We start from the raw sequence: 55,177 nt of genomic DNA, 5'->3' as shown, positions 1-55,177 counted from the left end.
TCTAATTTTAACCCTTCGTGTGTTTACATTTTGTATTATATAGTATTTATAAAGAATTTACAAAGCAGATTTAATTATAGCTTTCATACCACTTTAGTTATAGTAAAAGACTTTCTTCTTGACAGTCCGCCAAAATCATATATGATGGAAATAAATCCTGAACTGCAAATGCCTGCAGTTATGGACCGATAGGAGGCAGCCATGACCACACGCCAGCTTTATTACCTTGTTACCATTTCCGACCTGGGCAGTCTTTCAAGCGCAGCCCAGGTGCTGGGAATCTCACAGCCTGCGCTGAGCAAGTTCCTGACCGGGTATGAAGCATCCCTGGGCTTTCTTATATTCCTCCGGTATCACCGCCAGCTGACCCCTACTTCCGTGGGCAGGTACGTGATTGACTGCGCCCAGAAAATCCTGGACGAGCAGACCCGCATGCTGCAGATTCTGCGGGCCGTGACGGACAGCAATCACGCCCGCATACGTCTGGCCACCGCGCCCAACCGGGGAGCCATTATCTACAGCCGTATCTATAACCAGTTCTCACACCGCTATCCGGACATCTCCCTTACGCTGACCGAGCTTTATGCCCGGGACCAGCCGGGCGCCATCCTCCATGGACAGATTGACCTGGCCATCGGTTCAGGCAGGAATTCCGACAAGGTAACTGACCTGCCCATTGCCTATGAGGAGCTGCTGGTATCCCTTCCAGTCTCCCATCCCCTGGCAACAGCGGAGAAAATCCGTCTGTCCGATCTCAGGGATACCCCTTTTGTACTCCAGGGACCCAGGCACAGTATCCGGATTCTGGCAGAGGAGCTTTTTCAGGAAGCCGGATTTAATCCGGTGGTAACCTTTGAATCCAACGACGTCATCCTGGTGGACTCCATGCTGCACCAGGCCGTGGGGGTGGGACTGGTGTCCCAGGCCCATGTGTTTCCCTGTGAGGAGCTGGTTTACCGCTCCCTGGACCCTCCCATCCACCAGACCCTTCATATCCGCTATCCCCTGGGGCATACCCTGACAGAACCGGAACGCTATCTTGCAGGTCTTCTGATTCATGAGCGTTTATCCGATTCCCGCTACAAGGCCATCCCCTCTGCCGAAACAGAGGAGCTGCTTAGGATTGTGGACCAAGACAGCCAGCCCGCGGCCGATGCCATTTCCCCATCCCAAGCAGCCATACGTGCCCACGCAGCCCACTATACGGCCCCTGAACTCAACCTGAATACCCAGCTGCTAAAATACGTCATCGCCATTGTGGACGAGAAGAGCCTGACAAAGGCAGCGGAAAAATATTTCCTTACCCAGCCAGCCCTGTCCCGCCATCTGCACAACGTGGAGGGCATGCTGTGCGCCCAGTTATTCACCCGGGTACATAACCGTCTTAAGCCCACCAATGCAGGTAAGGTGTTTGTCAACTTCGCCCGCAACATCCTTCAGATTGAAGCTGAGATGACTGCCCATATCCATGCATATCAGACCGGACATGGAGGCGGTATTTACCTGCACTGCGACCCAGGGCTGTCCGGTATCCTGCATGGGCAGGTCACGGGCGGTTTCAGCCGGCTCCACCCGGATGTCAACCTGTATATAATAGAAAGCGGCCGCGAAACCGCCCAGGAAGCCATGCTCAATGCATCGGCGGACTTCGGCCTTTACTTTTCCTGCGAGGAGGAGCATCCAATCCTGGACAGCCGCATCCTGGATGAGGATGAGCTGGTGTACTGCTTTGGGACAGAGGATTGCCCGGACCCGGAGCAGGATATCCGTATTCCCGTTCCGGTCTCCACAGCCATGCATCCCCGCCGTATCATGCTCGCTCCTCAAAGCAGCGCCCTGCGCCTGGAGCAGGACCGTCTTCTGGGGGAATGGCCCGGACTGCCTGCCGCGGTTGTATGCGAGGCCCGGCCGGATATCCTGCGGACCCTGTCCATGTGCGGGGCTGCCAGCACCATACTTCCCGCCCGTTCCCTGAATCAGGAAGCCTTATCCCGGTGCAGATCCTTTGAGGAACCTCAGAATTACTATCTGCTGCTGGTCCATCACCCGGGACGCAACCTCCCGGCCTTTGTAAAGGACCTGATCCGGCTGCTGAATGATGCATTTGAAACATATTTTTCCAACCATAACGAATCATAACAAGAAGGCCCATAATGAACCAATTATTCTGTCACCCCGAAACCATTGCAATCAAACGGACAAGGCAGAGGGCTGACTGCAGTAATTTACAGCAAAGCGTCAAAAAGGCTGCCGCCTTTACGGTTCCTCAACCGTTAAAGCGGCAGCCCGGCCTTCTTTATATATCCGGCCTATTCTGCCATATTGAGCAGCGTAATGATAATCTGATCTGCTCCCACCTCTGCCTTGCGTTTCACGATATCCTCAATCTGGGCCCGCTGCGGATCCGTAATGGAAGGCGCATTGATGACCACATCCACCTTATCCTTGGTAATGCTGACAACCGGGTCTGAAAAGCCTTTTGCCATCAGGAGGGTTTCTGCGGCATTTTCTTTCTCGGAAACCTCAGTCAGGTCAATCATATCCTGTATGGCCTTCTGTTTGGCCGCTTCGTCAATGCTGTCACTGTTTATCAGGCTCATCAGTGTCTCTTTGTTCTTGGCGCGCACCTGCTCCCTGCTGAGCTGTACGTTTGCTATGTAATCAGCCACGTTCATGCCGCTGGTCAGTACGGCTTCCCCGGGATTCTCCAATCCTGCCCGGGCGGAGCTGTCCGTATCTGCCGCTGCCATCTGCCCCGGATCGGCTGCCTGGGTAGCCTCCTCCACTCCTGTGCCGTCTCCTGCCTGGGCCAGCTGTCCCTGGTCTGTTCCGGTGTCTGCCGCTGCCTGGGCGCCGTCTGCGCCGCTTACCGCATCCAGGTCAGAAGGGTCCTGGTCCAGACTGGGAATCTCCTGTAGTCCGGCCTGGCCGTTTAAGGAGGCTGCCTGGTTCTCCGCCAGGATATCTTCATCTGAAATGTCCATGGCGCCTGCCTCATACACCCGGTTGCCGCTTGCCAGATCCTTCTTTCCCGCATAGTTCAGATATCCGGCTGCCGCAATCATGACAGCCAGTGTCGTGATGATGATCTGGTTCCTGCGGAAGAGACGTTTCATGTTCATGTCCTTCATGTGCTCTTTTACCTGTTTCATATTCTTGATTTTCATATCCTGCACTCCTTTATTTATTCCACCCTCTTTAATACTTTTATTTTATGTGCCGGCAGGCCAAATAATGCTTCCATGGCCTCAGAAATTTCAGCTTTTACGGTTGGGCTGCCTCCGCCCTCCGCGCTGATAATGATTCCCGATATCTCCGGACTCAGTTCTTTTTCAACAATGGGCGCGTTTGTGCTGCCGCCTGAACCGCCTCCCGATAGTATGGTACTCTCCTGTATCTGATTGTTTGTCACATCCCTGGTGCCGCCCCCTGAATCCTTTTCCTGGGTGGTGCTGGTATTGGTGGAGCGATCCACACGAAGCACCTTTTCGCTGGAGGATTTAAGCACCACCATGACATCCACCTTTCCCACGCCGTCCACGGACTTTAATATATTCCTGATTCTGTTTTCCATCTGGGCTTCATAGGACCCGTCCTCTGATGTGCGGGCTGCCGCCGGATAGGAATCCTCCTTCCCCTCTGACGCGCCTGCCCCATTTCCGTCCGGCCCCTGGGCCATCCCGGTTTTGGAGGCGCCCTGGTCAAAGCCGCTGCCCTCTTTGCTGCCATTGGCATTGTCCTTTGTCCACAGCGGAACCGCCCCGGTGCCGTCTGTCCCGGCCCCCACGGTCTGCTCACCGGCATTCTTGTTCTTTTTGCTTCCTCCGGGCAGGGGAAAGGAGAGAATCATAAGAAGAACACCTATAAGAAGCAATAACAGCCACTTTTCCTTAGTCATTTTTCCACTGAATTTCGATATCCGATTCTTCCAGTCCATAGTACTGCGCCACCTTTCCTGTTAAATGGTTTAATTTTTTATCTGCCACCGCGCCTTTCGCCTCCGCCGTCTTTTCCGGACGCTCCGTTTCCCCGGAATCGCCGGTCTCCTCCCGTTCCGTTATATCCCCTGTTTTCTCCATTCCTCCGTCTTTTGGCGGCTCCTCCAGTTCCACATCCTCGACCTTCACACTGTCAATCCTCCCTGCGTCCACATTCACGGGCCTGCTCCCCGTATAATCCCAGCTGTCGGGCTCCGCCTTCTCCTTCTCCTTCTCCTTCTCCTTCTCCTTCTCCCCGCTGATGACCATACCGATACCTTCAATCTGACCATAACGGCTGCTGTTCCTGTCACCGTCAATCTGTACGCTGGCTCCGGTACATGTAAACCCCTCCGCCCTGGCCATGGCCTCCACATCAGCTGCCACCGCCTGCTCATACTTGCGGATAACCTGGTCCAGACGCCGTTCTTCCATCCCCCAAAGATCCTGTTTCAAGTCATCCGTGTCATTCTGAAAGGAAATGGATTTAAACATGGACGATATCTGCTCATCCAGGTGCAGTCCCCCTGTAAATGGGCTCACCACCAGAAGAATCAGGACCATTCCTGAAAAAAAGCGGATGTATTTGCCATATTTGGAGTCCGCCAGAAGATTATTTACCACTGAAAGAAAAATCATGTAGTATATGATGTTTTTTACCCATCCATAGACAGCTTCCATAGGCATCTCCTTTTATAAAGCACCATAGGTTCCGGCATTTTGCAGTCCGCTCCGTTACGAGGCAAAATAATTTACATTGGTGGACGCGCATGTGACAGCTATGGCTATCATGAACAGAAACATGGAGTAAAGCACAATCTGTAGCAGCAGCTTATGTCCTTTGGACACGCCCGCCACGCAGGACACCACCCGTTTGTCGCACACAGGCTGCATCACGGCGGCCACGCACTGGTACATAACCATGAGGACCGTCAGTTTCATCACCGGAACAGCGGATATAACAGCCAGTACCACCACAGCCGCGGCTCCCATTGTATTCTTAATCAGCACCCCTGACCCCAGAACCATCTGGGCCATGGCTCCCGCCCCCTGGCCCAGCCCCGGAATCATTTCCATGAGCCGTTTCATTCCCGCCTGGCCTGCCGCGTCGGCATAGGGAAGTATCATGGCCTGTATGAGATGAAATCCCACCACCAGCCCGGTTAAGGTCCGCAGACTCCACACCACGGCCTGCTCCAGCAGCTCAGTCAGCTTTGACAGCAGCGCCTCCTTCGCCACATGGCTGCCCAGTACCATGAGCACATAAATCCTGACCATGGACAGCAGGACGGTACTGCACAGCCATTGTACCCCTGTCACCGCGCCCAGCATACACTCATACAGTGCCAAGGCGCTCATGCTGCCGCCGGAAAACGCCACTGCCATATAGTAGGCCGGCATGAGCAGCTTCATGAATTCCAGTATCTGTTCCATCACCTGGGCAGCCACCTGCAGGCTGGCGGAAAAACTGGCTGCCAGACATGTAAACAGCAGGAGATATGTAACGAAAAAACCCGTGTCTGAAATCTGGCCGCCCTTAAATACGGAAGAAACATTGGTAAACACAGCTCCAATCAGACCAATGGCAGCCACCTGAAACAGCATCTGGCCGCCCCTGTCCACCTGCGAGAACAGAGCATTCTTAAGTCCCATTCCGGTCTGTCCCAGGATACCCTTCAGGTTTCCTTTCATCAGCTCCTTCATCAGTCCCCAGAAGGAAAGTCCTTCCATTTCCCCGTCCTGCTGCCCCATAACATCGTCCAGAAACTGCTGAAGCCCCTCCATCTCATCCTGAAGCCCCATATCCTGCAATGCCTGGTCCACGCCTGTCTCTGTGCCCTGAACTTCCGGCTGTCCCCGCCACTGCTCTTCCGGCTGTCCCCGCCATTGTCCCTGCCGCTGCTCCTGCCGCTGTTCTTCCGGCTGTCCCTCCAGCTGCCCTCCCGCCGAAGCTCCGTAAACAGGGCTGCCTGTCCATCCCGGGACACCGGCAAACAGCACCGCAAGCCCCCATAGAACCGCGCTCCTGACTCCCCATTTCATCCATCTCTTCATCCCAAAAATGTCTCCAATGTCCCAAAAAGTGCCAGCAGAATGGGCATACTGATACCCAGAATAGACAGCTTTCCGAATATTTCAATCTGGTTTCCCAGGGAACCGTACCCCGCGTCCTTGCAGATTCCTGACGCAAATTCGGCCACATAGGTGATGCCCACCATCTTAAGCAGCGTCACCAGATATACGCTGTTCACCTTGATATAGCCCTGAATCCGTTCCAGGGCCTCCAGTATATCCTTTAACTTTCCGGTTCCGTAAAAGAAGATAAAGGCGCCTGCCGCCATGACCATGTAGGCGGCGTATTCTCCCTTTAAGCCCTTTAACTGCACCGCCAGCAGGACCGTGGCAATCCCCGCGGCCGCAATGGTAATAATTGTCATATGGTTTCCTCCCTAAAAAGACGCCTTTTACAGCGCAAACAGATTCTTCATTGTCTCAAACAGGTCGTATATGTAAGGTATCATCCAGAATAATACCAGCACCAGTCCGGCCAGACTCGTAAGGAAAGCCTGCTCATCCCGGCCGCTGTGCTTTAATACCTGGCAGATGACAGATACCAGGATTCCTACTGCCGCTATGCGAAATATCAGATTTACACCCATTGCCGTCTCCTCAATCTTCTTAAATATATATTTATAAATGGTTCCTGTGTTTCACAGGCACATCACAATCACAATGCATGTGTCCCTGACTTGTCTCAGAACATTACAATCACAAGAAACATCCCTCCCATGATTCCCAGGCTTGTATACAGCCTGCATTTCTCCCTCTGGTTCTGTCTGAGATAATCAATGGTCAAATCCAGCTGTTCCAGATACAGCTTAAGGGTCCGCTCCTGCATGTCCACATCCAGATATCCCAGATGTTCCCCCAGATGGGCCAGCTGTTCCAAATCCTCCTGTACCAGGGGAATCCGGCCCCCGTCTGTATTCAGGTCCATCACCTGGCGCCTCCATATCTCCTGAAGGGATTCTCCCTCCTGCATATATATTCCCTCCGCCGCGGCCTCAAACAGGCCCCCCAGTGGTCCCGGCTCCCGTTTCCCCACCCGCTCCAGGGCTTCTGCCAGCGGTGCCCGGCTGTATGTAATCTCGCCTTTTAAGAAATATATCATCTGTCTGAGGATCTCCAGCATCCTCAGCCGCCCTTTCCACTGCATGGCAGACCAGATTCCCAGTCCGCCTGCGGAAAACAGCACCAGAATTGCCCCTGTCCACTTAAATGCTGCCATGTTCCGCCTCCTTTACGCTCCCATCCGCATATAGGACATTTCCACCGCCGTCCCATATAGACGCCACATGGCCTGCCGCTCCCCGGCAGTCCAGCAGTATCATCCGCTCAAAGGCTCCCTGGTGAATCAGTTCCCCCACAGCCGGCTTCTGCATGATGTCCTCCAGCGAACTGCCGTGGATGGTGGCTGCCAGAGAACAGCCGCAGTTTCTCACATATTCAATGGCCTGTACATCCTCCCTGCTTCCAATCTCATCCACAGCTATGACCTGAGGCGCCATGGACCTTACTAACATCATCATGCCCTGGCTTTTTGGACAGCAGTCCAGTACATCGGTTCTCATGCCCAGATCGTTCTGAGGCACCCCCTGATAGCAGGCCCCTAACTCAGACCGCTCATCCACCACCCCCACGGACACCCCCGGTATCCTTCTGCCGGCGCGCTGGGTCCTGGGTCCGTCCGAGACCTGGCGGATAATGTCCCGGAGCAGAGTCGTCTTGCCGCACCTGGGCGGCGATATTACCAATGTATTCAGGAAGCGGCCGTCATCCGAATACAGATACTCCATCACCTGGTTGGCACAGCCCTGAATCTGATGGGCTACCCGTATATTGATGAAGGAAATGGATTTCATGAGCCGTATATCCTGTCCAAGAGCCATGGTTCTGCCTGCCACCCCAATCCGGTGTCCGCCCTGTATGGTGATGAATCCCTGACGCAGCTCTTCTTCCGCTGCATAGAGGGAAAAACTGCACATATATTCCACGGTCTCCTTCATCTGAGCCTGACTGACCGTGACGATTCCTGCCCTGGCCCAGTACGGTTCCTGTTCCTGGCAGCGGCCGCTTCCCCGGATATCCCTTACCGGCGGATCGGGAATCCCCACTGCCAGGCTTCCATCTGTTTTAACCGCATATTCCCGGCCGCCGCAGATAAGCAGCAGCGGTTTCTGGGTTCTCATCCGTATCTCCTGCACCCTGTCGAAATCCACGGTAACCTGTCCAAGTATTGTCCGCAGGTCCCTTGGAAATATTTTCAGGACTTCTTCCCTGCCAGCCATAATCTTCACCCCTTTTACCTCAATATATGAAACGTGTCCAAAAATATGACTGGAGCCGAAAAAAAGGCAGCACCGGCCCGTCGGGGGCTGTGCTGCCAATACTGATTTAGCTTCTATCATCTTCTCTTTACCTTCTTTACAATCTGCCCCGCGGGCCTCCTGTCAATCTTGTATACAATCTGCATGAACCGGGCCACCTCATCCCAGGCCTCCCGGCTCTCCGGAACCAGGTCCATACTCATCTGGAACACATGAAACATCCCCTCATACACGGACACCCGGCGCTTCACTCCGGCCCTCCGGGCATTTTGGGCCGCCTCCAGCGTATCACTTAAAAGCATCTCATGGCTGCCCGCCTGAAAAAGCATGGGCGGCAGGCCCCTGAAATCCCCGAATACCGGCGATATATAAGGGTCCCTGGGATCAGACCCGCCGATGTATGAGGAATTATAAAGCATGCTCTCCCGCGAATTGCCAAAGAGAGGATCATGTTCAAAGTTAAACTCATAACTGTCCCCGCTGCATGTCAAATCAGCCCATGGGGACATGAGTACCAGGCCTGCGGGCTGAGGCATTCCATGGTCCCTGAGGTAAAGGCACAGGGCCAGAGCCAGGCCGCCTCCCGCCGAATCACCGGCCACCACCACCTGTCCCGGCCTGTAGTGTTTTTCCTTAATCAGCCACTGGTAGGCGTGAATTACATCCTCCAGGGCCGCCGGATAAGGGTGCTCCGGCGCCACCCTGTAATCCACGGTCAGCACGTCCCCGCCATAGCTGAGCCGGCTGTAGCGCACGGAAAACTTCCTGTAAATATTCTTCATGGGGCCTATATATCCGCCTCCGTGAAGCTGAAGCACCACCCTGCCGGTGACCACTCCCTCCGGCTTAAGATACTCCATTTTAAAGGGTTCCCTGTCAATGATTTCATACTCGTAGCCAGATGGGCATACCCAGGCCGGTTCCACGGGATTTTTCCTGAACTCCCCTGTCTGGATGGGTTTTCCCAGGGACGTTTCCATGATGTCGTGAATCATATCACGCACCAGCGCCCCCCGTATACTCACATTTTTATTACGCATACTTATCTGTATCCTCTCTGTAAATGCAGGGTCCCTCCGTTATCACAGATGAAACCGTCTGATGAGTTCGTTCTTAAATCTCCTGTCCCCCAGAAATATGGTCAAAGCCAGGATTCCCACGGTCAGTATTACTGTTATGATTGCCATGGCCGGATGCGTGACCAGCCCTGCGGCCCATAAAATCAGGGGGATAAAGCTGAAAACCGTAATAGCGATCTGGTACATGAAATAGCTCTGCCAGTTCAAACGGTTTACAACAATGAGCAGCACCACGGCCGCATCCGCAAACAGTATGGTTCCCGGCACAGCATAGTTGACGGACCAGCCCTCAAATCCCAGGACCCGGTCTATCATCACAAGCAGAATCTGCATGCCGACCGTTTGTATCAGCAGTGATTTTCCCAGGTTGGCATGGCGCAGGATGGAATACCGGAGGGTCAGCCCCACATAGGCGATTCCCGGTATGGCAATCCCGGACCACCAGAGTCCGTCATAGGTAGCGATATTCACCAATCCCAGAAACAGGGCCACCACAGCCAATACCCCGTAGCATACCAGTACCAGTTTTTTCCATATGCTCTCGCCATGCTGAATCACCGGATAATTCCCCTTATCCGACTCCGGCATGATAACGCCGTTGCTCTCCAGCTCCACCGGAATTCCGTCTGACCTCAGGCGGCCGAAAAAACATTCCTCCAGCCTGGAATCCTGGAATACCTTGGTGAAGGTAATGACTGTCCTGTCACCAAAGGAACACACGCCGCATTTGGCGGGCTGGCGCTCAGACACGCCAATCAGCATGCAAAACCCTTCAATATCCTCCTGATACTCCCGGTCCATGGAGATAAGTCCGATATTGGATAAGGTAATGGTATGGGCCCTGTCATTGCGGCGGAAAATGAAGCCAAGAGCCAGCCACTTGACAAACAGCGGAAGGATGCGGACATACCATTTTTTCTCATTTGAGACGTTGTAGGATATGGTCTCCTCCAGCTTTTCCTTCACAATCTTCTCGTCCATCTGTCTGCATACGGATGCGAGAATCTCCTCAAATTCATCCCTGCCCTGTCCGGGTTCATGGTCAATGGCTGTCACCGCGAAAAAGTTGGAGGCTGTGTTGGAGCCAAAGAAGGCCCTCAGGTTAATGGGAAGGTTCACACCGATGTGGCGTCCCTCCTGTTCTTCCTCCTGGTATACCCTGGAAATGGACCAGATCAGGCAGGCCGTCAGGTACTTCGTGATACTGACCCCCATTTTACGGCTCACTGCCTTCAGCTCTCCTGTGTCCGCGTAACCGTGAACCACGCTCTGTCCCCCAAAGGGTATATATCTCCCTGTAAGGCGCAGCGCAGGACGGGAGCTGTAGCGTCTGGTCCGCATTTTCCGGTAATGCTTCAGGTAGCTGTCCTCTGTCTGGGCGGACTCGCCTTCCCCCGGCCCCACATCCCTGCTTCGGCCTCCCCGCTTTAACTCCAGGTAGCCTGCGGTCAGTTCCTTCAGAAAATTCACTGCTCCCATGCCATCCGTCACCGCATGGAATACCTCCAAATTAATTCTGGCCCCATAATAGCTTACGCGGAACAGGTAGAGCTGGTTGCTCTTGGGGTCGATATAGCGGCAGGGCCAGCTGCTCTCCTGCTCAACAAAGGGCTGGCGTTTGTTCTCCTCGAAGTAATACCAGAAAAAGCCCCTCTTTAGCTTCACCTTGAACCCGCCAAACCGGGGCAGGACTTCTTCCAGCGCCCGGTCCAGCAGACCAGGATCTATCTCTTCTTTTAATGTTACGGAAATACGGAATACGTTGCTCAGGTTTTCATTGGCTATCATAGGGAATATTTTACCTGTGTTATCCAGCCTGTGCCACCGTTTTCCCTGGGGATTCTTCTTCATAGCGCCCCTTTCTGCCGGCCGTCCCGCAGATTTTTCGCGGGTCCGGCGCAAACTGTATTTTCTGCCATTATATCTCTATCATCCTGCAATCACAACTATATTATACTTAAACTTTGTTTTCACTCATCTGCTTTGACCTTTGGACCTTTTCCCGGCGTCTTTTGTTTTTGCCCCGGATATGATATATTGGACCCATAAACCCGGACAGCGGGAATCTGCTATCAAATTCCGCAGGAAATATCATGATTCCTCCTTTATTTCACCTAAAATAGAGATATAACAACAAGAGGAGGTATCCCTATGAAAACCATACATACACATGCCCTGGAGCTCTCAGGAAGCAGCTACGAGGCCGGCCGCCTGTTGGGCAGCCGTCTGGCGTCCGTCCCCGGCCTCAAAAAACGGTTCTCAAGCGGTTTCCCCGGCTTCGGCCTGACACAGTTTAACCAGGCCAGCCAGTGTTTCCGCCGCTGGTGTCCCGGACTTACGCAGGAGCTGGCCGGATTTGCCGATGCCCTGGGCTGCGCGCCGGAGCAGGTTCTCTATTACGGCATGACCTGGCTTACGCCTCGCTGCAGCCATCTGGCCCTTCTGCCCTCCATGACAGCCTCCGGCCATCCCATGGCTGCCCGGAATTATGAATTCAACGATGAGGCGGAGGACTTTACTGTCATAAAAACCCGCATCACCGGAAAATATACACACATAGGCACCAGCGTGCTGGGAATCGGCCGGGACGACGGCATCAATGAAATGGGACTGACCGTCACGCTGAGCTCCAGCGGTTTTCCTGTCGGCCCCCTGCCCGAGATGCGCAGGCCCGCGGTCGCCGGACTTCAGTTCTGGGCCGTGGTCCGTACCCTGCTGGAAAACTGCCGCGATGTAAAGGAGGCATTGTCCATGCTGAAAGACATGCCTGTGGCATACAACCTTCACCGTGGAGGATGCCGCCAGGGAGGCAGGATATTCTTATTACCACTTAAACCGCCAGTTCTCCGCCGTCCTCGGGGAGAGCGTGGGCAGCTATATAAAAAAGCGGCGCCTGTCCCATGCTGCCAGGGAACTGGTCTACACGGAGAGACGCGTCATTGACATTGCGCTGGACCATGGGTTTGAATCCGGCGAAGCCTTCAGCAGGGCCTTTAAGGCCGTCTACCATACAAGTCCGGCCTGCTACCGGAAAAAACGGCTGGATGTCATCATAAGCCAGAAACCAAAAGCGGACCAGCACCTGCTGGCCCATCTGACAGACTCCTTAACGGTCCGCCCCCGGATCGTGGAGATTCCCGATATCCTCACCGCCGGCCTGAGAGACCGCACTACCCTGAGGAACAACCAGATTCCCCAGCTCTGGACCCGTTTTCTTGACCTGGTGCCGCAGATTCCCGGCCAGCTTCCTCACGGCCGGGGCTTTGGCATATGTGAATCCTGCGGTGAGGGAAACACCCTGTACACCATGAGCGACGATCTGCCGTTCTCCGAGGTGGTGTCCGTGGAAGTCAGCTCCATGTCTGTCCTTCCTCCTCCCCTGGTGTATAAGACCATTCCCGGCGGAAAGTATGCCGTGTTCACCCACACAGGTTCCCTAAAGAGCCTGCCGCTGACCTATCAGTATATCTGGGGCACATGGTCCCTCACCACCCAGGAAAAGTTGGACGGCAGAGAGGATTTTGAGCTGTACGATGAACGGTTTCTGGGATTTTATCATCCTGACAGCCAGACTGACATTTATATTCCTGTCCAATAACCCATACAGGCCATCACCTGTATGGGTAATCCTGCTCTTCTTCCCCTCTGATGATTCGTTTCATACGGGCCAGCTCATCCCTGGTCAGAAGTCCATTCTCCATGTATTCCTCATATACCACCTGTGTGGCCTCCACAAAGGCCTGCCGTTCCTCACTGGAAAGGGTGTATATTTCAGCGTTGGCCCGGATATTTTCCATTGCCTGCACTTCATTCTCATCAATGAGACGGTTATTCTCCTTCATCATCTCTTGCGTACATTCCTCCAAAATCTCCTGATACTCACGGGGCAGAGACTCATACCATCTTGTATTTACGTAGAAGGGTTCCGGGTGAAACTGGTAATTCACCTCTGTAAAATACTTCTGGACCTCATAAAACCGCATCCCGGAGGAATTGACCCAGGGATTTTCCTGACCGTCAATGGTACCTGCCTTCAAAGCCATATACAGGTCGTTGTAAGGAACAGTCATGACCTCGGCTCCCAGGGCTTCCAATGTTTTATTGATGGTGTCCATGCCGTTGGAGCGCATCTTAAGCCCTCTTAAATCCTCCGGCCTGCGGATCATCCGCACGCTGTTGGAAAACTGCCTGAATCCGCCTGCATCACCGATTCCCAATATGGTTGCGCCGCTTTTCAGGGAATCCATGCTTATTTCCCTGGCAAATTCAGAGTTTACCAGCCTCTCTGCCTGCGTTCTGTCTTCGCAGAGAAAGGGGAGGGAAAACACAAGCATCTTGGGAACTATCTCCAGCTGCCCCCCGCGAAATCCCTGTATGGTTCCGTCACAGACCTGCTCCAGCATAGATGCCTCGCTGCCCAGCTGACCGGCAGGGTAGATGTCCACCTGGATTCCTCCATCTGTTTTCTCCTCCAGCAGCTTCTTAAACAGCAGGAATGACTGGTGGCGCGGGTTGTCCACAGGCTGGGAGTGGCCAATCTGCATGGAGTATATCCTTTCAGGTTTTTTTGCCGGTACGCCCTTCCCCTGTCCTGTGGCAGACGCCGTCCCCTCTTTCGGTTTCTCAAAACCGCCGCATCCTCCCAGTACCAGCACCATCAGAGCCGCCATCAGAATCCATGCCCTGTACACTACTCTCATTCCCCGTCCTTCTCCTCTCTGATGCCTTCCGCCTGCTCATAGCGGAACTTTAACGGAGACATTCCTTCCATCTTCTTAAATGTCCATGTAAAGTAATTTGGCTCCGAATATCCCACCATACCGCTTATCTGCTTGATACTGTAGGTCTCGTTTCGCAGCAGTTCCTTTGCCTTTTTCATCCGGATCCGAATCAGGTAATCCACCACCGTAGTCCCCATATATTGCTTGAAAAGGCGGTTTACATAGTATTTGCTGAACCCGGCTTCCGACGCGATGGCATCCAGCGTCAGGCGTTTTTGATAATTTTCCTGTATGAAGGAACAGATGCCCTCCACCTCCCTGGGCATGTCTCTGTCATGTTCCGTGCCTTCTTCCCCGCACTCGGTCTGGGCCACCATGTCTCCCACACGCTCCCGGGCTTTCTCATAGCTCTCCTCTATCTGGCTTACATCCACAAAGGGGGTTCCGCTTCCCATCATGAAGGCAATCTGCTGCTGTCTTAATATCGAAGCCAGGAATTCTTCCATCTTCCGGAAAATTCCCGGCAGCACATCCGGCTCACGGCAGAAAACAACAGCCGTAACCATGTGGTTTGTCTCGCTGAACATAACAGTCAGGTCCAGATAATCAAACTCCTTCCTGACAGCCTGATACAGCTTCTGTCTGCCGCATTTATCCAGAGAGCTCTGAATGCGGATGCAGAAACAGTTTCCGCTGCACTCAGTTGAAATGTTTTTCAAATCCAGATAGTAGAGAACCTCCTCCGGCATATTGCCCAGAACCAGGTCATTCACCATCTTGCTCTCCATCATGTCCAGAGTCTTTAACAGCTTTGTTTCACGGTACTCCTTCTCCGCCTCCGCGTCCAGCTCGTCAATGGCCCGCATAATTACATTGATAAACGCCTCCTTTTTCACAGGCTTTACCATAAAATCCACTGCCCCAAGGCGCAGGGCCTCCACCGCATATTCAAAATAGTCATATGCTGTGGAAAAGACAGCGCGGAACCTGTAATCCGGACTTTTGATTTTTTCCAATGCCTGAAGCCCGTTCAGGCCGGGCATGTTGATATCAAGCACGATTATATCCGGCCTGTCGAGCATCACCCGCTTGATAACTTCTGTTCCCGAAGCACATTCTATGACCTGGTCTATATCCAGGGAGGATTCATTTATAAAGAAGCGCAGTGCCTCCCGCTCCAGTTCCTCGTCATCTGCAATCAATATTTTATACATCTTCTTCTCCCCTGTGCAGGTAAATACTGACAATGGTGCCTGCACCTTTTTTGCTCATGATTTTAAGGCTGTCATCCCTGCCCGTATATAAGGAAAGCCTCTGCCATATATTCCAGACTCCAATCCGTTCCGGCTGTTTCTCCGAAAGACGCCTTCTGATCTTCTCCAGGCGCTCCCTTTCCATGCCCATTCCATTGTCACAAATCCGTATCCGTATATAATCTCCCGCCCTCCTGACATCCAGAATAAGGGTTCCCCCCTCTTCCTTGGGTTCCAGCCCATGGATTACCGCATTTTCCACAAGGGGCTGCAGGGTAAACCTTGGAAGCATCACAGCCTGTTCCAGCTTCCGGTCATGCCTGACATCCACGTTCAGCCTGGATGAAAAACGCATTTTCTGAATCTTCAGATATTCCTCCGTAATCCCCAGCTCCTCTCCTAAAAGGGCCGGTGTCTGTGCGTCCGCCAGATTATAGCGCAGCAGCACTGCCAATGAATCCAGCATGGTCAGCGCTTGTTCCTGGCGCCCCAGCATGACGGTCCTGTTAATGCTGTTTAAGGTATTAAAGAGGAAGTGTGGATTAATCTGGCTTTGAAGCGCAAGGAAGCGGGCCTGGCTCAGCAGCTTTTCATACTCCTCGTTTTTGCGCTGTTCCACCAGCAGCTGCTTTTCGCTCTCTATTTTTTCCTTCAGGCTGAAGGCCATATGGTTAAATGCCCGCGAGAGCATGCTCACAGTATTTTCCCCGAAGCTCTCCTTAACATGTGCGTCCAAATTTCCCCTGGCTATCTCCTCCACCTGTTTTTTCAGCTCATTTAAGGGCCGTGTCACCCTCACAAAAATATAGCTGGCTGACGCTGCAATGAGGACACAGGCAGCTGCCACGGCTCCCATGTTGAATGCGGTCATCACCTTCCGTCTGTGGGTCAGCTCCCGGTTGCTGTCCACACTGGACTCCAGCGCATACTGGAGCAGTTCATTGGTGTATTTCTCCAGATATTCTCCGATGGTCTGGCTGTAGTAAAAGCTGTCATAGTACCGGTAATCATTGCCGTTAAACAGAAAGGAGGCATTGCAGCATTCACTGTAATAGGATTCAAAGGACTGGTCAATTCCCCGCAAAAGATACCAGGATTCCTCATTGGTGCTCTCTGTATACAGGATATCTATGACAGACCTGGCTATTTCATAGGTATCATTAAACTCTGCCAGGGTGGTGCGGTTTCCCGTTTTCATATATTCCTCAAACAGGATGCCGCTCTGGAGGAAATGGTTTTTCAGCTCCAGTATGGAGTAGTACTGATTGATCTCCTTTTGATATCTGGCATTAAACTGGTTAAACAGAGAGTGGTTGTATATGGAAAATGAGAGGAACAGTATCAGCATCAGAAGCAGCACTGCATTGATTTGGGCACCCACTGAAAAACAGAACTGTTTCCACCAGAATTTTAGTTTCTTCATCTGAACGCTCCTTCGCTGAATCTAACCTCCGGTTCCTCGGTAAGCGTTTCCACCCAAATCTTATGGAATTGCTCCATGCTCTGTTTCTGGTATTGGTATGTGCTTTGTGCACACTTTTCCACGGCCTCCCTGTCCTCTTTGGAGAGGGAGGTCAGGTTTTCCGTATTAATAATCATCACATCCGGAAGGCACCATGCATCATTTTTAGTGACAAAATGAATATACTGGTCGTAGTTATTGCATATAAACTCGGAAAATGAAGACTCAGCCCCGTCGATATTGCCTGATATCAGTGATTTGTAGGTATTGGTATTGACTGAGCCTGCCAGCTCAATTCCCATCTCCCGGAAAATCTCCGCCATAAGGGCGGACTCGCTGCTCTCAATCTTCTTTCCCTCCAGATCCTTTTTGTCCAAAAAAGTGCAGTCCGTACCGTAGAAGCACCGAAAATCAGGGTAATACCAGACCAGGGGCGTGATACGGTCCATCTGGCATTCGTCCCTCAGGGTTTCCTCATTGTTGCGTACCCACTCTATCTGTGCGTCTCCGCCTGCAAAGTTGGAAGGGACAAAGAATTTGCGGATGGATTCCACCTCCTCCGACAGCTCCAGGACATTGACGCGGGCCATGGCAATACCGCCGAATTTTACCTGTTCAATGATTTCCGTGGGGGTTCCCAGGCTGCCGTTATAATAAATCTTGACCGTTACCCGTCCTTGGGTTTCCCGGCTCACCATCTCCGCAAAATAAGCCATGGCCCGGGCGGAGGGATGATTCTCCGGCATGGTCTCAGCCAGCCTCAGGATTACGGCCTGGCTCTGGGGAAGGGACGGACTATCCGATCCGCAGGCAGGCGCGCAGCCGGTAAGAAGGACCGACGCTGCCATAAGAACCGCTGCCAGGGCCTTTGTCAGGGCTGAGGCTTTCTGCATGGGAATACGTGGATGAATGTTTAAAGTCACGTGAGGCTTTCCTTTCTGGAAACTAAATTTTGCGGACATTGTATCATAACTCCCTCCTTTCCACAACACCAAATACCCTCAACCGAAGCTGAGGGATTTTGGATGCCGTATGATTTTATTTTACAAGCCCCAGTACATTAGGGATGGTCATGGAGATGGCCGGTACATAAGTCACCAGTAACAGTATGGCCGCTGTCACTGCAAAATACGGAAGAAGCGTCTTAAATACTTCCTCGATTTTCACATTCGCCACCTTGCAGCCGGTAAACAGAATAGGTCCTACCGGCGGCGTGATTGTACCGATACAGAGGTTGAATACAATCATGATTCCGAAATGGATGGGGTGCATGCCGAAGCTGGCGCAAATCGGAAGGAATATAGGTGTAAATATCAGGATTGCCGGGGTAGGGTCCATGAAGGTTCCCACCACCAGAAGCAGCAGGTTCATAATCAGAAGAATGGCAATTTTGCTGTTGGTCAGTCCCAAAAGTACATCCGCGATAATAGCAGGTATATTGGTAAAGCTCATAATCCAGCTCATGATGGACGACACGCCAATCATGAATATTACGATAGCAGTCATCTTTACGCTGTCCAGCAGAATCCTCCTTAAATCCCTTATCTTAATGCTGCGGTAGATAAAGCTCAGCAGCAGGGAATATACCACTGCGATAGCGGAACCTTCCGTGGCCGTAAAAGCCCCTATTAAAATACCGCCAATAACAATTACGATCAAAAGCAGGCTGGGTATGGCCGCCCACACGGTTTTTAACACAATGGCCAGGGTGATTTCATCCCGGTTTCTGTATCCGCGTCTGGACGCCATAATACCCGCAATCACCATTACTCCGATTCCCCACAAAAGGCCGGGAAGATATCCTGCCATGAACAGCGCGGAGATTGACACGCTGCCCGCAACCGTGGAGTACACAATCAGGGTATTGCTGGGAGGAATCAGCATTCCTGTGGGGGCGGACGCAATATTGACAGCCGCCATATAATCCTTTGAGTAACCCTCTTTTTCCTCCAGAGGTCCGATGGTTCCGCCGATAGCTGCCGCTGCCGCCACGCCTGAACCGCTGATGGCGCCGAACAGCATATTGGCCACCACATTGGTCTCTGCCAGGGCTCCCGGCATCCTGCCGCTTAAAATTTTCGCGCAGTTCACCAGCCGTATGGCGATACCGCCGTTATTCATGATATTCCCCGCCAGTATGAAAAAGGGTATTGCCAGCAATGAGAAGGAATTGACGCCTGTAAATACCTTCTGTGCCGCTGTTCCCATGGCATTCTCAAAGGGAAGCACGAACAGCATGGCGATGGTGGAGGCCAGACCGATGCTGATACTGATGGGAATGCCCAAAACCAGCATGGTCAGCACGCAGACCAGCATAACCAGTGCTACAAGTATTGCCTGATCCATAATTCTATCTCCTTTGTTCTTAGATTTCTCTCAGTTTTTTTGCCAGCTTCATCTCGTTGTAGATAAAATAGAAGAGGATGAAACATGCGCTTACAGGCACTGCCGAATAGATAATTCCCATGGGAATCTGAAGCGCCGCATCCATCTGGATCATTTGGCTTGTAACCTGCTTATAGCCCCCGAATATCATGACGCCTGCCGCGAATAAGGCAACCATCAGTTCACCCAGCATTTCAACAACCACTCTTGTCTTTGAAGGCATATGGTCACGGACAAAGCCGATATTCATATGCTCCCGCAGTCCAAACACATAGGCGGATCCATACATAACCATCCATACAAACATATACTTGGAAAGTGATTCCGTATACGCGTTGGGACTGTTAAAGAAGTATCTCACAACAACCTGGAAGGTCACCAGGATTGTCATGACAGCCAATAGTACCACACATACCCATTCGATAATCCTGTCCAGGATTTTCTTTGCTGATTCCATGAGTCATGACCCCGCTTTCTACAAATCCCTGTTAGTTGGCAAGGCTGCGAATTTCCTCGTATAATGCCTTTGCTCCCTCGCTCTTGCTTGTCACATTGTCGATAACAGGCTGGCATGCTTCCTGGAAAGGAGCGATGTCCACATCGATAAACTGGGCGCCGGCTTCCTCTGCCGTCTTCTTTGCACCCTCAAGGTTCTCATCCCACAGCTGGAATTCACGTTCCGTGTACTCCTTGCAGAGATCCTTTAAGGTCTGCTGGTCCTCTTCGCTCATTCCCTTTAAGGTGGCTGTATTCATAACCAGAAGATCAGGAATCATCAGATGACGTGTGTAAGAGAAGTAAGGAGCCACTTCATAATGCTTTAAATCCGCATAGGTAATTTCATTGTTCTCACCGCCGTTGATTACACCCTGCTGAATCGCGGTGTAAACCTCTCCCTGGGCCATGGGTGTTCCCACTCCGCCCATTGCATCCAGCATGGCGATACAGGTCTGGGATTCCATGACACGAATCTTGTATCCCTTTAAATCCGCCGGGGTCTGAACCGGCTTGTCTGTATAAATGCAGCGCGCTCCCGCTGTAAAGGCCGCCATAACGCTGAAATTATTGGCTTCTGTACTAGCAAAGATATCGTCCAGAGCACCGCTAGTAAATACCTTTTTCTGATGCTCCACGCTGTCATACGCATAGGGAAGACCCAGCACGGCAAAATCGGGATTTACATTTTCCACAATAGAGTTTGCCACCATTGCCATCTGGATGGTACCGCTTTGAACCAGCTCAAACGCATCCTTCTGTGAGCCCAGAAGCTCGTTGGGGCTGATTTCGATTCTATATGCTCCGCCGGTAGCCTCATAGAAAGCATCGCTCATCTCGGACAGGGCCAGATACTGGGGATGCTTTTCCGACTGGTTAAAAGCCAGCTTTAATGTAGTTGTCTTCACATCCTTTTCAGGCGCCTTGGCCTCGTCATCCTTAGTCTCTCCGCCTGCGGCCGGTGCCGGGGCTGTGGTCGCGGATGCGGATGCACCTCCCCCACATGCAGTCAATGACAATGCGGTTACTCCGGCCAATACCAATGTTAATGCCTTTTTCATCATAATCTTTTCTCCTGTTCTCCCCTTTGGGATTCTTAACGTTTTCTTTACAGGAAGATTATAAGCTTTTCCGCTTCAGATTGAACTACAAAAAATGGGCCATATCCTATAAGAAATAAGACATGACCGCAAGATATTGATAGTATGGAAGGGCTATATTTTATAGTTTTAAATGATCAGAGGCGCTACTTATGATACGGCTCCCCCGAAATAATCCTGTAACTCCTGTAGATCTGCTCCAACAGCACCACCCTCATCAGCTGATGGGGAAATGTCATCTTAGAGAAGCTGAGGGCATAGTCCGCCCGCTTCATGACGTCCCCGGATAATCCCAGCGACCCCCCTATGACAAACACAATATGGCCTACCCCATCCACTCCCAGCCTCTGAATCCTGCCGGCCAGTTCCTCGCTGGTCAGCATCTTGCCTTCAATGGCCAGGGCAATGACGTAAGCCCCATCTTTAATATTAGAAAGAATGCGCTGTCCTTCCTTTTCCTTGATCTGCCTTACAATGGCCTCGCCGGCCCCATCCGGTGTTTTCTCATCCGCCACCTGGATAATGTCCAGCTTGCAGTAGCGGCTCAGGCGCTTGGCATACTCCCTGATGGCATCCTCAAAATACCGTTCCTTAATCTTTCCAACCGTAACAAGGGTAATCTTCATCTGCTAAAACTCCAGTATCATATCGTACCACACAGCCCCGCCGTGAACGGATTGGGAAATGCCCATATTCACATATCCGAAGGTTTCATAATACCCAATCAGCCGGTCCTTACAGGTAAGAATAAGCCCCCTGCGCCCCTGGCTCCTGGCCCGTTCAATCATGGCCTCCATCAGACGGGAGGCCACCCCCTGATGCCGGTATTCCTCAATCACATCCAGGCCGAATATGCTCTGGTAAGCGCCCTCCGGCTCATGGAGCGAAGTATCCTCAAACATCTCGTCTCCAATGGTCCTCCCATTTGTGACAGCGCCATTGATAAACCCGATGATTCGGTTTCCATCCTCAGCCACCAAAAAGCTCTGAGGAAATACATCCAGACGTTCCTTTAAACTCTTTCTGTCTGCTGCCTCCGCTGCCGGGAAACAGGCTGCCTCCACCTGTGCCACTGCGTCCAAATCTGCCGGCACCGCTGTCCTTATGGTAATGGCATCCATCTTCTGTCCTCTTTTCGCATCCTTCGCTGTTCTTAAGCCTTTACCCTGAAATAGTATCCCACGCCCCACTTCGTATGTACATACCTTGGGTCGCTGGGACTGGGTTCGATTTTCTCACGGAGCCTTCTCACATGGACATCCACGGTACGCACATCCCCGCTGTCCATGGCCTTATTTCCCCATACATAGGTCAGAAGCGCTTCCCTGCTGTATACCTTATTGGGATTGCGCACCAGCAGCTCCAACAAGTCAAATTCCTTGGCCGTGAGATTGATTTCCCGCTCACCGATAAACACCCGGCGGCTCTCCGTATCCATCTTAAGGTCACCTGCGCCAATGACGCCGGACTGCGGCTCTTCCCGCTTCTGACGTTTGCTCTTCCCGCTTCTTCGTATGATGGCTTTGATTCTGGCCTTGACCTCCAGTATGTTGAAGGGCTTGCTGATATAATCATCGGCGCCGTACTCCAGTCCCAGAATCTTATCCATATCGCCGCCCTTGGCCGTCAGCATAATTATGGGCATATCCGAAAACTCACGTATGGCCTGACACACCTCATAGCCGTCATACTTGGGCAGCATCACGTCCAGAAGCACGATATCGTACTCTGTCTTTTTTGCCAGTTCAATGGCCTCCTCGCCGTCATATGCACAGTCCACTTCCATCCCGTCCTGTTCCAGACTGAAGCGGATTCCTTTTACAATCAATTTCTCATCGTCAACCACTAATACTCTTGCCATGTTCCATTCCCCTTATCTATCATTAAACGGCGGCCTGATAACCAAGGCCGCCTGCCATCATTTACACTGTAATACTGTCCTTAATCTTTTCAAATGCAGCGTCCTTGATACCGGATACATTCATGATATCCTCAATGGACTTAAACCCGCCAAACGCTTCGCGGTAATGGATGATGTCCTCTGCCCTGGATTCTCCGATTCCCCTGAGGGTCATCAGATCCTCCTTAGAAGCCGTGTTAAGGTTCACCATGGCCTTAGCGCCGCCTTCGCCGGTCCCCGTCCTGCCGGGCGTCTGAACGCCCGCTGACACAGCACCCGCGGATATGCCTGATTGGGTCAGCCCCCGGGCCTTCCATTCCTCTGCCTGCTCACGGTCCGGCACCTGTATCTTCATGCCGTCCTCTAACACCTGGGCCAGATTCAGATAATCCGGCACCGCTGCTTCCGAGAATCCTCCCGCTGCCTCAATGGCCTCATATACCCTGCTGCCTGCGGGAAGTCCATATACGCCCGGCGTACACACCAGACCGCATACATGGATATATACCAGAGGCATATCTTCCCGGGGCGGCATATCGCCTTCGGACAGCCTGCCTGCCTGGGACGGCACGTCCTCCTGTCCCGGCATACAATCTTGTCCCCGCAGATGCTCTCCATCTGCGCCCGCGGACATGGTCCCGGCCCCGCCCTCCGGTTCATCCCGCTGCCGGGGGCTTTCCATCCCCGTACGTTCCTCAGCAGCAGTACCACCGTCAGGTTCCAATGCCATGACCATATTTTCCAGTCCAATATCCCGGTTCTTCACACTGCAGCTATAGCATATGCCTGCAGCCAACATACATATGACAATCACTGCCAGTTTCAATGCTTTGAAAGATGTAAGTTTCATCTTGGGCGGTATCCCTCCTTCCAGAGAGCACCGTCCCAGCCTGTACTCCTATTCTATCGGAAACCCCCTGCAATTACAAGCGTTAGTTTCCAAATTTTATCTTTCAAAAATTACAATTCCGCCTATGGCAATGACTGCCCCGATTATCTTGTTCCATGCAAAGGGAGCCTTCTCCACGCCGAACAGCCCGAACAGCTCAATGGCATACGCAATGATAATCTGCGAGACCACAATCAGAAGAGCCGCCTTGGCCGGTCCCAGGCTTCCCATGCTTCGGATGACCGTATAGGTGATGAGGGCTCCCATGATACCGCCCACAAGCACATATTTGGGCGTAACCTGCATAATGCCGGCCACGGGCTCCCTTCCTGTAAACATCCATATGACCACGCAGGTAATAAAGGCCGTGAGCTGTACCCATCCCGCGGCCACCCAGACGCTGGTCTGCTTTGTCACTTCCGTGTTAAATACGCCCTGTATGCTCATTAAGGCGCCTGACAGCAATGCTATGATAAATCCCATGTATTATTTTCCTGCCCTTCCACTTATTTTACCGTTATCTTAGCATTCCCACAGGTTTCTATTTTATTCTGGCATTCTTTCCGCATATGATGTATAATCGTTCCGTCAGGAGGCTCAGCTATGCTATCATTCATAAAAACATTACTACAGGCTGCCGCATGGCCCATCCAGGCACCTGAACCATACTCCGCCTTTCACATCCTGCTCTGCGCTGCCGGCATACCGCTTGCCGTCTTTCTGGCCCGGCGCCTGGCACGCATATGCCTGCACCCCCGCGGTGTGCTGTTTATCTGCGGCCTGATTTTAGCTGTCAGCGAACTGTATAAGCAGAGCTTCCTATATTTTATCGTCAGCCAGGGCCAGTACAACTGGTGGTATTTTCCCTTCCAGCTGTGCAGCGTCCCCATGTACCTGTGCCTGATTCTTCCGTTATTCAGGCACCCGTCCCATCGCTCCACGGAAAAGCGCATATGCACCTTCATGCAGGATTTTGCCCTTTTGGGAGGCGTCATGGCACTGGCGGAACCCAGCGGCCTCATGCATCCCTATCTGCTTTTGACGCTCCACGGGTTCCTGTGGCATTTTATGCTCATCTTCATCGGCCTGTACTGCGCCATGACCGGCCTGGGAGGCAGGACCCCAGGCGACTTTGTATCCATGCTGCCCCTGTTTTTGGCCTGCGTGTGTATAGCCACGTTCATAAACGTGGTTTCCCACCCCTACGGCAACGCTGATATGTTTTATATCAGCCCCTATTATCCAAACGGACAGATTGTTTTCCACCAGATTGCCCTCACCATAGGTACTGCCGCCGGAAACCTTCTGTATCTGGCAGCCATGGTTCTGGGAGGCTTTATCTGCCACCTGTCCCTGAGGCGGCTGTTTCCCCGGTAACCGGGCTGACTGTTTCCCCAACCGGGCCGGCTGTTTCCCCAACCGGGCCGGCTGTTTCCCCAACCGGGCCGGCTGTTCCCCAACCGGGCCGGCTGTTCCCCAACCGGGCCGGCTGTTCCCGGTAACCGGGCCGGCTGTTCCCCAACCGGGCCGGCTGTTCCCGGTAACCGGGCCGGCTGTTCCCCCAACCGGGCCGGCTGTTCCAGCCAGACGGAAGGCGGCTTCTGCCATGCCCTCTTACCATTCCTCAATACGTTCCCTTTTTCAAAAGTTTGCGCAGATAGGCAAAGGCAGTCTCCTCCCCCTGGTCCTTCAGCATATGGAGAAGCTTTTCCAAAAGCGCTCTGGTCTGGGGATGGATGGTGATGTAATTCTTTGTATACTCGTAGTATTCCAGCGGAGCCGCGCTGGTATAGGCTTTTCCCTTATACACCTCACATGCAGCTATCCGGTCGCAGACCATCTCGGCCACATACCGCAGCGGCATCTTATTGCCCACCAGGCCCTCCTCCTTATGGCTGGAAATATCAATCCAATACTCATAATGATGCTTATTCCTGCCCTTATGGTGGAGCCAGGCCCTGGAATACCCCACGGTCTCACGCTCAGCCGCATTGGGGCTGCGGTTTCCCTGATAATACCTGACCCCGGTCCAGAACTCTTCCAGGCTGTACTTGGAAAGATCATGGGTAAGCCCCTGCCAATACAGGCCAATCTGGAAGCAATGCTTCCTGACCAGGTTTCTGTGCCTTGTAATGGTAGAAAAATGGTTCCATATATTACAGATTTTCATTCAAATCCCTTCTTTACACATTAATACTCATAGCGCATTGTATTGAAATATGCTTTAGTATATCATAAAACTCACCTTTTTGCCTGTATTTCTTCATATTTTAACCTTTGAACAACAGAATCTGAGGTTTATATAAATTGTTTATACTTAATGCCCAAAAACGTTTGACACTTTTCAACATTTATGATATCCTTAGGACAGTTGCGAAATAGCTTGCAACATATCACATTTTTTTATTTTTTATATTTTTTGGAGGTATCGTAATGAAAGGTACAGTTAAGTGGTTCAACAACCAGAAGGGTTACGGATTTATTTCCGACGAGCAGGGAAACGATGTATTCGTTCACTACTCAGGTCTGAACATGGATGGCTTCAAGTCCTTAGACGAGGGCGCAGAAGTTGAGTTCGATGTAGTAAACGGAGCTAAGGGTCCTCAGGCTACAAACGTAACCAAATTATAATCAATGAACAACAGTGTACCTTTTTCAAACATATATCATCACTGATAGAGGTTGAAGTAAGTTATATCTGATTTCAAATGATTACAAGTGAGAGCCAGTCCTGCGACTGGCTCTTATTGTTATCTCTTTAAAAAACCGGTTATATCCGCACGATATTCCTGCCCTGGCGCCCTATCTGGCTTTCTTCAGCATATCCTTCAGCTCATCCACGGAAAATGTGTAATTCTTATTGCAGAAATGGCAGTTCACCTCAATGGGCTTGCCATCCTCTATCATTTCCTGGATATCCTTTCTGCCCACACTGATCAATGCCTTCTCCACCCGGTCCTTTGTGCAGTTGCAGTAAAATACAGCGGGAAGCCTTCCGCCGGTTTCCAGGCCGAATTCGCCCAGCACATACTCCAGTATCATCTCCGGCGTGTTGCCCGCGTCCAGCAGGGTTGTGATGGACGAAATCTCCTTCAGCTTGTTTTCCAGTCTGCCGATAATATCCTCGGAAGCTCCCGGCATCAGCTGGATGATGAAACCGCCGGACTGGCGCACCGTGTTGTCCTTATTCATCAGAACCCCCAGCGCCACGGAGGACGGCGTCTGCTCAGAGGTGGCGTAATAATACGTCAGGTCCTCCGCAATCTCTCCGGTCACCAGAATGGTCTGTCCCACATATGGCTCTTTTAGTCCGATGTCCTTGATAACACTTAAGACGCCCACGCCCAACGCTCCGCCCACGTCCAGTTTCCCCTTTTCATTGGGAGGAAGCATCACCATGGGATTAACTGCATATCCCTTCACATTTCCCCTGGAATCCGCTGTCACGGTCAGGCCGCCGATGGGTCCGTCCCCCTGTATCTTAAGGGTGAGAAGGTCATCTTCCCCCTTCATGTCACATCCCATCATCACACCGGCCGTCAGCAGCCTGCCCAGGGCAGCCGTTGCCACCGGGCTGGTGTTATGGGATATTCTGGCCTGTTCCACCAGGTCCCTGGTGGTGGCGGCAAAGGCCCTGATCTGTCCTTCTGCCGCAGTTGCTCTGATTACATAATCTGCCATACGATTTACTCCTCGTCTCTCATTGTCTTTCCATGTTCCCTCATGATTATATAGATGCGTTCGCTGTCCTCCCGCACAGGATTGGAGGTGCATGCGTCGAAAGCGGCAACAAACTCCATGCCGGCCTCCCTGGCTGCCCTCTTCACCTCATCCAGGCTGTAGGCCCTCTGGAAATGCGTCTCTTCATACTTGCGGTACAACTCGCCCTCACGGATAAACAGGGTAAGGTCGTACTCATTGATTCCGGAACCTTCATCGTAAAAATTGTCCCAGATAAAGCTGCTCTCCTCCCTGGCCTCCGCAAAGGTATTATCTGCCAGCAATTCCCGGTATTTATACTCCGTGTTCAGGTCAAATATAAATACCCCTCTGGGGTCCAGATAATTATTGACCAGCCGGAACACCTGCACCAGATCCTGGTACTCCATAATATAGTTCATGGAATCACATATGCTGACAACCGCCCGCACCGTGCCGTAAAGCTCAAACTCCCGCATGTCCTGAAGGAGATAAAGAATGTCCTGTCCCGAGACCGCCCGTTTATCCATTGCCATCTGAAGCATTTCCCCGGAATTATCAATTCCAATCATATCATACCCGGCTTCTGCAAGGAGCCCGGTAAGGCTTCCCGTGCCGCAGCCCAGGTCCAGCACCAGGCCGTTTTCCACCCCCTGCTCCCGGAGCAGTCCGATTACATAGGAACACCACTCCTCATACGGCACATTGTCCTGAAAAATGTCGTAGACCTCCGCAAAACTGCTGTATGCTTCCATGTCCTCATCCTTCCCAATGGCGCTGCGTCTCATTCCCGCAGCCATCACCGAATCATCAATCGAGTAGGAGGCGGTGATTAACCGCCGTCCTCTCACAGCACCGTACGTACGGTTCTCGTATACGGCGCTTTCAATAGTTGGTGTGCAGAGACTGATAGGCTGCGGCTAAGTCATAAAAGCCCCAGTTTATCAGTCTTTCTTTACTTAATGCCCAGTTGACCGCCTTGTTTCCGGCATTGAACCAGTATCCCTTGCGGTCGTAGGCTATTGTTGCCGCATAATGGCTGTCTACTCCCAGTCCTATGAGTTTCCTCATTCTGGTTTTGGGCAGTTTCCACTGTTTCCAGATACACATCCGTATCCGGCGGTACAACCATCCATTCAGGCTTTCGATGTTTTTCTTCATGTCCGCTATCCCATAGTAGTTCAGCCATCCTCTCATGTAGACTTTTATCTTTTCCATGGTTCGGATGATACTCCCGCACCTGCTCCGGGAAGTAAGCCTGCGCAGTTTCTCCTTGGCTTTCTTCCATGACGTTCCATGGACACGGATATAGGTCCCTGTTCCGTTCTTCCCAAAACAAAAACCAAGGAACTTAAAATTTTGGATTGCGAACACACTGACCGTTCGGCTCTTTTCCCGATTCACTCTCAGTTTCAGCCTTGCCTCCAGATATTTCGTGCTGGATTCCAGCAGTCGTTCTGCCGCCCGTTCGCTCTTTGCCAGCAGTACGAGAACAACTGCCCTCGTGTATCCCTGTTCGATATACTCCTTTATCCTGAGAATGGCGTCTTTTGCTCCTCGTCCCGGACGATAGCCGAAGCTGTCTTTCGAGAACAATGGTTCGTAGATTGGCATGAGCTGTTGAAGCATTGCCTGCTGGATGATACGGTCTATTACGGTGGGGATACCAAGCTTTCGTATCCCTCCCTCCGGCTTCGGAATCTCCACACGCCTGACTGGAGATGGGGTATACTTCCCCTTCCTGATTCTCTCTACCAGTTCATAGTTATTCTCCCTCAGCCATGGTAACGCCGCTTCAATGGTCATTCCATCCACTCCCGGCGCTCCCTTGTTTGCCTTCACTCTTTTGTAAGCCCTGTTCAGATTTTCCTTGTTCAGTATCTTACTTAAGATGTCTGGCTCTGCACTGTCTCTTTCCTTCCATATCCGGTTGAATGAGCGGTGCGCTCTCACATACCCTTTGCGTTCCGCGCTATCTCTTTGCGAGCAGCTTTCTCTGTTTTCTGTACCCATCTGCCCATTCCTCCTTTCCCTGTCGTACTAAAGACTCCTATTGATTCGGTCCTTCACTGAAAACAGCTACTATGACCTCTGCTGACTTCTGTACGCTCAGCATTACCTCTCGGCAATGGTTACTCCTTTCAGAGCATTCCGTACAGACCTCCCTGGGTACCACACGTTTCTTTCCCTCCATCTATCTGCCGCATTTACTGTACACGATTCCGTGTAGCTATCGGGCTTCATCTTGTGTTGCAGACTTACCCTCATGTACAGCCTTCTATACGGTTTCTGTCCGTCAGACCAGAGGTTTGCCCATGGGTTCGTTCCCCACATCCGGCTTCCTTCAGATTTGCAGTCACCTGCAACACCCTTGCCTTCGGCTATATCCTTCCCGCTACCAGGTGGATTCAGGACTTTCACCCGTTAGAAACGTGCGCCGCCAGGCGCACAAATCGGATAGGGGAGATTTTAACCTCCCCTTCCACACCACGTAGCGTACCGTTCGGTACTACGCGGTTCAATAGTTTACTCGGACTTTCAGATAGTGGGCAGTCATATCGGGATAACCAAGTCTGTCCACTATGATTCTTTTGGTGAGTGCCGAGTTGAGCATTCCCGCCGCTCTCCACACTCCCTTTCGGCAGTTCGCCATCTCATGCACCTTCCACTCTGGTAAATGTAACGCCCGCAACATTTTATATCTTGTGCGTACCTTCTTCCATTGTTTCCAGTACACCGCTCGGATTCTGTGGCGCAGCCACTCATCCGTCTGTTCCATCAGGCTTTTCATGTCTGCATATCGATAATAGTTAATCCATCCCCTTGCATAGCTTCGGAGTTTTTCTTCCCTCTCCTGATTGCTCCATTTGTTCCCTCTGGTTGTCAGCTCCCGTATCCGGTTCTTCATTTTTGCCACCGACTTCGGGTGTATCCTCATGCGGCATTTCCCTTTATGCCGGTAAAAGCCGTAGCCCAGGTATTTTATCTTGCTGACGTGGCTCACTGTCGTTTTCTGAAGATTGACTTTCAGAAACACTTTTCCTGTGATGAATGGCACAATGTTTTCCATTGTCCTCTCTGCGCTTTTCCTGCTTTTGCACAGAATCAGGCAGTCATCCGCATACCTCACATACTTGTGTCCCCTGCGCTCCAGTTCCTTGTCCAACTCATTCAGCATGACATTTCCACATAAGGGACTTAGCGGGCCTCCCTGCGGCACGCCCTCGGTCGTTGCGTGAAATCCTCCGTCCTCCATTACTCCGGCTTTCAGGTACTTGTGTATCAGCGAGATTACCCTCCCGTCCTTCACCGTCCTCGACAGCACCTCTATCAGCTTGCTGTGGTTCACCGTGTCAAAGTAGGATTGTAAATCCATGCTGACCACGTAGACATATCCTTCGTTGATATATTTCCTACATCTTTCCAGTGCGTCATGCGCCCCTCTGCCGGGACGGAATCCGATGCTGTTGTCAGAGAACTGTTCTTCATATAAGGGCGTCAGTTCCTGTGCGATTGCCTGTTGGATTACCCTGTCTACCACTGTGGGTATCCCCAGTTTCCTTGTTTTTCCTTTCTCCTCTTTGGGTATTTCTACCCTTCGGACTGGGTTTGGCTTGTATTTGCCTTCCCTCACCTGCTCGACCAATTCGGACTGGTGTTCTCTCAGGTAGGGTAGAAGTTCATCCACCTGCATTCCGTCAATCCCACCAACGCCTTTGTTCGTTTTGACCTTCTTATAGGCGGCATTTAGATTGTCGCTTCTAAGAATCGTATCTAGCAGGTTGTCCGTCCGAAAGTCCGTGTTGGTGTCGGGGTTCCCGGTAATCCTTTCATGGGCGTACTCTCCTGTTTCCCTTCCCTGTTCCGCAGGTATCTCTCGCAGGTAGTCCTCAATATGAAGTTGTCTGTACTTAATTCCATGTCCGGTTTCCATTTGGTAACGACACCTCCTACTGTTCAGTCCTTCCCGGTGCGTTTGCGACCGCCCGGTACTATGACCTCTGCTGACTTCTCACGGCAAGCTTTACTCCGTGACAGCGAATGTTTTATCGCCACTTTCACGTCCGTGAGACCTCCCCGGGTACTCACACGTTCTTTCCCACTTATACCTGCCCCGTTTACTGCTGGCGTTCCGTGCAGTTATTGGACTTTAGTTTGTTAGGCAACCTCATCCACGCTTCACAGCCTATCCGGACAACTTTTACAGGCCAGTGGTTTGCCTCCGGCTTCCTTCAGACCCCACCTCACGATGACGCCCTTGCCATTGGCTGCACCCTTCCCACTGCCGGGCGGGTCAGGGACTTTCACCCGTTAGAACGTGCGCCCGCCGGGCGCACCTACAAAAGCGCCTGTCCGGAACAGTTCCGGGCAGGCGGGTAAAATCATGGGCTTTATGTGTTCTTTCCGCAGCACTTCTTATATTTCTTGCCGCTTCCGCATGGGCAGGGTTCATTTGGGAAAATCTTCTTACCCTTGCGTACTGTACCGGAAGCCTTCTGGGATTTGTACAGTTCCTTGCGCTTGTCCGGAGTAAGAATCTCATCCCACTGTGGAAGCTCATACAGCCAGTTAGCCTTTGCCTCTACCATATTGTAGTACAGCTTCTCCGGATCAATCTCAATCTTAACCTCGGTATCCTCTTCCATGGTATCAATGGGGTTCTCATACCCCTTCAGGCTCTCATTGATTCCATCCAGGAAACCGGTCATAATGAGGATTTCCGTATTGTACTTCTCTGCCAGGCCCTTTACAGTGCCTGTGATAACCTCTGTTGGGTTAGAGAGAATCTGCTCATAGATTCCCTTCTCAATCTGAAAATATCCAGCCCACAATTCTTCTTTCTTTTTATCATCCAGGCCGTCGCCGTAAGCCAGATTTCTCCATGTCTCTAACAGTGCCATAGTAAAACCATCCTTTTTGTATTATTTATGTTCCAGGGGCTTCCTGTTCCGGGCGCCATGCCTCATCCTGTCTGCCGGACCGCTCCGCTGCCTGTCCATGGCCGCCCATAACCCTTAGTATATAACAAAACATAAGATTTTTCAAACATATTTTATTTTTATACAACTTTTATACAGGTAAATACACCCTAATCTTAAATCATTTCCCTTATATCCCAATCCTCTGTTTTTGTTTCACCTGCAGATAAAGGGTATTTTTTCTGTTTTTCTGCAAATAATATACCTGAATCCAATTCAATTCAAAAGGAGGTTTTACCATGAAAGTAAATGGAAAAAACGAGAGCATCAAATGTACCATCAAGAATTGTGCTTACAATGCACAGTCTGAGGATTACTGCACCCTTGACGCCATCAAGGTCGGAACTCATGAAATGAACCCAACCAAGAAGGAATGTACAGACTGCGAGTCTTTTGTAAATAAGGCCCAGTAATTCCAATCCCGGGGACTGCGTCCAGACAGGAAATACCGCTGTCTGGCACAGTCCCTTTTTTCTTTCATTTATCAGATGATAGCACATTATCCACAGCTTTTTCCACAACATTGCGGATAAACAGACAAATTCGGTGATTCATCCGCAAATCCGACAAAAAAATCAAAAAGAAAAACATCCGCAGTGATATGATACCATCAATCACAGCGGATGCTTTATATATTAACATGGTTTTCTCTTTGTATTTGGCCCCATTCCTTCCCGCCTGGAATTATGGGTCTGGTTCTGGTTCTCCGGCTTCACCTTTTCAGTAATGGAAGAAAAATATGTAAAAAAAATTCAAACTTAACTTGTATTTTTTCCCAGCCGTGCTATAATCAAATCTATGGGGACATAGCTCAGCTGGGAGAGCGCTGCGTTCGCAACGCAGAGACCGCGGGTTCGAATCCCGTTGTCTCCATTGTTTTTAAATCCACGTAATTGCGGGAAACAACGTAACAGCGTGGGTTTTTGATTGTCTAAAATCATTGTATTATCCTTATATGGGTATGAAAATATGCAAATATAGCGCACGGTATCACACGAAAACAGCGGGTCCGGCTGCATCCGGTACCCGTTATTTTACTGATTAATTTTTATCCTGCTGCTTTCCAAATGCCAAAATTCTTTACCACTTAACCCTGCGGATAGCGGCAGCCACAAAGGGCAATTTAATAGACAGGCCCACAATACCCAGCCGACTATAGTTACACACTTATTTAAAAACAGACTTTATGAAATGCAAAAAAATCAGACGTCATTGTCTGGCTGTTGTATTCCAAAACCCGGTACACTCCAATTCTCTACCATGCTCCAGGCGGCTCCGTCACCTGACTTTTGCCGTACTCGAATATCGCCTTGTAAAAATCCTTCCCCTTGTCCAGATTATATTTATTGTAATAAAGCCGCACAGTTAATTTGTCAGGCGTTCCATTCATCGCATTATGCCGGGAAACAATTCCCTGAACCTTATGGTCAATCTGCCAAGGTTTGTATACGATGACATACAGGTCCGTTTCTCTGAAATCCGAACCGCTATAGGAGAATACCTTATAGATTCTGTAATCAGGCAGCCGAATATAACAGGCCGTCAGTGCCAATACTGTCATCAGGCCTGCCGCGGCCAGATATTTCCATATTTTTTTCATTCCTCCCCCTCCATTACTTATAGAACGGAGAAGTGTATAATAATTCCCTTTGTTCGGTCAGTATGCTTGTATTTTTTGATATATTTCCGACATTCATAATGTCACGAGAACTATTACAATAATTACAATAGAACAATACACAATATGAAAAAAGGCTCCGAAGCAGCTTATAATTTTGGTCTCAGAGTGCTCTTTATAGTTTATTGCAAGAACTGCTTGCCATCTTCCCCGCCTATATGGTATAATTAATCTCGTTGGAGACATAGCTCAGCTGGGAGAGCATCTGCTTGACGTGTAGAGGGTCGCAGGTTCGAGTCCTGTTGTCTCCACTATTTAGAAAGTGCCTGTACGCAATCTCTTATTTGTCACAACATCCGTTTTTTCATATTTCAGTTTCATATACAAAAAAGTTCCATCCGAACTCTGTTCACAGCCAGCAATCCTATATCTGTTCCCACTTCTGGCAGGAGTTCCTTTCAATTCTCCCTCCTCTGACTGCGGTATGTTTTCAGGATTCAGGCCTATACATATGACGTGCATCCTCAAGCTTCCATGCACCATTTTCATCAATCGTATAGCCGACTGGTGTAAATGTATCATTCAGCATACGGATAAATCCCCGTTCATTCCCTGTTTCCACGTTTCTGCGAATGCTTCTTGTATAAAAGTGCCCGAAATAAACATTACAAATGCAATCGCGGCCATCCATTTTTTTACTTTCATCCCTTACGCCTTCTTTAATCACAATCATTTGTATCCAGTTAACAAATTTAGCCATTCCTATTTGCCTTTAGTCCTAAATATGGGATTAAAATATCTCTCTTTCAATATCTGTAATCTCTGCTTCCGTATTCTCTTCTATAAAATACCGTATTGCTTCCATAACACTATCCGCTTGAGCGCTATTCGGTACGATAGATGCCACGCCAATGACAATTGTCTGGTGTATATCCTGCTCTCCCACCTCTGCCACGGCCACGTTAAATTTGTTCCGCACCTTAGACAGCAAGCTTTTAACAACCATACGTTTTTCTTTCAATGAATGAACCCAGGGCGCATGGAGCTTGATTTTTAATGATATAATTAGCATTGTATTTACCTCGGAATAATCGCATTTTTGAAACGAATAAAGAACCGTCCTCCGGCAAGAAAACAGTCCGCCTCATATCTGATACATCACTGTACATTTACTCATCTTTTGATTGCAAAACATTCCTTTTTAACTTCATCCCCGGGCTTTAAAGCCAAATATTATTACCATCCCGGAGTAACAGTATCCTGATTCAAAAAATCTTATTGCTCACCTACAACAGAGCCATATGATTGTTCTGCCACTTATCCACAATCATAATACCACCATATATAGATAAACACAATATCAATCCTGATTATCTTGTGTTCGCAGTGGATACTGTGGATAAGTTTGTTGATAACCCGTGGATTAAATGTGGATGCAGACTGTTTCCTTTCCTATATTTCTCCATCCATACTTAATTTATCTGCATTTTATTTATCACCTATCACCACAAAATATTGTCCCATGATTTATAATGTAGTATGATTAGGATATATTATCTGGTAAATGGGTCTACCAATACATCGGTAGTGTCAAGTAATCTATGAAAACTAAGCCGGAAAAAATCGGCTCAAATGAACCTTGAAAACTGCAGATATACCAAGAGCCAGGCCCTCCGGGAGCTTAGGGCGCCGCCCTAAGAACTTGCAAGGGACCTGTCCCTTGACCCAATATCGGGCTCTGCCCGAACCCGTCCTCGCCGGAAGGCAGGAAAAGGGCGCACCTGCCCCCTTTTCTGTTTTACAGGATTATCCGTGAACCTTATGTCAAGAGGCTTTCGCGGCATATCCTCGCACTTTGTGCTCCGGTATTCCACGGTCCTCCTGACAACAGTTCCGCTCCTTTTAGACTGCGGCTGTTTTCCGGAGATTTAGGATGGTCTGCTGGCCCAGAAAGATGAGAAGCTGCCATTTGCCCGGCATGTTGTCTGCTCCCCGCAGGATTTCCACATCATTGAGCACATGGTAGTTGTTGTGTTTATGAGGGCGTAGAAAGTTGTAATAAGCGACCCACAGGGCAAGGTCATAGTTGGCTCCATCGATGGTGTCAAAGCCGTTGGTCTTTCGATAGGAAGCCTTGTAGGTGCGGTTAAGCCGTTCGATCATCTGCTTAAAAGGCCGGAATTCTTTGGAGACGGCGTCATCATTGGTAAGCCCGATGACCTGGGTGATGTGGAACTTAAAAGCATCGCCGAATTCATGAAAGAACTGCTGGGCGGCAAGAGGATACGCACTATAGCCATCGGCAATAAAGCGGAAGTTTTTGGGAAGCTCCTTAAAGTGGCGGAATGCCATGCGCATGGCCATGATACAGGGGCCGACGCCCCGGTTATCTGAGACCCTGTAGCCGATGATGGAGCGTTTGGCGGCATCCATGATAAACCAGATATAAGATTTGATGCCGCGAACTTTGATGTAGGTCTCGTCGGCGGTAAAGGTAGTGCCAGCGCCGTAATCATAGTTATCAACAAAGGGCTTGATACAGATGGCGGCGCTCTTGCAGTAGTTAGCGATCTGCTGATGAGAGATTTGGATGTTGTAGAGGTCTTTCAGGGCCTGGGAAGTCTTACGCAGAGAAAGGGAAAGGTTTACATGAAGGGTGAGGCACAGGGACATGACATGGGAATCGAACTTATTGAATTTGAGGGAGGAGGCATTCTTTGGCAGGGAGTTTAAGTCCATGCGAAAGAAATCTATCGTGAATTCGCGGTAGAGGTAGTGAAGCTTGTATTCATTTTTGCCATAGTCTTTCTCCAGGTGTTCTTTATCGACGTTTTTGAGGTTATGGAGATAGTAGGGACATTTCTGGTTGACGCATTTGTGGAGGATGAAGTGTTTCCGGTCCTTTTTGTGGACAAGGGCATGTCCGCAGTGGGGACAGCGCAGGGTATAGTGCTTGGAGAAGCGGTTATCATCAGTAGAGAAGTTGGTATCACATACTTTGCATTTTAACTGTCCTTTGGAACCATTATTACGATAAAGAAAAGGCTGAGGAGCATGGCAGGAGGGACAGGTACAGTCAGGAGAGATATCGCATTCCTTGCGCCGTGCAACAGGCCGAATCTTCTTATGGTATTTATATTCGAAGTAAGGGATGAGGAGCTGCCAGTCCCAATCGTTTTGATGAAACTGAAGCATAGGGAGTTCATCGGTTCTGAATTTTTGGTATTTAGGGGAATGGGAATCATCAAAAGCCCATTGTTTGAGAGGGATATATTTGCAGATAAAAGTAATGAGCCAGCAGTTCTGCTGGTAAAGAAATTGAATGAGTGACAATAAATAGGTAATACTATTCATAAGCAATGAAATTCCTTTCTGTGTTTGTGGGATTGGTTTACCTAAAGTATTGACACAAAAAGGGAGGTCATTGCTTTTTTCTTTGAAAAAGTGGTGTAATCCCTAAAAATACAAGGTTTGTAACAAAGAGAGTATGAAAGTTTTTCTGTAAATAGCTATTAAGCATTAGGTCTTCTATGATAAAATCTATTATCATAAGGAGGCCTATTATTATGGCAAGAAGAGAAAAACAGCCCGTACACAAAGTAGTCATGACGGAGGGGAAAAGGAACATCGTCCATCAGCTCCTGGAAGAGTATGACATCCAGACTGCGGAGGATATCCAGGAAGCCCTCAAAGACCTGCTGGGGAGCACCCTGAAGGAGATGATGGAAGCGGAGATGGATGAGCATCTCGGCTATGGGAGGTCAGAACGGTCGGATTCGGATGATTACCGCAATGGCTACAAGCCCAAGCGGATCAACAGCAGCTTCGGGAGCATGGACATCCAGGTGCCCCAGGACAGGAAGTCCACGTTTGAACCCCAGGTGGTAAGAAAGCGCCAGAAGGACATTTCCGGCATTGACCAGAAGATCATATCCATGTATGCAAAAGGCATGACAACCCGCCAAATCTCGGATACCTTGATGGACATTTATGGTTTTGAGGCTTCGGAAGGGTTCATCTCGGACGTGACGGACAAGATACTGCCGCAGATTGAAGACTGGCAGAACCGCCCGCTGGAGGAAGTCTATCCCGTGGTCTACATCGACGCAATCCATTATTCCGTGCGGGAGGACGGGGTAATCCGCAAGCTTGCCGCCTATGTCATCCTCGGCCTTACGCTGGAAGGTAAAAAGGAAGTCCTGAGCATACAGATCGGGGAGAATGAAAGCTCCAAGTACTGGCTCTGCGTTCTGAACGAGTTGAAGAACCGCGGTGTGAAGGATATCCTCATTCTCTGCTCGGACGGGCTCACGGGCATTAAGGAAGCCATAACGGCGGCATTCCCGAAGACGGAGCAGCAGCGCTGCATCGTACATATGGTACGGAACACGCTGAAATACGTCTCCGACAAGGACCGGAAAGCATTTGCCACGGACCTGAAAACCATCTACCATGCCGCAAACGAGGAAAAGGCGCTGGAGGCGCTGGAGAAGGTGACGGAAAAGTGGACGCCAAAGTACCCCAACTCAATGAAACGCTGGCATGACAACTGGGATGTGGTATCCCCCATCTTCAAGTTTTCCATGGAGGTCAGGAAGGTGATCTATACTACCAACGCGATCGAGAGCCTCAACTCTACCTACCGGAAGCTCAACCGCCAGCGGAGCGTGTTCCCGGGCAGCACGGCGCTCTTAAAGGCTCTGTACCTGGCCACGTTCGAGGCGACGAAGAAGTGGACCATGCCCATCCGCAACTGGGGGCAGGTCTATGGGGAACTGTCCATTATGTACGAAGGCAGACTGCCGGAATAAGAGCGCACAGGCATAGGTGTACACCTATCCGGAAAGGAGCTTTCCATGTATGGATTTTCAAAATACGATGCTCAGGACAGGTACGACAGCTATAATACTGTACAGGTGAAGTTAAAACTGAATATGAAGACAGATGCAGATATCCTGGCCTGGGTCAGACAGCACAAATATGGCAGGGACACTTCCGTCCAAGGGGCCATCAAGGCCCTGATACGGGAAGACATCGCCAGAGGCCAGGCCGATGGGACACAAGGTTAATCCCTCTGCATTTTACATTCGTTGGCTGTCTGCAGCTCTGACAGGGATTCCATGATAGACAGGTAATCGATCCCCTCCACAACAGTCCCTGTGCCAGGGTCAAACAGTTCATCGTCTGCGGTGGCTTTCGGGTCATAGGATTTCAGTTCACTGTCATACCAGCTATAGATATCACTGTATAAGTCGGCTGCATGATCCAGCAGGGACTGCAGTCCATTGATCTTTGCCCTGATATCTTCAGGTACAAAGGGATCGTCTGTTTTTAGCTTCATGGCACACCTCCTGATGTTTTCCTGTAAGAAGTGTACCATAATTTGATGGGATTTTCCAATACATCTTGACAGAATCCAAAAGCATCCGTATAGTAAAGGTAGGTGGTCACGACATCCACCTACCTTTCTCATTAACTTATCATAGAAGATCTCAATTTACAGACTTTTTTTCATACTCTCGTAACAAAAAATGAGGTAGTAAACTTGACACTACCAATACATCACGGGAGGTATTAAAATGAAATTCTTCACCAAAGCACTCATCATCCTGGCGGTTATCCTCCTTATATTGGCATTAGGCGACAGCATATTTAATGGTCTTTTCAACAATGACGGATATCGTCCCGTAACCCAGCAAATGAAAGAGGTCATGACAGGAGCCCAGTAGGTTCCTTTTTTGCTCCTTTTAATATCCTGTCACTGATATTCACAATCTTCTTACAAATCGTTCATATTTTCGCTACAGGATGCTCATATTTAGCCCATATACTATATTTTGTAAGTTGATATTGCTAATCATACTTTTTTTCATAATACAGCCGGCAGGAGAAATCCTGACCGGCTCCTCCCTTTTTACAGGCTGCTTTTGACCTGTATTCAATCTTCCACACCTTGTCCATCCGTGGATGAGGACTTCAGATTCAAATAATATCTGACGCCTCCTCCAGATTAAATCTGACAAAAATAAAAATATTCCACCTCATTTATGATAATACTCATATTTGGATTATCCAGCAAACTTCTTGTCCTGTTTATGACATTTATGAGCGACTTCTTATATGTTCCACCATCAGCCACCTCCACCGGGTTCCTGACAGCCGAGACACAATGCCCTATTTTCCCCAGTTGGCAGCCGCGTATCTCACCGCATATCAGGCTGTGTGTTGTCACGGTCCCGGTGACATAGATTCCTGTGGAACCGTACTCCTCGTCCGCAGCCTTTTACAATATCTTACATACCGCATTCATTGCAGGTCCACATATCTTAAAACAGATTAAGAACAAATATACTGTATTTTATTCCTCCCTGCCTGCCTGCTTTATGATTTGATTGACATATGTGCTCAGCCCTGCCAGCAGAATTCCCTGGGTTATGGCGGTAAATATTGCCATAAAAATTTCCTGGCCCGACCGGCATGTACTTGTGGCAAGCACATAAATCCCGCATATGACAATTCCCAGGCCCCCGTTGATCAATGGGATATATCTGTCCTTAACCGCCTCACTCTGTTTAATCCACATGCCCACGAAATACAGCACAAGAGCTACCACAATTAATTCCGGTTTTATATAATCCGTTATCTGCATATACATTCTCCTTCCGTTACTTTTCTTACTATTAGTATATTAAACAGAACAGGATTTGACAGTCCGAAGCACAAAAAAGAGAAGCCCTACGGCTCCTCTTCCATTTTCCCATAAACCTCAGTATCTGCTTTCTGTCTCAGCGTGTTAGGCCCCAGATACTCGCCATCGTGCCACCTGGGATTGAATGTCTCTACATTCTTTGCCTGCTCCTCCAGTTCTTTTGTGGATTTCTGCTCTCCCTGCTTCATTATCATCACCTCTGGGATAGTATGTACCATGACAGTCCGAAACATGTATCGAATATACAGTCCCAAAAAGCCCGGCCCCGGGGATAACATTGCGACAGTATGTCAGCTTCTAAACTGCCAGCCCGGTGATATAATAGAATATATGCCTGAACAATAATGGTTTCTGCGAGGTATTCCCAGCTCTGTTTGCCGTGTTCCTCCAGGCAGAGAATGAAAAGAATAAACTATTATAAAAAACCGGCCCTCTATCAGGAGGCAGGGGTACGTGAATGCTGGATTGTAGACCCGGCCAGGGAAATTATTGTGTTTTTTGATTTTCCAAATGAAACACCGCCTACCATTTACCGATTTACCGATTCTGTTAAAGTCAGCATATATAAGGATTTTTCCATCGACTTTAGCCAATTAAACCTTTGATACCATCCACATTGCAGCGGAACCATAACGGGACTGCTGCTTTTTTATCTCTTTGCCTTTCTGGCGGACACCGTCAAAACTCTTGATAGCTAGTACAGCATTGCCAAAATAATAATGAATAGACGTTGCTTTTTTATTGTAGTCGGTGCATAATAATTCTATCACTAAAGAATGGATGGGTTATTATGCGAAGGAAAACAATTGATACTATCCCGGTTTTATCTGATGCCATGAAAAACATATTATCTGCTTTTTCAAAAAGCCGCTCCCTTCCGTCAGGACTGGTCAAAAGAGCCAGCATTGTCCTGCTTGCGTCACAGGGGGAACTCAACCAGAATATTGCACCACAGGTCGGGCTTCATTATAATAATGTTGCCACCTGGCGCAGTCGGTTCCTCGCGGCGCTCCCAGCCTTGCGGAGGATTGAAATGGACGCCCCGGAAAAGCTTGAAGATGAGATACGGGCAGTCCTGTCCGATAAAAAACGCCCCGGTGCCCCGTCTGTTTTTACGCCGGACCAGATCATGCGGATCATCGACCTTGCTTGCAGCAACCCAAATGATTTTGGGTACGAAGTAAGCCAGTGGAGCCTCCCGCTGTTAGTGGCAGAAATTAAAAAGCAGGGGATCGCTGAACAGATTTCTGAGAAATCTGTCAGCCGTTTTTTAAAAATGAGGTAGATTTACATCCCCACAGAATCCGTTACTGGCTTCATTCTTCGGAAAAGACGGAAGCCCCGGAATCTTTTGCGCGGAAAGTAAACGAAATCTGCGGCCTGTACCAGAGTGCCCAGGAACAAAGCCGGGAAGGTGCACACATTGTTTCCACGGATGAAATGACCGGGGTACAGGCGCTGGAACATAAATATCCTGACAAGCTCCCATTACCCGGCCAGTGCGCCAAAATGGAGTTTGAGTATATCCGCCATGGCACGACCAGCCTCATCGGGTTCTTTGATGTTGCAACGGGCCGTATGGAAATGCCGTATTTAAACTCCACACGCACAGAAGAGGATTTTGTGGAAGCCGTGAAAGCATTGGTAAGGACAGACCCGCAAGCCCCATGGACATTTATATGCGATGGCCTAAACACCCATAAGTCGGAAACCCTTGTCCGCTTTGTGGCAGAAGCCTGTGCCCTTGGCGTGGAACTGGGCAAAAAAGGGAAAACAGGGATCCTTAAAAGTATGGAAAGCCGGGCGGATTTCCTGCATGACCCTTCCCACCGGATCCGCTTTGTCTATACTCCGAAACACAGTTCCTGGATGAACCAGATTGAGATATGGTTTGGCATCATTAACCGGAAGCTGCTGAAGCGGAAAAGCTGCCTATCAATAGAAGAACTGGAAGCAAGCATCCTGCGCTTTATTGAACAATACAATCTTACAGCACACCCATTTAAGTGGACATATGCCGGGATACCATTAGTAATTTAATCACTGATATTTAAGCAATACTGTACTAGTATCAATTTGTCTGGCCGGACCGTGTCCTCCGAAATCCCCTCCGCTGACGTCCGTAAGAATCGGAAAAAGAAATGCTGCTGAAGCTCTACCGCCTAAAGGCGGTGGTTTATACCTTAGGCTTGGAAAATAAACCAGGTATTAAACGGAAGGATAAGTATTTCCTACTTTCTCTTTTATGATATTCCTAGTATGACTCTATTTTAATAAGTTTACATTATTATCCTGAAATGGTATAATACTTATAGACCATTTCAGGAGGTAAAATGATGCCAAAGAGTGCTACGCCTATTTTTCTTTCCAATGATGATAAGTCATATTTAAAGTCCATTCTACAGAAGGGGACTGTTGAAGCCAGAGTCCACAGGAGAGCCAAAATCCTCTTATTAAAATCAGATGGCATGGCAGATGAAGCCATTGCTGACAAACTCGATATTTCGAGACCGACGGTAAAGCTCTGCCTGAAAAAATATATGGAATCAGGCGTAAAAGCTGCCATGGAAGACAGTAAAGGCCGTGGCCGCAGGATTGAAATTACCGATGATGCAAAGGCATGGGTAATCAATATTGCCTGCCAAAAGCCTTCCGCATTCGGCCTCCCGGCAGAGTTATGGTATCCATTGAGCCTTACCCGCTACATCAATTCCGTTGCTGAACAGGAAGGATATCCCCGTATGGCGACAGCATCTGAGTTTTCTATCCGGAAGATACTTAGGAAAGCAATGCTTAATCCCCATAAGGTCACCTATTATTGTGAAAAACGGGATCCTGACTTTGAAAAGAAGATGCATGATGTGCTGGTCATTTACAAACAGGTTGAACTCCGCTTTGATGAAAATGGAAGTTTGATTCCGTTTGCCGGTGATGAAGAGCCGGTACATACATTATCCTATGATGAAAAGCCCGGGATCCAAGCGATTGCCACCACAACCGGGGACAGGCCCCCGGCTGCCAGTACGGAAAAAATGTCCACCGTACAGCGTGATTATGAGTATAAACGTCTGGGGACGCTCTCCCTATTGGCAGCGATTGACCTGTTGACCGGGGAAGCTATCCCACTGGTAAGCAATACTCATAAAAGCAGCGATTTTGTAACATTCCTTAAAATATTGGATGAGAAATACCCAAAAGGGGACAAAATACGGCTTATACTGGATAACCACTCCGCCCATACATCCAGGGAGACACAGGAATATCTGAATACAGTTCCTGGAAGGTTTGAATTTGTGTTCACACCCACACATGGCTCCTGGCTGAATATGGTGGAAGGCTTTTTCAGCAAAATGACCCGCCAGATGTTGTCCGGGATTCGTGTAGGCCCGAAAGAGGAACTAAAGGAACGGATTTTGAAATACTTTGAAGAAATCAATGAGGTTCCCGTCCCCTACAAATGGAAATACCGCTTGGACACGATTGATCTTTCGGAAGAGGATGTGGGCACAATCGTCTATGAAGTTGTAAATGCGAAAGCAGCAAGTCCTGAAAACCAAGGGAAACGTGCGCCCAAAGCACGGACACGTAAGCCAAGAAATCAGATTACTACCAATGCTTAAATTGTAAGCTTATTTAAATCGAGTTATACTAGTATGGCCCTTTTTTCAGGAAGACAAAACATTTTTATTTTTTTCATGCATCTTAAGCGGCATCATCAAGTGGTGGAGCATGATCTCATAAGCCTTTGCCTTATTGCCTGCTTTTAATGCCTTCAGATATTCCCGGTGTTCATTCATAGTCCCAGTAATACGTCCCTTCACGGCCAGTGCATCCAGAGAAGTCAGGCGTATCAGATACAGGAGCCGCTGGAAAATATGGTCGAACTCATCATTTTGCATATAGTTTACGAGAAGCAGATGAAACTGATGGTCGTAGTCAATAAAATCCTCCAAACAGTCCTCTTTATCAAACACTTCTTCCATATTTTTAAGCACAGCTTCCAAATCTTTTAAAAGCTGCCTTCCTCGTTCTGTATAAATCTGCGACGCGATCATATTGGTACAAAATCCCTCTATGGCGCATCGTATCTCTATACTGTCTTTCATATCCTTCTCATTTAACTGCCGTATCATAAATCCCTTGCTGGGAATAATGGTGATATAACCGTCCTGGCTCAAAGACTGCAACGCCTCTCTCATCGGTGTCCTGGAAATGCCGATTTGAGCAGACAGTTTTGTCTCAGAGTAAAGCACCCTTGGTTCCAGTTCCCCGGAAAGAATACTATTTTTTATGGAATCGTAGGCATGTAGCTGCAGCAGACTCTTTTCTTTCATAAAGTAACCATACTTTCTTTGCATATTTCTCATAGTAAATAACCATTTTATATTAAATCAAATTCAGGATTCTGTCAAGAAAATATCCCCTGTTCCTGATAGGCCCGTCTAAAAAAACTCATGCCAAATATATATCTGACGGACGCATCAAGGGCCATAAAAATTGCACAAAAATCTCGTTAAAAATTTGTCTATTATGCATCTTAAGTATCTCTTGACAGTATCCCGGTATCCCGGTATACTGTCAAGAGATAGAATCTAACAAAACAACACAAGCAAAGTCAAGGAGGAAAACAAATGTGCGTTTATGAAATAGGCAAGTTAAGAGTGGTTGATTTATCTAAGATCATCGATCCTGCGACCGAGACCAGAAGGTGTCATCTGTTCCGCTTTAATACAGGTGGTGCTATCCCGGATTTCCATACTAATATGGACCTGATGAGCCATCTGGGAACACACTGCGAGTGTCCTTACCATCATGATGATAACTGGCCATCCGCAGCTGATCTGCCTTTAACTACTTTTATGGGCCGTGCCGTATATGTGGATTTCAGGGAAACGGTTGCAAAAAGAGGCCACATTACCGCTGCTGACTTAGACCGTGAGGCAAAGAAAGTAAAGGAAGGCGACATTGTCATCATCGACTCTTCTTACAAGCTGGCACCATTTACCGCGGATACCAACACCGAGAAGGATCAGCGTCTTTTGATCAATGCAGAGAGCGCTCAGTGGTTTAGGGAGCACAAGGTAAAAGCAGTTGGTTTCGGTGACGGCGTTTCTATTGAAAACTGTAATGAAGATGTAAAGCCGTTCCACGATATCCTGATGGCTGAGAATATCGTATTCCTGGAAGTGTTAAAGAATCTGGAAGAGTTAAAAACAGATGTATTTTTCATGAGCTATTCTCCGCTTCCTATCAAGGGACTCGATTCCAGCCCTGTGCGTGCATACGCGATCGAGGGACTTACCGAGTTTTCTGAATAAATACCTGACGACAGATTGGGCAACCTTTCGTTGAGGGCTGCCCTTTTTAGCAAAGGAGACTTTATGAGAATTGCCGTAATCGGTGCAGGGGCTATGGGGTCCATTTATGGCGGACGCCTCTCACAGCACAACGAAGTGATCTTAGTAGATACAAACCAGGATATCGTAGAGCATATCAATAAAAACGGCCTGTTGATTGATGAAAATGGTACCACAGGCCGCTATCATCCCCATGCAGTCTGCCATACAGAAAAAGAACAGCCTGCTGATCTGGTCATTGTTTTCGTAAAAGCGCTTTTTTCCAGAAATGCCCTTGAACAGAATCGTTCTTTGATCGGATCGGATACCCGTCTGATGACCCTCCAAAATGGAGCAGGACACGAGGACCTTTTAAAAGAATTTGTCAGTGAAGACCACATTGTCATCGGAACTACCGAAGATAATGGAGCAGTCCTTGGTCCGGGACATGTCAGACGCGGAGGAACCGGCGTTACCAATCTCGGAATGTTGACAGAGAATGCCGGCCAGTTCTTAAACCATCTGAAAGAAGTATTTGATTCCTGCGGTTTTCAGATAAAAATACATGATAATATCCAAAAACTGATATGGGATAAGCTTTTTACCAATGTGTCCTTAAGCGCACTGACCGGAATCCTTCAGGTAGATATGGGATATATTGCTGCTGATGCCTACGCATGGAAGCTCTGCTGCCAGCTTATCCACGAAACCATTGAAGCTGCAGCTGCTGCCGGTCTTGTTTTTGACGAAGCAGCGGTGATCGAAAAAGTAAAGAACACTTCTATCCAGAATCCAAATGGTTGTACTTCTATCCGGGCTGACCTGCGGGATGGCAGACGTACAGAAGTAGACACCATCAGCGGCGCCGTTGTCCGCACAGCAAAAAAATATCATGTGGCAGTGCCTGGACATGAATTTGTAGTGACCATGATACATGCTATGGAAGGAAGAAACTAACAAAAGAGGGGAAATAAACTATGATCTTTTCATCTATCAAAAACCACGACGTATTTGAAACCTATCCAGACGCCATCAAAAAAGCTCTGGATTATCTGGCAAGCCACGATTTTGCAGCTATGGAACCTGGCGTATATGAAATCCAGGGGAAAGAGATCTATGCTCAGGTGTTTGACGCTGTCACCGTAGAGCCGGATACCAAAAAAGCGGAATCCCATGAAAAATATCTGGATGTGCAGTATCTTGTTTCCGGTAAGGAGCGTCTTGGCTTTACAAAAAACACTGGAGATTATCAGATTGCTGAGCATATCAAGGAACGTGACCTTATCTTCTATCAGTCTGTAGAAGATGAAGGATGGATTGAATCCCGTCCAGGTTGTTTTTGCATCTTCTTTCCTTCCGACATTCACCGTCCGGAGTGTATTTCCGGCGAATCCATGAAACTGCGTAAAGTAGTCGTTAAAGTAAGCGCAGCTCTTTTGTAGAAAGCGGCAGGAGGTATTCCGATATGTTTAAAAAAATCCTATTGGCTGCAGGACTTTTATGTCTTACAGGAATGTTATCTGCCTGCGGTGGACAAACAGAGCAGAAAGTGACCGAGATCCGAGTAGCTTTTAACCAAAATGAAAATCACCCTCAGTATCTTGCTATGAAGGATTTTGGTGAAAAGTTTGAAAAAGCAACCAATGGCCGTTACCATATGACCATTTATCCAAACGGTGTTCTGGGAGAACAGGGCGCTATGGCAGAATTTATCCGTACCGGCGCCCTGCAGATGGCCATCGTTCCCGGCAGCGTTCCTGAAGGATATGATGCAGACTTTGCGATCGTAGGCGCGCCGTATCTTTATGATAACATTGACCATCTGGAGCATGCAGTTATGGGCGGAGTATTTGATGAGCTGTTTTCCTCTACGGATAAGTACAAATTCCGCGTCCTCACGGTGTACACCGCTGGCGAAAGAAATGTATACGCGAAAAAGCCTATCAATTCCGCCGATGATCTAAAGGGTATGATCATTCGTGTCAATGACAGCCCTACCTATGTAGAAATGACCAAGCTAATGGGCGGAAACGGAGCCGTTATGGCACAGTCAGAAGTTTACACCGCACTGCAGCAGGGCGTTATCGATGCTGCGGAAAACAGTGAGCTGGTTTACCGTGACTTTAAGAACTATGAGGTAGCGCCTTACTATGCCTACACCCGCCACATTGTTCACCCGGATGTCGTCCTTGCCAGCACAGATTTCTTAAATTCCATGAGTGACGGAGACAGAGCGATCTTTGATCAGCTGATAAAGGAATCTACCGAAAAAGAATTTACGCTTTTTAAGGAAGCCATTGAACAGGCAAAGAAAGATACGGAAGCTGCCGGCGCACAGTTCTGCTATCCTGATACAGAAGAATTAAGAGAACGCTGCATGCCGTTGCTTCAAAGGATTGCAGAACAATCTGATGTAACGAAAAAGATCTATGCAGATGTAACCGCACTGAGAGGGGGGGAGCAATCATGAAAACATTAAAACAGGGACTGGATCGTTTTCTGGCTACAGTCTGCATCATTGACTTTATTGGTATGGTGCTGCTGACTGTATATCAGGTTATCATGCGCTATGTGTTCAAAAGCCCCAGCAGTGTCAGTGAGGTGCTTGCCCGCTATTGCTTCGTGTGGCTCATCCTTCTGTCCGCTACCTGCGTATTCGGTCAGAGAGACCATATCTGCATCACCTTTTTAAAAGATAAGCTGACGGGAAGTGCAAGAAGAACATTAGATATCATCAATGAAATCGTGATCATCATCTTTTCCGGCACCATTCTGGTATATGGCGGCATGGTCATCACTACCATGAATATGCTTCAATACGATTCTATCTTAAAAATCCCTACCGGAACCGTATACAGCATCATTCCCGTCTGCGGTGTACTGATCATCTTTTACAGTCTGTACAACCTGCGCGAGATTTTTACCAAAAAAGAAGGGGGAGTATAAATTATGTCTATTGCAGTTCAGGTAGCCATTGTCATGGTCATATTACTGGTCGTTATGCTTGCAGCGGGCATACCCATTGGAGTAGGAATCGGTCTTTCCTCTGCTGTTTCTATGATCTGTATGCTGCCAGGCAATGTTGCTTTTGCCACATCCGCCCAGAGAATTTTTGCAGGCTCTAACTCCTTTTCACTGATCGCCATCCCGTTTTTTATCCTTGCAGGAAATATCATGAATAACGGCGGCATTGCTCTGCGTCTTGTCAATTGTGCCAAAGTATTAGGCGGAAAAATGCCTGGTTCCCTGGCACAGGCCAACGTTATCGCAAACATGCTCTTTGGCGCTATCAGCGGTTCTGGCGCTGCTGCTGCGGCGGCTATCGGAAGTACCATGGGCCCTCTGGAGGAAAAAGAAGGTTACGGCAAAAATTATTCCGTTGCTGTCAATGTTGCCTCCGCTCCTGTAGGAATGCTCATTCCCCCAAGCAATACCATGATCGTATACTCTACGGTAGCCGGCAGTGTTTCCATTGCTGCCCTGTTCATGGCAGGCTATATTCCTGGTATCATCTGGGGTGCCGGCGTCATTATCTTAGCAACTACTGCAGCAAAACGATTAGGATACCGCAGCTCCAGCGAGCTGACCCTTAAGATCGCTTTAAAAACATTTTGGCAGGCAGTACCAAGTCTTTTGATGATCGTCATCGTTATCGGCGGTATTTTAGGTGGTATCTTTACTGCTACCGAAGGTTCTGCCGTTGCTGTTGTATACGCTACTGTGCTGTCTCTTATCTATGGTTCTATTAAAGTAAAAGATATCCCAAGGATCGTTCTGGATTCTGCTAAGATCACTGGTACCATCACATTCATGATCGGCTTATCCTCTATCATGTCCTGGGCGATGGCTTTTACGGGAATCCCGGATATGGTAGCAGCCGCTGTCCTCAGTGTTACAAGCAATAAGTTTTTAATTTTCCTTCTTATCAATGTGATCTTACTGTTTGTCGGTACTTTTATGGACCCAACCCCGGCAATCCTTATTTTTACACCAATCTTCCTTCCTATCTGCACCAGTTTAGGAATGAGCGCGGTACAGTTCGGTATTGTTCTATGCTATAACCTTTCTGTAGGAACCATCACTCCTCCTGTGGGAACGATCCTGTTTACTGGCTGTAAAGTAGGCGGTGTAACCATTGAAAGTGTTATCAAGCACCTGCTGCCGTATTTCGGTATCATCATAGTCGGTCTGCTTTTAGTTACCTATATCCCTGTACTTTCTCTGGGGCTGCCCTCTTTGTTGGAATTGATTTAAATTTAAAATACTAAAAGTACCAATTCGTTCTTAATAATATATAATTTTTTACGGGCCACTGCTTTATAGATGGGCAGAGCATCTATGGAGCAACGGCCCTGTTATATTTTAATCTTTATCTTAATACTCCAAACCCCTTTTCGGGCGAGTTCGATATCCTCTTCTGTTACCGGTATCGACCAGATATCATTTTTTTCAGAGCGTTCATCCCAGATTCTCTGATTTTCTTTTACATATTTCAATTTCTTCCCTCTCTATGTATTGTCAAGCAATCTGTTCCTTCCGTGAATATTCTGTACCTCATTAAATTTCGGATTTACTTAATCAGATTTCATCTGCGTCTTCTCCATTCACGGCGCGTCCGAATATATCCCGAACCCTCTTAACAATCCCGATTATATGCCTAACTCTCTTCCATTTTTCGGAACACGAAAAACTCCAATGCCTTCAACTGGCTAAAGCCACAACAAATTCAGCCCCGGCACGCCACTGGCGCCGGAGCTGATTTAAAAAGGGGAGGATAAGTATTAATTATTTTCTCTTTCGTGTATACTCCTATTATGGCCCCATCCCATAGAATTATACACATCCGATAAATTTTTTAATTTATTTTCTCCTCCCCGCTTCTTCCTGTCATCCCCACTCCCCTGTATCCAGTTTTATTCCGCCAAACTCCTACAATATCATCATCAGTGTCCCGGTAATCAGCACGGTGCTGATTACTACGGATATGGAGTTGACCGCGCTTGCCAGTCCCACATCCGAACCCAGGTTGCCTGTAAATGCAGGAGCCGCAGATGACATGGGGCTAAGGGCAAGTATGGTCAGTGCCTGCCTGTATTCTATCCCAAAAGGCAGCAGGAAGTAAAAGACCAGTGCCAGTATAATGGCCAATGAATACCGTGCCGCAAGTATCCTCACGATTTTCCCGGGCTGGCTGCTGTCCCCGTTTAACTTAAATCCAACCCCAATCATGAGCATGGCCATAAATGCATTTGCATTTCCAATGACTCCGGTAAATGAGGTAATGGGGGCAGGCAGTGCCACATGGAGAAACGACAACACAGTCATGATGAGATATGCGTCAAAGGGAAGGGATTTAAGCAACGTCTTTACAACCGGCAAAAGGCTGAACCTGGCGTTTTTCTCCTTTGTCACCACTGCCACGCTGTAGGCCCCGCCCAGACAGACAAACGCGTTTCCCGTATCAAACAGACTGGTCGCCACCACACCCACGGGGCCCAGGAAGCTCTGGGCAAAGGGCATGGTAAAATTGCCTATATTGTATCCCGGCAAATTCAGTACATTGAATGCCCGTTCCTCCCGTTCCTTACCAATACTCATGAAAAAGGCCATGGTGATATACAGGATTCCCCCGCCAAATCCCAGCAGTGTCATCACCAGCATGGACGGCTTCAGGTCAATCCCTGAAAAATTCGATATAATCGCTGCGGGAAGGGTTATCTTAAGTACGATTTTCGATAAGACATAAAAATCTTCCTCCTTAAAAAAACCGGCTCTTCTCAGCAGATTTCCCATTATTATGACGGCCACAAAAGCCCCGGCCTTCGTCAACACTTCTGCCATTTTATCATTTCTCCCATCCGTTTATTCTTCCCGCCCCGGCTTTTGATTTGAAAATTCATTCTGCACACCCTTGAAAATTCATTTCCGCCAACTGCACACCCTAGTTATAATATCAAAAACAACGGCATACTGCAATAACAAAACAATATCCGTCATAGCCCAAAGGCAGAAAGAAAGACCGGCCGCCCACCCCGGCGCCGGTCTCTCCAAATCCTTCATGAAACAACCCTTCATGAAACAACACACGTATATTTACATACGTCCCAATCCTCTGCCTCCTGTGTAGGCAGATTCGTACTACGAATTCCCGTATGGCCTATACATATCCCAGCAATCCCGGCAGCCACATGGACAGAATCGGAACATAGGATACAAGCAACAGCACAACGAATATGGCTGCAAAATACAATAGAAGCGGTTTAATTACATTTTCAATCTTTGTCTTACCCACCTTTACACCCACAAACAGCGTGGTTCCTACCGGAGGCGTGATGGTACCGATACACAGGTTGAATATCATCATGATACCAAAATGCACGGTATTCATACCCAGGGCCTGGCAAATTGGCAGGAAGATAGGTGTGAAGATAAGGCAGGCAGGCGTCATGTCCATGAATGTACCGATAATCAGCAGAAGGATATTGATGATGAAAAGAATCACATACCGGTTGTTGCTGATTCCTAACATTGCCTCTGATACGGCTGTGGGGATTCCTGTAAAGGCCATGACCCAGCTCATGATGCTGGACACACCAATCAGGAAAATAATGATGCCTGTCATCTCCGCGCTGTCCAGGAAAATCTTAGGCAGCTCAGAGAACTTGATGGACTTATAGAAGAACAGGGAAAGAATCAGGCTGTACACCACTGCCACCACGCTTCCCTCCGTTGCGGTAAAAATGCCGCTGATGATTCCTCCGATAACAATGACAATCATCAGCAGACAGGGAATGGCCTGGAAAAATACCTTTACCTTTTCACTGTTCGAGTATTTCTTTGTGCTGCGGTATCCCTTTTTCTTGGCGAAATAAAAGATAACCGCCATACAGGCAAGGCCCCAGAGGATGCCCGGAATGTATCCCGCCATGAACAGGGCTGCCACCGAGGTTCCGCCGCTGACCAGGGAGTAGGTAATCATTACATTGCTTGGAGGAATCAGAAGGCCGGTAGGCGCCGTGGCAATATTAGCCGCCGCAGAGAAATCCCTGTCATACCCTTCCTCTTCCTCAATGGGTCCGATAATGGATCCCATGGCGGAGGCAGCCGCTGTACCGGAACCGGATATGGCGCCGAACAGCATGTTTGCCACTGCATTGGTATGGGCCAGCGCACCCGGAATGCTTCCCGTAAAAAGCTTTGCAAAGTTAATGAGACGGACGGCAATACCGCCCTTATTCATAATATTTCCCGCCAGAATGAAAAATGGAATGGCAAGGAGGCTGAATACGGATATGCCGGAAAAAATTCTCTGTGCGCCGGTAAGCACGGCAGCTCCCGTATTGAGCACCGGAAGAATGGCACAGATGGATGACACTGCCAAGGCAACCGCAATGGGAACCCCCGCTAAGAGCATCACAACTAAAAGCACCAAAATAATCAGTCCGCAGACTACTGCTATATTCATACTCCCGCATCCTCCTTTTTGCTGAAATCCGTGTGCAGCATGTCTGCCGCGTTCATCAGACTGAACATCATGATAATGATGCCTGTCACAGGCACAACCACATAGATATATCCCATGGGCACCCTGAGGGATGCGGTGGTCTGGATCATGGTCAGCTTTGTGATGGAGATGCCGCCGTACACCATGACCACACCGGCAAAGGCAAAGGTCAGCAGGTCGATGGTTACTTCCAGGTATTTCTTGACGGAACCGCTAATCTTGTCTGCCAGAAATCCCATCCTCATATGGTCCCTTTTGCCGAACACATAAGCGGAAGCCAGCAGGGCCATCCATGTGAAGCTGTAGGTTAAAAGCTCCTCGGAAACAGTACTTGGCTTATTGAAGAAGTAGCGGGTAACAATCTGATAGGTTCCGATTATGGTCATCAGCATAAACAGGCAGATGATGAAAATTCCCAGCATCTGCATGATTCTTGCTCTCACTTTATGCATTGTCTCCATCCTGCTTTCCTCCCTTCGCTTTTTCATTTATTTCCTGGATATGATTGTACAGGTCCACAATCTTAGGATTATCGTTTAACATGGTCTCGTGAAGAGGCAGCACCTTCTGTTTGAAGGCATCCACGTCCACATCAATAAATTCCACGCCCATTTTATTCTGTGCAATGTCCTTGGCTGCCTCAATGCTCTTATCCCACTCCTTGAGCTCCACCTCTGTGGACAGGGCTGCCGCGTCCTTGAATACCTGGTATTCCTCAGGGCTTAAACCGTTTAAGAATTTCAGGTTGGCGACCAGCATATCCGGCACCATCTGGTGCTTATTATAGGCATAATACTTGGCAACCTCGCCGTGCTTGTTGTTGGTAAGCGCCAGCTCATTGTTCTCCGCACCGTCGATAACGCCCTGCTGGATGGCCGTATATACCTCACCGAATCCCATGGGGGCTGCCGCTGCTCCAAAGGCATTGACCATGGCCACGCTGGCCGGGCTCTGCTGAACCCTTATCTTCTTTCCCTTTAAGTCATCCGGGGTATGGATAGGAGTCTTGGCATAAAAATTCCTGACGCCCGCATTGTACCAGGTAACTACCCTGAATCCGGCTTCATCCGTGGACTCATAAACCTTTTCCATATAATCCGTATCCTGCATAACGGACTTGTACACATCCTCTGAGTCAAAAAGATAGGGCATACTGAAAATCTCGTATACGCCTGCAAACGTCTCAAGATTGGCAGTTCCGGCCACAACAAAGTCAATGGCCCCTGTCTGGGTCAGCTCAATGGCTTTCTGGGCAGAACCCAGGATTTCATTGGGGAATATCTGAACCTCGTACTTGTCCCCCAGCCGTTCCTCCACATATTCCTTAAAAGCCAGAAGCCCTATATGCTCCGGATGTGTCTCTGACTGGGCATGGGATACACGGATAATCCGTTTTCCGGAAGTCACTGAGCCACAGCCTGTAAGACCTGCTGCCACAGCAGCCGCAAGGGCGGCTGCAGCCACTCTCTTTATGAATTTTCTCACTTTTTTCATTCCTTTCCCTTTACACGGCAAATTCTTTTGTTTCAATACATCCCAGAAACCTGCGTTCCTGTTTATTCTGGACTGAAATACTGTTTCCCATACCGCAAAACGGCGGCCTTTTGCTGCCCGCTGCCCAGCTCTGTAAGAGTCCCGGCCCTTTTCTCCACAACAAAAGCCCCTTGGCTATCAACCAGAAAA

60 protein-coding genes, 2 tRNA genes and 2 pseudogenes are annotated in these 55,177 nt (G+C 49.2%); 23 read left to right on the top strand and 41 right to left on the bottom strand.

Going from position 1 to position 55,177, the window contains the following annotated elements:
- Positions 1 to 201: 201 nt before the first annotated feature.
- Positions 202 to 2,139 carry a LysR family transcriptional regulator gene (locus LA360_RS26915; RefSeq protein ID WP_022203025.1) on the top strand — a complete coding sequence of 646 codons (1,938 nt, stop codon included), beginning with the start codon at positions 202 to 204 and terminating at the stop codon, positions 2,137 to 2,139.
- Between the two features lie 170 nt (positions 2,140 to 2,309).
- Here LA360_RS26915 and LA360_RS26910 read toward each other — a convergent pair whose 3' ends face one another.
- The 10 genes from LA360_RS26910 to LA360_RS26865 form a co-directional block, all read right to left on the bottom strand.
- On the bottom strand, positions 2,310 to 3,167 hold the full coding sequence (locus tag LA360_RS26910; protein WP_002594025.1) for a SpoIIIAH-like family protein: 858 nt from the start codon (positions 3,165 to 3,167) through the stop codon (positions 2,310 to 2,312).
- A 17-nt stretch (positions 3,168 to 3,184) separates the two neighbouring features.
- Positions 3,185 to 3,937: a hypothetical protein gene (locus LA360_RS26905; protein ID WP_002584735.1), complete on the bottom strand. Its 753-nt coding sequence runs from the start codon at positions 3,935 to 3,937 to the stop codon at positions 3,185 to 3,187.
- A complete protein-coding gene (locus LA360_RS26900) occupies positions 3,891 to 4,658 on the bottom strand; it encodes a stage III sporulation protein AF (protein WP_057572102.1) in 768 nt (255 codons plus the stop codon). The genes LA360_RS26905 and LA360_RS26900 overlap by 47 nt, the downstream gene beginning before the upstream one ends.
- Positions 4,659 to 4,712: 54 nt before the next feature.
- Positions 4,713 to 6,032 carry a stage III sporulation protein AE gene (locus LA360_RS26895; protein ID WP_022203022.1) on the bottom strand — a complete coding sequence of 440 codons (1,320 nt, stop codon included), beginning with the start codon at positions 6,030 to 6,032 and terminating at the stop codon, positions 4,713 to 4,715.
- On the bottom strand, positions 6,029 to 6,415 hold the full coding sequence (locus LA360_RS26890) for a SpoIIIAC/SpoIIIAD family protein (protein WP_002569681.1): 387 nt from the start codon (positions 6,413 to 6,415) through the stop codon (positions 6,029 to 6,031). The genes LA360_RS26895 and LA360_RS26890 overlap by 4 nt, the downstream gene beginning before the upstream one ends.
- 27 nt (positions 6,416 to 6,442) lie before the next feature.
- Positions 6,443 to 6,637 carry a stage III sporulation protein AC gene (gene spoIIIAC / locus LA360_RS26885; RefSeq protein ID WP_002569682.1) on the bottom strand — a complete coding sequence of 65 codons (195 nt, stop codon included), beginning with the start codon at positions 6,635 to 6,637 and terminating at the stop codon, positions 6,443 to 6,445.
- 95 nt (positions 6,638 to 6,732) lie between these two features.
- Positions 6,733 to 7,266: a stage III sporulation protein AB gene (locus LA360_RS26880; protein WP_089775368.1), complete on the bottom strand. Its 534-nt coding sequence runs from the start codon at positions 7,264 to 7,266 to the stop codon at positions 6,733 to 6,735.
- Positions 7,253 to 8,326 (bottom strand): stage III sporulation protein AA, encoded by a 1,074-nt coding sequence (gene spoIIIAA / locus LA360_RS26875; RefSeq protein ID WP_022203020.1) that lies wholly within the window; start codon positions 8,324 to 8,326, stop codon positions 7,253 to 7,255. The genes LA360_RS26880 and spoIIIAA overlap by 14 nt, the downstream gene beginning before the upstream one ends.
- Before the next feature lie 116 nt (positions 8,327 to 8,442).
- On the bottom strand, positions 8,443 to 9,405 hold the full coding sequence (locus LA360_RS26870) for an alpha/beta hydrolase (protein WP_057572101.1): 963 nt from the start codon (positions 9,403 to 9,405) through the stop codon (positions 8,443 to 8,445).
- A 42-nt stretch (positions 9,406 to 9,447) separates the two neighbouring features.
- On the bottom strand, positions 9,448 to 11,295 hold the full coding sequence (locus LA360_RS26865) for a DUF6320 domain-containing protein (RefSeq protein WP_022201465.1): 1,848 nt from the start codon (positions 11,293 to 11,295) through the stop codon (positions 9,448 to 9,450).
- 300 nt (positions 11,296 to 11,595) lie between these two features.
- On the opposite strand from LA360_RS26865, the pseudogene LA360_RS26860 reads away from it, so the two are divergent.
- Positions 11,596 to 12,231, top strand: a pseudogene (locus tag LA360_RS26860) (C45 family autoproteolytic acyltransferase/hydolase); the annotation flags it as partial.
- A gap of 1 nt (position 12,232) precedes the next feature.
- Positions 12,233 to 13,042: an AraC family transcriptional regulator gene (locus LA360_RS26855; protein ID WP_330378444.1), complete on the top strand. Its 810-nt coding sequence runs from the start codon at positions 12,233 to 12,235 to the stop codon at positions 13,040 to 13,042.
- Positions 13,043 to 13,055: 13 nt separating this feature from the next.
- On the opposite strand, the gene LA360_RS26850 is transcribed toward LA360_RS26855, so the two are convergent.
- The 12 genes from LA360_RS26850 to LA360_RS26795 form a co-directional block, all read right to left on the bottom strand.
- Complete coding sequence (locus LA360_RS26850) at positions 13,056 to 14,144, bottom strand: TRAP transporter substrate-binding protein (protein WP_089775370.1); 1,089 nt, start codon at positions 14,142 to 14,144, stop codon at positions 13,056 to 13,058.
- On the bottom strand, positions 14,141 to 15,379 hold the full coding sequence (locus LA360_RS26845) for a response regulator (protein ID WP_002584745.1): 1,239 nt from the start codon (positions 15,377 to 15,379) through the stop codon (positions 14,141 to 14,143). Before LA360_RS26845 ends, LA360_RS26850 begins: the two co-directional genes overlap by 4 nt.
- Positions 15,372 to 16,841, bottom strand: a complete 1,470-nt coding sequence (locus LA360_RS26840) for a sensor histidine kinase (RefSeq protein ID WP_022201460.1) — start codon at positions 16,839 to 16,841, stop codon at positions 15,372 to 15,374. Before LA360_RS26840 ends, LA360_RS26845 begins: the two co-directional genes overlap by 8 nt.
- On the bottom strand, positions 16,838 to 17,842 hold the full coding sequence (locus tag LA360_RS26835; RefSeq protein WP_089775372.1) for a TRAP transporter substrate-binding protein: 1,005 nt from the start codon (positions 17,840 to 17,842) through the stop codon (positions 16,838 to 16,840). Before LA360_RS26835 ends, LA360_RS26840 begins: the two co-directional genes overlap by 4 nt.
- Before the next feature lie 76 nt (positions 17,843 to 17,918).
- Entirely contained in the window at positions 17,919 to 19,226 is a 1,308-nt protein-coding gene (locus LA360_RS26830) for a TRAP transporter large permease (protein WP_002584748.1), read from the bottom strand.
- Between the two features lie 19 nt (positions 19,227 to 19,245).
- Positions 19,246 to 19,722, bottom strand: a complete 477-nt coding sequence (locus LA360_RS26825) for a TRAP transporter small permease (protein ID WP_002584749.1) — start codon at positions 19,720 to 19,722, stop codon at positions 19,246 to 19,248.
- 31 nt (positions 19,723 to 19,753) lie between these two features.
- Entirely contained in the window at positions 19,754 to 20,824 is a 1,071-nt protein-coding gene (locus tag LA360_RS26820; protein WP_089775374.1) for a TRAP transporter substrate-binding protein, read from the bottom strand.
- 182 nt (positions 20,825 to 21,006) lie between these two features.
- Complete coding sequence (gene rlmH, locus LA360_RS26815; protein WP_002584751.1) at positions 21,007 to 21,486, bottom strand: 23S rRNA (pseudouridine(1915)-N(3))-methyltransferase RlmH; 480 nt, start codon at positions 21,484 to 21,486, stop codon at positions 21,007 to 21,009.
- Positions 21,487 to 21,489: 3 nt separating this feature from the next.
- Positions 21,490 to 21,981: a GNAT family N-acetyltransferase gene (locus tag LA360_RS26810; protein ID WP_002584752.1), complete on the bottom strand. Its 492-nt coding sequence runs from the start codon at positions 21,979 to 21,981 to the stop codon at positions 21,490 to 21,492.
- A 32-nt stretch (positions 21,982 to 22,013) separates the two neighbouring features.
- Positions 22,014 to 22,721 carry a response regulator transcription factor gene (locus tag LA360_RS26805; RefSeq protein WP_002584753.1) on the bottom strand — a complete coding sequence of 236 codons (708 nt, stop codon included), beginning with the start codon at positions 22,719 to 22,721 and terminating at the stop codon, positions 22,014 to 22,016.
- 61 nt (positions 22,722 to 22,782) lie between these two features.
- Positions 22,783 to 23,610: a helix-hairpin-helix domain-containing protein gene (locus LA360_RS26800; protein WP_022201458.1), complete on the bottom strand. Its 828-nt coding sequence runs from the start codon at positions 23,608 to 23,610 to the stop codon at positions 22,783 to 22,785.
- 96 nt (positions 23,611 to 23,706) lie between these two features.
- Positions 23,707 to 24,132: a DMT family transporter gene (locus tag LA360_RS26795; protein WP_002584755.1), complete on the bottom strand. Its 426-nt coding sequence runs from the start codon at positions 24,130 to 24,132 to the stop codon at positions 23,707 to 23,709.
- A gap of 120 nt (positions 24,133 to 24,252) precedes the next feature.
- Between LA360_RS26795 and LA360_RS26790 the strand changes: the two genes are divergently transcribed.
- On the top strand, positions 24,253 to 25,026 hold the full coding sequence (locus tag LA360_RS26790) for a TMEM164 family acyltransferase (protein WP_022201457.1): 774 nt from the start codon (positions 24,253 to 24,255) through the stop codon (positions 25,024 to 25,026).
- On the opposite strand, the gene LA360_RS26785 is transcribed toward LA360_RS26790, so the two are convergent.
- Together LA360_RS26785 and LA360_RS26780 are read right to left on the bottom strand one after the other, a co-directional pair.
- Entirely contained in the window at positions 24,986 to 25,270 is a 285-nt protein-coding gene (locus tag LA360_RS26785) for a hypothetical protein (protein ID WP_112482463.1), read from the bottom strand. The genes LA360_RS26790 and LA360_RS26785 overlap by 41 nt on opposite strands.
- 3 nt (positions 25,271 to 25,273) lie before the next feature.
- Entirely contained in the window at positions 25,274 to 25,819 is a 546-nt protein-coding gene (locus LA360_RS26780) for a DUF5662 family protein (protein WP_022201456.1), read from the bottom strand.
- 263 nt (positions 25,820 to 26,082) lie between these two features.
- Here LA360_RS26780 and LA360_RS26775 point away from each other — a divergent pair, with 263 nt between their 5' ends.
- Positions 26,083 to 26,280 (top strand): cold shock domain-containing protein, encoded by a 198-nt coding sequence (locus LA360_RS26775; RefSeq protein WP_002569705.1) that lies wholly within the window; start codon positions 26,083 to 26,085, stop codon positions 26,278 to 26,280.
- 171 nt (positions 26,281 to 26,451) lie between these two features.
- Here LA360_RS26775 and hslO read toward each other — a convergent pair whose 3' ends face one another.
- From hslO to ltrA, 4 genes are all read right to left on the bottom strand, one after another.
- The gene (gene hslO / locus LA360_RS26770) at positions 26,452 to 27,330 is read right to left on the bottom strand and encodes an Hsp33 family molecular chaperone HslO (protein ID WP_112482461.1); all 879 of its coding nucleotides are present in this window, start codon (positions 27,328 to 27,330) and stop codon (positions 26,452 to 26,454) included.
- Between the two features lie 5 nt (positions 27,331 to 27,335).
- Entirely contained in the window at positions 27,336 to 28,103 is a 768-nt protein-coding gene (locus tag LA360_RS26765) for a class I SAM-dependent DNA methyltransferase (RefSeq protein WP_057573249.1), read from the bottom strand.
- 130 nt (positions 28,104 to 28,233) lie between these two features.
- On the bottom strand, positions 28,234 to 29,361 hold the full coding sequence (locus LA360_RS26760; RefSeq protein WP_112482459.1) for a group II intron maturase-specific domain-containing protein: 1,128 nt from the start codon (positions 29,359 to 29,361) through the stop codon (positions 28,234 to 28,236).
- 505 nt (positions 29,362 to 29,866) lie between these two features.
- The gene (gene ltrA, locus LA360_RS26755) at positions 29,867 to 31,282 is read right to left on the bottom strand and encodes a group II intron reverse transcriptase/maturase (RefSeq protein ID WP_166433710.1); all 1,416 of its coding nucleotides are present in this window, start codon (positions 31,280 to 31,282) and stop codon (positions 29,867 to 29,869) included.
- A 221-nt stretch (positions 31,283 to 31,503) separates the two neighbouring features.
- Here ltrA and LA360_RS26750 point away from each other — a divergent pair, with 221 nt between their 5' ends.
- A complete protein-coding gene (locus tag LA360_RS26750; RefSeq protein ID WP_146774957.1) occupies positions 31,504 to 31,728 on the top strand; it encodes a hypothetical protein in 225 nt (74 codons plus the stop codon).
- An 11-nt stretch (positions 31,729 to 31,739) separates the two neighbouring features.
- Here the strand turns inward: LA360_RS26750 and LA360_RS26745 are convergent, their stop codons facing one another.
- Positions 31,740 to 32,249 carry an SEC-C metal-binding domain-containing protein gene (locus LA360_RS26745; protein ID WP_022203045.1) on the bottom strand — a complete coding sequence of 170 codons (510 nt, stop codon included), beginning with the start codon at positions 32,247 to 32,249 and terminating at the stop codon, positions 31,740 to 31,742.
- A gap of 317 nt (positions 32,250 to 32,566) precedes the next feature.
- On the opposite strand from LA360_RS26745, the gene LA360_RS26740 reads away from it, so the two are divergent.
- On the top strand, positions 32,567 to 32,740 hold the full coding sequence (locus tag LA360_RS26740; protein WP_002575716.1) for a DUF1540 domain-containing protein: 174 nt from the start codon (positions 32,567 to 32,569) through the stop codon (positions 32,738 to 32,740).
- A gap of 387 nt (positions 32,741 to 33,127) precedes the next feature.
- Positions 33,128 to 33,200 (top strand) — tRNA-Ala (locus LA360_RS26735).
- Positions 33,201 to 33,582: 382 nt separating this feature from the next.
- On the opposite strand, the gene LA360_RS26730 is transcribed toward LA360_RS26735, so the two are convergent.
- Positions 33,583 to 33,927, bottom strand: coding sequence for a hypothetical protein (locus tag LA360_RS26730; protein WP_022203046.1), 345 nt, complete (start codon positions 33,925 to 33,927; stop codon positions 33,583 to 33,585).
- A gap of 256 nt (positions 33,928 to 34,183) precedes the next feature.
- On the opposite strand from LA360_RS26730, the gene LA360_RS26725 reads away from it, so the two are divergent.
- Positions 34,184 to 34,256, top strand: a tRNA-Val gene (locus tag LA360_RS26725).
- Between the two features lie 179 nt (positions 34,257 to 34,435).
- On the opposite strand, the gene LA360_RS26720 is transcribed toward LA360_RS26725, so the two are convergent.
- The 3 genes from LA360_RS26720 to LA360_RS31660 form a co-directional block, all read right to left on the bottom strand.
- Complete coding sequence (locus LA360_RS26720; RefSeq protein WP_225537715.1) at positions 34,436 to 34,705, bottom strand: hypothetical protein; 270 nt, start codon at positions 34,703 to 34,705, stop codon at positions 34,436 to 34,438.
- A 30-nt stretch (positions 34,706 to 34,735) separates the two neighbouring features.
- A complete protein-coding gene (locus tag LA360_RS26715; protein WP_057573188.1) occupies positions 34,736 to 35,017 on the bottom strand; it encodes a DUF503 domain-containing protein in 282 nt (93 codons plus the stop codon).
- Positions 35,018 to 35,847: 830 nt separating this feature from the next.
- A complete protein-coding gene (locus tag LA360_RS31660; RefSeq protein WP_112482007.1) occupies positions 35,848 to 37,299 on the bottom strand; it encodes a DDE-type integrase/transposase/recombinase in 1,452 nt (483 codons plus the stop codon).
- A gap of 251 nt (positions 37,300 to 37,550) precedes the next feature.
- On the opposite strand from LA360_RS31660, the gene LA360_RS26705 reads away from it, so the two are divergent.
- Entirely contained in the window at positions 37,551 to 38,756 is a 1,206-nt protein-coding gene (locus tag LA360_RS26705; RefSeq protein WP_173876956.1) for an IS256 family transposase, read from the top strand.
- A 45-nt stretch (positions 38,757 to 38,801) separates the two neighbouring features.
- Positions 38,802 to 39,014 (top strand): hypothetical protein, encoded by a 213-nt coding sequence (locus tag LA360_RS26700; protein ID WP_002583243.1) that lies wholly within the window; start codon positions 38,802 to 38,804, stop codon positions 39,012 to 39,014.
- On the opposite strand, the gene LA360_RS26695 is transcribed toward LA360_RS26700, so the two are convergent.
- Entirely contained in the window at positions 39,011 to 39,286 is a 276-nt protein-coding gene (locus LA360_RS26695) for a hypothetical protein (RefSeq protein ID WP_002583244.1), read from the bottom strand. The two genes, LA360_RS26700 and LA360_RS26695, sit on opposite strands and share 4 nt — an antisense overlap.
- Before the next feature lie 238 nt (positions 39,287 to 39,524).
- On the opposite strand from LA360_RS26695, the gene LA360_RS26690 reads away from it, so the two are divergent.
- The gene (locus LA360_RS26690; RefSeq protein WP_022202593.1) at positions 39,525 to 39,674 is read left to right on the top strand and encodes a hypothetical protein; all 150 of its coding nucleotides are present in this window, start codon (positions 39,525 to 39,527) and stop codon (positions 39,672 to 39,674) included.
- A 629-nt stretch (positions 39,675 to 40,303) separates the two neighbouring features.
- Here the strand turns inward: LA360_RS26690 and LA360_RS26685 are convergent.
- Together LA360_RS26685 and LA360_RS26680 are read right to left on the bottom strand one after the other, a co-directional pair.
- Entirely contained in the window at positions 40,304 to 40,594 is a 291-nt protein-coding gene (locus tag LA360_RS26685; RefSeq protein ID WP_022202592.1) for a phage holin family protein, read from the bottom strand.
- Positions 40,595 to 40,680: 86 nt separating this feature from the next.
- Complete coding sequence (locus LA360_RS26680) at positions 40,681 to 40,932, bottom strand: hypothetical protein (protein WP_162201157.1); 252 nt, start codon at positions 40,930 to 40,932, stop codon at positions 40,681 to 40,683.
- On the opposite strand from LA360_RS26680, the gene LA360_RS32035 reads away from it, so the two are divergent.
- From LA360_RS32035 to LA360_RS26655, 5 genes and pseudogenes are all read left to right on the top strand, one after another.
- The gene (locus tag LA360_RS32035) at positions 40,871 to 40,999 is read left to right on the top strand and encodes a helix-turn-helix domain-containing protein (RefSeq protein WP_081031292.1); all 129 of its coding nucleotides are present in this window, start codon (positions 40,871 to 40,873) and stop codon (positions 40,997 to 40,999) included. The two genes, LA360_RS26680 and LA360_RS32035, sit on opposite strands and share 62 nt — an antisense overlap.
- Positions 40,980 to 41,259, top strand: a pseudogene (locus tag LA360_RS26670) (Uma2 family endonuclease); the annotation flags it as partial. The gene LA360_RS32035 and the pseudogene LA360_RS26670, both read left to right, overlap by 20 nt.
- Before the next feature lie 185 nt (positions 41,260 to 41,444).
- Positions 41,445 to 41,939: a helix-turn-helix domain-containing protein gene (locus tag LA360_RS26665; protein ID WP_112482457.1), complete on the top strand. Its 495-nt coding sequence runs from the start codon at positions 41,445 to 41,447 to the stop codon at positions 41,937 to 41,939.
- Entirely contained in the window at positions 41,909 to 42,694 is a 786-nt protein-coding gene (locus LA360_RS26660) for a transposase (RefSeq protein ID WP_112482455.1), read from the top strand. Before LA360_RS26665 ends, LA360_RS26660 begins: the two co-directional genes overlap by 31 nt.
- 296 nt (positions 42,695 to 42,990) lie before the next feature.
- The gene (locus LA360_RS26655; RefSeq protein WP_112482453.1) at positions 42,991 to 44,274 is read left to right on the top strand and encodes an IS630 family transposase; all 1,284 of its coding nucleotides are present in this window, start codon (positions 42,991 to 42,993) and stop codon (positions 44,272 to 44,274) included.
- Between the two features lie 45 nt (positions 44,275 to 44,319).
- Here the strand turns inward: LA360_RS26655 and LA360_RS26650 are convergent, their stop codons facing one another.
- Positions 44,320 to 44,988 (bottom strand): GntR family transcriptional regulator, encoded by a 669-nt coding sequence (locus tag LA360_RS26650; protein ID WP_022202530.1) that lies wholly within the window; start codon positions 44,986 to 44,988, stop codon positions 44,320 to 44,322.
- Between the two features lie 297 nt (positions 44,989 to 45,285).
- Between LA360_RS26650 and LA360_RS26645 the strand changes: the two genes are divergently transcribed.
- The 6 genes from LA360_RS26645 (at position 45,286) to LA360_RS26620 (ending at position 50,244) form a co-directional block, all read left to right on the top strand.
- On the top strand, positions 45,286 to 45,972 hold the full coding sequence (locus LA360_RS26645) for a cyclase family protein (RefSeq protein WP_022202529.1): 687 nt from the start codon (positions 45,286 to 45,288) through the stop codon (positions 45,970 to 45,972).
- 63 nt (positions 45,973 to 46,035) lie between these two features.
- Positions 46,036 to 46,947 (top strand): ketopantoate reductase family protein, encoded by a 912-nt coding sequence (locus tag LA360_RS26640; RefSeq protein WP_057571925.1) that lies wholly within the window; start codon positions 46,036 to 46,038, stop codon positions 46,945 to 46,947.
- Between the two features lie 20 nt (positions 46,948 to 46,967).
- Complete coding sequence (locus LA360_RS26635; protein ID WP_022202527.1) at positions 46,968 to 47,432, top strand: NanQ anomerase/TabA/YiaL family protein; 465 nt, start codon at positions 46,968 to 46,970, stop codon at positions 47,430 to 47,432.
- A gap of 23 nt (positions 47,433 to 47,455) precedes the next feature.
- Positions 47,456 to 48,460, top strand: coding sequence for a TRAP transporter substrate-binding protein (locus LA360_RS26630; protein ID WP_057571924.1), 1,005 nt, complete (start codon positions 47,456 to 47,458; stop codon positions 48,458 to 48,460).
- Positions 48,457 to 48,936, top strand: coding sequence for a TRAP transporter small permease (locus tag LA360_RS26625; protein ID WP_022202526.1), 480 nt, complete (start codon positions 48,457 to 48,459; stop codon positions 48,934 to 48,936). Before LA360_RS26630 ends, LA360_RS26625 begins: the two co-directional genes overlap by 4 nt.
- A 3-nt stretch (positions 48,937 to 48,939) precedes the next feature.
- Positions 48,940 to 50,244 (top strand): TRAP transporter large permease, encoded by a 1,305-nt coding sequence (locus LA360_RS26620; protein WP_057571923.1) that lies wholly within the window; start codon positions 48,940 to 48,942, stop codon positions 50,242 to 50,244.
- Positions 50,245 to 50,919: 675 nt separating this feature from the next.
- On the opposite strand, the gene LA360_RS26615 is transcribed toward LA360_RS26620, so the two are convergent.
- The 4 genes from LA360_RS26615 to LA360_RS26600 form a co-directional block, all read right to left on the bottom strand.
- Positions 50,920 to 51,831, bottom strand: coding sequence for an AEC family transporter (locus LA360_RS26615; protein WP_022201389.1), 912 nt, complete (start codon positions 51,829 to 51,831; stop codon positions 50,920 to 50,922).
- 316 nt (positions 51,832 to 52,147) lie between these two features.
- Entirely contained in the window at positions 52,148 to 53,455 is a 1,308-nt protein-coding gene (locus LA360_RS26610; RefSeq protein ID WP_022201388.1) for a TRAP transporter large permease, read from the bottom strand.
- Positions 53,452 to 53,955 carry a TRAP transporter small permease gene (locus LA360_RS26605; RefSeq protein ID WP_022201387.1) on the bottom strand — a complete coding sequence of 168 codons (504 nt, stop codon included), beginning with the start codon at positions 53,953 to 53,955 and terminating at the stop codon, positions 53,452 to 53,454. Before LA360_RS26605 ends, LA360_RS26610 begins: the two co-directional genes overlap by 4 nt.
- The gene (locus LA360_RS26600) at positions 53,939 to 54,988 is read right to left on the bottom strand and encodes a TRAP transporter substrate-binding protein (RefSeq protein WP_022201386.1); all 1,050 of its coding nucleotides are present in this window, start codon (positions 54,986 to 54,988) and stop codon (positions 53,939 to 53,941) included. The genes LA360_RS26605 and LA360_RS26600 overlap by 17 nt, the downstream gene beginning before the upstream one ends.
- Positions 54,989 to 55,177 lie beyond the last annotated feature (189 nt).

This window comes from Enterocloster clostridioformis (genome assembly GCF_020297485.1).
GTDB lineage: Bacteria > Bacillota > Clostridia > Lachnospirales > Lachnospiraceae > Enterocloster > Enterocloster clostridioformis.
This window is presented reverse-complemented; position numbering and strand designations above follow the sequence as displayed.

What these genes read in the sequence shown, in the direction of transcription:
- LA360_RS26915 (WP_022203025.1), top strand. Translation starts at nt 202, where the DNA reads ATGACCACACGCCAGCTTTATTACCTTGTTACCATTTCCGACCTGGGC.
- LA360_RS26910 (WP_002594025.1), bottom strand. Translation starts at nt 3,167, where the DNA reads ATGAAAATCAAGAATATGAAACAGGTAAAAGAGCACATGAAGGACATG.
- LA360_RS26905 (WP_002584735.1), bottom strand. Translation starts at nt 3,937, where the DNA reads ATGGACTGGAAGAATCGGATATCGAAATTCAGTGGAAAAATGACTAAG.
- LA360_RS26900 (WP_057572102.1), bottom strand. Translation starts at nt 4,658, where the DNA reads ATGGAAGCTGTCTATGGATGGGTAAAAAACATCATATACTACATGATT.
- LA360_RS26895 (WP_022203022.1), bottom strand. Translation starts at nt 6,032, where the DNA reads ATGAAGAGATGGATGAAATGGGGAGTCAGGAGCGCGGTTCTATGGGGG.
- LA360_RS26890 (WP_002569681.1), bottom strand. Translation starts at nt 6,415, where the DNA reads ATGACAATTATTACCATTGCGGCCGCGGGGATTGCCACGGTCCTGCTG.
- spoIIIAC (WP_002569682.1), bottom strand. Translation starts at nt 6,637, where the DNA reads ATGGGTGTAAATCTGATATTTCGCATAGCGGCAGTAGGAATCCTGGTA.
- LA360_RS26880 (WP_089775368.1), bottom strand. Translation starts at nt 7,266, where the DNA reads ATGGCAGCATTTAAGTGGACAGGGGCAATTCTGGTGCTGTTTTCCGCA.
- spoIIIAA (WP_022203020.1), bottom strand. Translation starts at nt 8,326, where the DNA reads ATGGCTGGCAGGGAAGAAGTCCTGAAAATATTTCCAAGGGACCTGCGG.
- LA360_RS26870 (WP_057572101.1), bottom strand. Translation starts at nt 9,405, where the DNA reads ATGCGTAATAAAAATGTGAGTATACGGGGGGCGCTGGTGCGTGATATG.
- LA360_RS26865 (WP_022201465.1), bottom strand. Translation starts at nt 11,295, where the DNA reads ATGAAGAAGAATCCCCAGGGAAAACGGTGGCACAGGCTGGATAACACA.
- LA360_RS26850 (WP_089775370.1), bottom strand. Translation starts at nt 14,144, where the DNA reads ATGAGAGTAGTGTACAGGGCATGGATTCTGATGGCGGCTCTGATGGTG.
- LA360_RS26845 (WP_002584745.1), bottom strand. Translation starts at nt 15,379, where the DNA reads ATGTATAAAATATTGATTGCAGATGACGAGGAACTGGAGCGGGAGGCA.
- LA360_RS26840 (WP_022201460.1), bottom strand. Translation starts at nt 16,841, where the DNA reads ATGAAGAAACTAAAATTCTGGTGGAAACAGTTCTGTTTTTCAGTGGGT.
- LA360_RS26835 (WP_089775372.1), bottom strand. Translation starts at nt 17,842, where the DNA reads ATGTCCGCAAAATTTAGTTTCCAGAAAGGAAAGCCTCACGTGACTTTA.
- LA360_RS26830 (WP_002584748.1), bottom strand. Translation starts at nt 19,226, where the DNA reads ATGGATCAGGCAATACTTGTAGCACTGGTTATGCTGGTCTGCGTGCTG.
- LA360_RS26825 (WP_002584749.1), bottom strand. Translation starts at nt 19,722, where the DNA reads ATGGAATCAGCAAAGAAAATCCTGGACAGGATTATCGAATGGGTATGT.
- LA360_RS26820 (WP_089775374.1), bottom strand. Translation starts at nt 20,824, where the DNA reads ATGATGAAAAAGGCATTAACATTGGTATTGGCCGGAGTAACCGCATTG.
- rlmH (WP_002584751.1), bottom strand. Translation starts at nt 21,486, where the DNA reads ATGAAGATTACCCTTGTTACGGTTGGAAAGATTAAGGAACGGTATTTT.
- LA360_RS26810 (WP_002584752.1), bottom strand. Translation starts at nt 21,981, where the DNA reads ATGGATGCCATTACCATAAGGACAGCGGTGCCGGCAGATTTGGACGCA.
- LA360_RS26805 (WP_002584753.1), bottom strand. Translation starts at nt 22,721, where the DNA reads ATGGCAAGAGTATTAGTGGTTGACGATGAGAAATTGATTGTAAAAGGA.
- LA360_RS26800 (WP_022201458.1), bottom strand. Translation starts at nt 23,610, where the DNA reads ATGAAACTTACATCTTTCAAAGCATTGAAACTGGCAGTGATTGTCATA.
- LA360_RS26795 (WP_002584755.1), bottom strand. Translation starts at nt 24,132, where the DNA reads ATGGGATTTATCATAGCATTGCTGTCAGGCGCCTTAATGAGCATACAG.
- LA360_RS26790 (WP_022201457.1), top strand. Translation starts at nt 24,253, where the DNA reads ATGCTATCATTCATAAAAACATTACTACAGGCTGCCGCATGGCCCATC.
- LA360_RS26785 (WP_112482463.1), bottom strand. Translation starts at nt 25,270, where the DNA reads ATGGTAAGAGGGCATGGCAGAAGCCGCCTTCCGTCTGGCTGGAACAGC.
- LA360_RS26780 (WP_022201456.1), bottom strand. Translation starts at nt 25,819, where the DNA reads ATGAAAATCTGTAATATATGGAACCATTTTTCTACCATTACAAGGCAC.
- LA360_RS26775 (WP_002569705.1), top strand. Translation starts at nt 26,083, where the DNA reads ATGAAAGGTACAGTTAAGTGGTTCAACAACCAGAAGGGTTACGGATTT.
- hslO (WP_112482461.1), bottom strand. Translation starts at nt 27,330, where the DNA reads ATGGCAGATTATGTAATCAGAGCAACTGCGGCAGAAGGACAGATCAGG.
- LA360_RS26765 (WP_057573249.1), bottom strand. Translation starts at nt 28,103, where the DNA reads ATGGAAGCATACAGCAGTTTTGCGGAGGTCTACGACATTTTTCAGGAC.
- LA360_RS26760 (WP_112482459.1), bottom strand. Translation starts at nt 29,361, where the DNA reads ATGGGTACAGAAAACAGAGAAAGCTGCTCGCAAAGAGATAGCGCGGAA.
- ltrA (WP_166433710.1), bottom strand. Translation starts at nt 31,282, where the DNA reads ATGGAAACCGGACATGGAATTAAGTACAGACAACTTCATATTGAGGAC.
- LA360_RS26745 (WP_022203045.1), bottom strand. Translation starts at nt 32,249, where the DNA reads ATGGCACTGTTAGAGACATGGAGAAATCTGGCTTACGGCGACGGCCTG.
- LA360_RS26740 (WP_002575716.1), top strand. Translation starts at nt 32,567, where the DNA reads ATGAAAGTAAATGGAAAAAACGAGAGCATCAAATGTACCATCAAGAAT.
- LA360_RS26730 (WP_022203046.1), bottom strand. Translation starts at nt 33,927, where the DNA reads ATGAAAAAAATATGGAAATATCTGGCCGCGGCAGGCCTGATGACAGTA.
- LA360_RS26720 (WP_225537715.1), bottom strand. Translation starts at nt 34,705, where the DNA reads ATGGCTAAATTTGTTAACTGGATACAAATGATTGTGATTAAAGAAGGC.
- LA360_RS26715 (WP_057573188.1), bottom strand. Translation starts at nt 35,017, where the DNA reads ATGCTAATTATATCATTAAAAATCAAGCTCCATGCGCCCTGGGTTCAT.
- LA360_RS31660 (WP_112482007.1), bottom strand. Translation starts at nt 37,299, where the DNA reads ATGAATAGTATTACCTATTTATTGTCACTCATTCAATTTCTTTACCAG.
- LA360_RS26705 (WP_173876956.1), top strand. Translation starts at nt 37,551, where the DNA reads ATGACGGAGGGGAAAAGGAACATCGTCCATCAGCTCCTGGAAGAGTAT.
- LA360_RS26700 (WP_002583243.1), top strand. Translation starts at nt 38,802, where the DNA reads ATGTATGGATTTTCAAAATACGATGCTCAGGACAGGTACGACAGCTAT.
- LA360_RS26695 (WP_002583244.1), bottom strand. Translation starts at nt 39,286, where the DNA reads ATGAAGCTAAAAACAGACGATCCCTTTGTACCTGAAGATATCAGGGCA.
- LA360_RS26690 (WP_022202593.1), top strand. Translation starts at nt 39,525, where the DNA reads ATGAAATTCTTCACCAAAGCACTCATCATCCTGGCGGTTATCCTCCTT.
- LA360_RS26685 (WP_022202592.1), bottom strand. Translation starts at nt 40,594, where the DNA reads ATGCAGATAACGGATTATATAAAACCGGAATTAATTGTGGTAGCTCTT.
- LA360_RS32035 (WP_081031292.1), top strand. Translation starts at nt 40,871, where the DNA reads ATGACAGTCCGAAACATGTATCGAATATACAGTCCCAAAAAGCCCGGC.
- LA360_RS26680 (WP_162201157.1), bottom strand. Translation starts at nt 40,932, where the DNA reads ATGTTATCCCCGGGGCCGGGCTTTTTGGGACTGTATATTCGATACATG.
- LA360_RS26665 (WP_112482457.1), top strand. Translation starts at nt 41,445, where the DNA reads ATGCGAAGGAAAACAATTGATACTATCCCGGTTTTATCTGATGCCATG.
- LA360_RS26655 (WP_112482453.1), top strand. Translation starts at nt 42,991, where the DNA reads ATGCCAAAGAGTGCTACGCCTATTTTTCTTTCCAATGATGATAAGTCA.
- LA360_RS26650 (WP_022202530.1), bottom strand. Translation starts at nt 44,988, where the DNA reads ATGAAAGAAAAGAGTCTGCTGCAGCTACATGCCTACGATTCCATAAAA.
- LA360_RS26645 (WP_022202529.1), top strand. Translation starts at nt 45,286, where the DNA reads ATGTGCGTTTATGAAATAGGCAAGTTAAGAGTGGTTGATTTATCTAAG.
- LA360_RS26640 (WP_057571925.1), top strand. Translation starts at nt 46,036, where the DNA reads ATGAGAATTGCCGTAATCGGTGCAGGGGCTATGGGGTCCATTTATGGC.
- LA360_RS26635 (WP_022202527.1), top strand. Translation starts at nt 46,968, where the DNA reads ATGATCTTTTCATCTATCAAAAACCACGACGTATTTGAAACCTATCCA.
- LA360_RS26630 (WP_057571924.1), top strand. Translation starts at nt 47,456, where the DNA reads ATGTTTAAAAAAATCCTATTGGCTGCAGGACTTTTATGTCTTACAGGA.
- LA360_RS26625 (WP_022202526.1), top strand. Translation starts at nt 48,457, where the DNA reads ATGAAAACATTAAAACAGGGACTGGATCGTTTTCTGGCTACAGTCTGC.
- LA360_RS26620 (WP_057571923.1), top strand. Translation starts at nt 48,940, where the DNA reads ATGTCTATTGCAGTTCAGGTAGCCATTGTCATGGTCATATTACTGGTC.
- LA360_RS26615 (WP_022201389.1), bottom strand. Translation starts at nt 51,831, where the DNA reads ATGGCAGAAGTGTTGACGAAGGCCGGGGCTTTTGTGGCCGTCATAATA.
- LA360_RS26610 (WP_022201388.1), bottom strand. Translation starts at nt 53,455, where the DNA reads ATGAATATAGCAGTAGTCTGCGGACTGATTATTTTGGTGCTTTTAGTT.
- LA360_RS26605 (WP_022201387.1), bottom strand. Translation starts at nt 53,955, where the DNA reads ATGGAGACAATGCATAAAGTGAGAGCAAGAATCATGCAGATGCTGGGA.
- LA360_RS26600 (WP_022201386.1), bottom strand. Translation starts at nt 54,988, where the DNA reads ATGAAAAAAGTGAGAAAATTCATAAAGAGAGTGGCTGCAGCCGCCCTT.